Origin of the sequence: Marinobacter sp. SS21 (genome assembly GCF_028369065.1) — a bacterium.
In the GTDB taxonomy this organism is placed as follows: Bacteria; Pseudomonadota; Gammaproteobacteria; order Pseudomonadales; family Oleiphilaceae; genus Marinobacter.
Genome location: NZ_JAQNDA010000004.1, coordinates 286725 through 344395, shown reverse-complemented (window position 1 = coordinate 344395; position 57671 = coordinate 286725). Strand labels below are relative to the sequence as shown.

General features: G+C 61.1%; 45 protein-coding genes and 1 tRNA gene (2 of these 46 cut by a window edge). 18 read left to right on the top strand and 28 right to left on the bottom strand.

The window, feature by feature from the left end; all coding sequences use genetic code 11:
• The 3 genes in view from N6L25_RS07990 to N6L25_RS07980 are tightly spaced (at most 48 nt apart) and all read left to right on the top strand, a layout consistent with a single transcriptional unit that may run on beyond the window.
• A protein-coding gene (locus tag N6L25_RS07990) for an ABC transporter permease (RefSeq protein ID WP_271979278.1) crosses the window boundary here: on the top strand, positions 1-298 show its 3' portion. It extends 407 nt beyond the left edge of the window; 298 of the gene's 705 nt are visible here — the last part of the coding sequence; the start codon falls outside the window, past its left edge; its stop codon occupies positions 296-298.
• Between the two features lie 3 nt (positions 299-301).
• Complete coding sequence (locus tag N6L25_RS07985; RefSeq protein ID WP_271979277.1) at positions 302-1024, top strand: ABC transporter permease; 723 nt, start codon at positions 302-304, stop codon at positions 1022-1024.
• Positions 1025-1072: 48 nt separating this feature from the next.
• Positions 1073-2101 carry a succinylglutamate desuccinylase gene (locus tag N6L25_RS07980; protein ID WP_271979276.1) on the top strand — a complete coding sequence of 343 codons (1029 nt, stop codon included), beginning with the start codon at positions 1073-1075 and terminating at the stop codon, positions 2099-2101.
• A gap of 59 nt (positions 2102-2160) precedes the next feature.
• On the opposite strand, the gene N6L25_RS07975 is transcribed toward N6L25_RS07980, so the two are convergent.
• Together N6L25_RS07975 and N6L25_RS07970 are read right to left on the bottom strand one after the other, a co-directional pair.
• Positions 2161-5187 carry an efflux RND transporter permease subunit gene (locus tag N6L25_RS07975; protein ID WP_271979274.1) on the bottom strand — a complete coding sequence of 1009 codons (3027 nt, stop codon included), beginning with the start codon at positions 5185-5187 and terminating at the stop codon, positions 2161-2163.
• Complete coding sequence (locus tag N6L25_RS07970; RefSeq protein WP_271979273.1) at positions 5184-6266, bottom strand: efflux RND transporter periplasmic adaptor subunit; 1083 nt, start codon at positions 6264-6266, stop codon at positions 5184-5186. Before N6L25_RS07970 ends, N6L25_RS07975 begins: the two co-directional genes overlap by 4 nt.
• 249 nt (positions 6267-6515) lie before the next feature.
• Here N6L25_RS07970 and N6L25_RS07965 point away from each other — a divergent pair, with 249 nt between their 5' ends.
• The gene (locus tag N6L25_RS07965) at positions 6516-7169 is read left to right on the top strand and encodes a TetR/AcrR family transcriptional regulator (RefSeq protein ID WP_271979272.1); all 654 of its coding nucleotides are present in this window, start codon (positions 6516-6518) and stop codon (positions 7167-7169) included.
• Positions 7170-7186: 17 nt separating this feature from the next.
• On the opposite strand, the gene astB is transcribed toward N6L25_RS07965, so the two are convergent.
• The 6 genes from astB to N6L25_RS07935 all read right to left on the bottom strand — a co-directional run bounded on the left by astB (position 7187) and on the right by N6L25_RS07935 (position 15098).
• Entirely contained in the window at positions 7187-8527 is a 1341-nt protein-coding gene (gene astB / locus N6L25_RS07960) for an N-succinylarginine dihydrolase (protein WP_271979271.1), read from the bottom strand.
• 17 nt (positions 8528-8544) lie between these two features.
• Positions 8545-10020, bottom strand: a complete 1476-nt coding sequence (gene astD, locus N6L25_RS07955) for a succinylglutamate-semialdehyde dehydrogenase (RefSeq protein WP_271979270.1) — start codon at positions 10018-10020, stop codon at positions 8545-8547.
• A complete protein-coding gene (gene astA, locus N6L25_RS07950) occupies positions 10013-11164 on the bottom strand; it encodes an arginine N-succinyltransferase (RefSeq protein ID WP_271979269.1) in 1152 nt (383 codons plus the stop codon). Before astA ends, astD begins: the two co-directional genes overlap by 8 nt.
• Before the next feature lie 31 nt (positions 11165-11195).
• Entirely contained in the window at positions 11196-12212 is a 1017-nt protein-coding gene (locus N6L25_RS07945; protein WP_271979268.1) for an arginine N-succinyltransferase, read from the bottom strand.
• A 67-nt stretch (positions 12213-12279) separates the two neighbouring features.
• On the bottom strand, positions 12280-13494 hold the full coding sequence (locus N6L25_RS07940) for an aspartate aminotransferase family protein (protein ID WP_271979267.1): 1215 nt from the start codon (positions 13492-13494) through the stop codon (positions 12280-12282).
• Between the two features lie 155 nt (positions 13495-13649).
• The gene (locus tag N6L25_RS07935) at positions 13650-15098 is read right to left on the bottom strand and encodes an exonuclease domain-containing protein (RefSeq protein WP_271979266.1); all 1449 of its coding nucleotides are present in this window, start codon (positions 15096-15098) and stop codon (positions 13650-13652) included.
• A 182-nt stretch (positions 15099-15280) separates the two neighbouring features.
• Here N6L25_RS07935 and N6L25_RS07930 point away from each other — a divergent pair, with 182 nt between their 5' ends.
• Positions 15281-16420: a DcaP family trimeric outer membrane transporter gene (locus N6L25_RS07930; RefSeq protein ID WP_271979265.1), complete on the top strand. Its 1140-nt coding sequence runs from the start codon at positions 15281-15283 to the stop codon at positions 16418-16420.
• 484 nt (positions 16421-16904) lie between these two features.
• Here N6L25_RS07930 and N6L25_RS07925 read toward each other — a convergent pair whose 3' ends face one another.
• Positions 16905-18146, bottom strand: coding sequence for an NADH:flavin oxidoreductase/NADH oxidase family protein (locus N6L25_RS07925; RefSeq protein ID WP_271979264.1), 1242 nt, complete (start codon positions 18144-18146; stop codon positions 16905-16907).
• A 163-nt stretch (positions 18147-18309) separates the two neighbouring features.
• On the opposite strand from N6L25_RS07925, the gene N6L25_RS07920 reads away from it, so the two are divergent.
• Complete coding sequence (locus N6L25_RS07920) at positions 18310-18603, top strand: ArsR/SmtB family transcription factor (RefSeq protein WP_271979263.1); 294 nt, start codon at positions 18310-18312, stop codon at positions 18601-18603.
• A 482-nt stretch (positions 18604-19085) separates the two neighbouring features.
• Here N6L25_RS07920 and aceF read toward each other — a convergent pair whose 3' ends face one another.
• Positions 19086-20777 carry a dihydrolipoyllysine-residue acetyltransferase gene (gene aceF / locus N6L25_RS07915; RefSeq protein WP_271979262.1) on the bottom strand — a complete coding sequence of 564 codons (1692 nt, stop codon included), beginning with the start codon at positions 20775-20777 and terminating at the stop codon, positions 19086-19088.
• Positions 20778-20787: 10 nt separating this feature from the next.
• Positions 20788-23451 carry a pyruvate dehydrogenase (acetyl-transferring), homodimeric type gene (gene aceE / locus N6L25_RS07910; RefSeq protein ID WP_271979261.1) on the bottom strand — a complete coding sequence of 888 codons (2664 nt, stop codon included), beginning with the start codon at positions 23449-23451 and terminating at the stop codon, positions 20788-20790.
• 610 nt (positions 23452-24061) lie between these two features.
• On the opposite strand from aceE, the gene N6L25_RS07905 reads away from it, so the two are divergent.
• Positions 24062-25426, top strand: coding sequence for a KamA family radical SAM protein (locus N6L25_RS07905; RefSeq protein ID WP_271979259.1), 1365 nt, complete (start codon positions 24062-24064; stop codon positions 25424-25426).
• A gap of 134 nt (positions 25427-25560) precedes the next feature.
• The gene (locus N6L25_RS07900; RefSeq protein ID WP_271979258.1) at positions 25561-26211 is read left to right on the top strand and encodes a hypothetical protein; all 651 of its coding nucleotides are present in this window, start codon (positions 25561-25563) and stop codon (positions 26209-26211) included.
• Here N6L25_RS07900 and N6L25_RS07895 read toward each other — a convergent pair.
• Both N6L25_RS07895 and trxA read right to left on the bottom strand, forming a co-directional pair.
• The gene (locus N6L25_RS07895; RefSeq protein ID WP_271979257.1) at positions 26173-27621 is read right to left on the bottom strand and encodes a hypothetical protein; all 1449 of its coding nucleotides are present in this window, start codon (positions 27619-27621) and stop codon (positions 26173-26175) included. The two genes, N6L25_RS07900 and N6L25_RS07895, sit on opposite strands and share 39 nt — an antisense overlap.
• A gap of 212 nt (positions 27622-27833) precedes the next feature.
• Complete coding sequence (gene trxA, locus N6L25_RS07890; RefSeq protein WP_271979256.1) at positions 27834-28697, bottom strand: thioredoxin; 864 nt, start codon at positions 28695-28697, stop codon at positions 27834-27836.
• A 233-nt stretch (positions 28698-28930) separates the two neighbouring features.
• Between trxA and lon the strand changes: the two genes are divergently transcribed.
• Positions 28931-31369, top strand: coding sequence for an endopeptidase La (gene lon, locus N6L25_RS07885; protein WP_271979255.1), 2439 nt, complete (start codon positions 28931-28933; stop codon positions 31367-31369).
• Between the two features lie 369 nt (positions 31370-31738).
• Here the strand turns inward: lon and N6L25_RS07880 are convergent, their stop codons facing one another.
• The gene (locus N6L25_RS07880; protein WP_271979254.1) at positions 31739-32239 is read right to left on the bottom strand and encodes a MarR family winged helix-turn-helix transcriptional regulator; all 501 of its coding nucleotides are present in this window, start codon (positions 32237-32239) and stop codon (positions 31739-31741) included.
• 354 nt (positions 32240-32593) lie between these two features.
• On the opposite strand from N6L25_RS07880, the gene N6L25_RS07875 reads away from it, so the two are divergent.
• The 6 genes from N6L25_RS07875 to N6L25_RS07850 all read left to right on the top strand — a co-directional run bounded on the left by N6L25_RS07875 (position 32594) and on the right by N6L25_RS07850 (position 38664).
• Positions 32594-33541, top strand: a complete 948-nt coding sequence (locus tag N6L25_RS07875; protein ID WP_442915221.1) for a TPR end-of-group domain-containing protein — start codon at positions 32594-32596, stop codon at positions 33539-33541.
• A gap of 176 nt (positions 33542-33717) precedes the next feature.
• Positions 33718-34830: a branched-chain amino acid ABC transporter substrate-binding protein gene (locus N6L25_RS07870; protein WP_271979253.1), complete on the top strand. Its 1113-nt coding sequence runs from the start codon at positions 33718-33720 to the stop codon at positions 34828-34830.
• Positions 34831-34996: 166 nt separating this feature from the next.
• The gene (livH, locus tag N6L25_RS07865; RefSeq protein ID WP_271979252.1) at positions 34997-35920 is read left to right on the top strand and encodes a high-affinity branched-chain amino acid ABC transporter permease LivH; all 924 of its coding nucleotides are present in this window, start codon (positions 34997-34999) and stop codon (positions 35918-35920) included.
• Positions 35920-37191: a high-affinity branched-chain amino acid ABC transporter permease LivM gene (locus tag N6L25_RS07860; protein ID WP_271979251.1), complete on the top strand. Its 1272-nt coding sequence runs from the start codon at positions 35920-35922 to the stop codon at positions 37189-37191. The genes livH and N6L25_RS07860 overlap by 1 nt, the downstream gene beginning before the upstream one ends.
• 6 nt (positions 37192-37197) lie before the next feature.
• On the top strand, positions 37198-37953 hold the full coding sequence (gene livG / locus N6L25_RS07855) for a high-affinity branched-chain amino acid ABC transporter ATP-binding protein LivG (RefSeq protein ID WP_271979250.1): 756 nt from the start codon (positions 37198-37200) through the stop codon (positions 37951-37953).
• A 9-nt stretch (positions 37954-37962) separates the two neighbouring features.
• Positions 37963-38664 (top strand): ABC transporter ATP-binding protein, encoded by a 702-nt coding sequence (locus tag N6L25_RS07850; RefSeq protein ID WP_271979307.1) that lies wholly within the window; start codon positions 37963-37965, stop codon positions 38662-38664.
• A gap of 79 nt (positions 38665-38743) precedes the next feature.
• On the opposite strand, the gene N6L25_RS07845 is transcribed toward N6L25_RS07850, so the two are convergent.
• On the bottom strand, positions 38744-39178 hold the full coding sequence (locus N6L25_RS07845) for a hypothetical protein (RefSeq protein WP_271979249.1): 435 nt from the start codon (positions 39176-39178) through the stop codon (positions 38744-38746).
• Positions 39179-39499: 321 nt separating this feature from the next.
• Here N6L25_RS07845 and N6L25_RS07840 point away from each other — a divergent pair, with 321 nt between their 5' ends.
• The 3 genes from N6L25_RS07840 to N6L25_RS07830 all read left to right on the top strand — a co-directional run bounded on the left by N6L25_RS07840 (position 39500) and on the right by N6L25_RS07830 (position 42830).
• The gene (locus N6L25_RS07840; RefSeq protein ID WP_271979248.1) at positions 39500-39964 is read left to right on the top strand and encodes a DUF3015 domain-containing protein; all 465 of its coding nucleotides are present in this window, start codon (positions 39500-39502) and stop codon (positions 39962-39964) included.
• 158 nt (positions 39965-40122) lie between these two features.
• Positions 40123-41988: an Lnb N-terminal periplasmic domain-containing protein gene (locus N6L25_RS07835; RefSeq protein ID WP_271979247.1), complete on the top strand. Its 1866-nt coding sequence runs from the start codon at positions 40123-40125 to the stop codon at positions 41986-41988.
• Positions 41958-42830, top strand: coding sequence for an alpha/beta hydrolase (locus N6L25_RS07830; protein ID WP_271979246.1), 873 nt, complete (start codon positions 41958-41960; stop codon positions 42828-42830). The genes N6L25_RS07835 and N6L25_RS07830 overlap by 31 nt, the downstream gene beginning before the upstream one ends.
• Positions 42831-43176: 346 nt before the next feature.
• Here the strand turns inward: N6L25_RS07830 and pnp are convergent, their stop codons facing one another.
• From pnp to ftsH, 13 genes are all read right to left on the bottom strand, one after another.
• Positions 43177-45285, bottom strand: a complete 2109-nt coding sequence (gene pnp / locus N6L25_RS07825) for a polyribonucleotide nucleotidyltransferase (protein WP_271979245.1) — start codon at positions 45283-45285, stop codon at positions 43177-43179.
• Between the two features lie 417 nt (positions 45286-45702).
• Positions 45703-45972 (bottom strand): 30S ribosomal protein S15, encoded by a 270-nt coding sequence (gene rpsO, locus N6L25_RS07820; RefSeq protein WP_271979244.1) that lies wholly within the window; start codon positions 45970-45972, stop codon positions 45703-45705.
• A gap of 96 nt (positions 45973-46068) precedes the next feature.
• Positions 46069-46989, bottom strand: coding sequence for a tRNA pseudouridine(55) synthase TruB (truB, locus tag N6L25_RS07815; RefSeq protein WP_271979243.1), 921 nt, complete (start codon positions 46987-46989; stop codon positions 46069-46071).
• Positions 46986-47393 carry a 30S ribosome-binding factor RbfA gene (gene rbfA / locus N6L25_RS07810; RefSeq protein ID WP_271979242.1) on the bottom strand — a complete coding sequence of 136 codons (408 nt, stop codon included), beginning with the start codon at positions 47391-47393 and terminating at the stop codon, positions 46986-46988. Before rbfA ends, truB begins: the two co-directional genes overlap by 4 nt.
• A 93-nt stretch (positions 47394-47486) precedes the next feature.
• Positions 47487-50018 carry a translation initiation factor IF-2 gene (infB, locus tag N6L25_RS07805; RefSeq protein ID WP_271979241.1) on the bottom strand — a complete coding sequence of 844 codons (2532 nt, stop codon included), beginning with the start codon at positions 50016-50018 and terminating at the stop codon, positions 47487-47489.
• Between the two features lie 17 nt (positions 50019-50035).
• The gene (gene nusA, locus N6L25_RS07800) at positions 50036-51529 is read right to left on the bottom strand and encodes a transcription termination factor NusA (protein WP_271979239.1); all 1494 of its coding nucleotides are present in this window, start codon (positions 51527-51529) and stop codon (positions 50036-50038) included.
• Between the two features lie 45 nt (positions 51530-51574).
• On the bottom strand, positions 51575-52033 hold the full coding sequence (rimP, locus tag N6L25_RS07795) for a ribosome maturation factor RimP (protein ID WP_271979238.1): 459 nt from the start codon (positions 52031-52033) through the stop codon (positions 51575-51577).
• A 377-nt stretch (positions 52034-52410) separates the two neighbouring features.
• Positions 52411-52495 (bottom strand) — tRNA-Leu (locus N6L25_RS07790).
• Between the two features lie 9 nt (positions 52496-52504).
• Positions 52505-52882 (bottom strand): preprotein translocase subunit SecG, encoded by a 378-nt coding sequence (secG, locus tag N6L25_RS07785; protein ID WP_271979237.1) that lies wholly within the window; start codon positions 52880-52882, stop codon positions 52505-52507.
• Positions 52883-52930: 48 nt separating this feature from the next.
• On the bottom strand, positions 52931-53680 hold the full coding sequence (tpiA, locus tag N6L25_RS07780; protein WP_271979236.1) for a triose-phosphate isomerase: 750 nt from the start codon (positions 53678-53680) through the stop codon (positions 52931-52933).
• 75 nt (positions 53681-53755) lie between these two features.
• Positions 53756-55099: a phosphoglucosamine mutase gene (gene glmM, locus N6L25_RS07775; protein WP_271979235.1), complete on the bottom strand. Its 1344-nt coding sequence runs from the start codon at positions 55097-55099 to the stop codon at positions 53756-53758.
• The gene (folP, locus tag N6L25_RS07770) at positions 55096-55929 is read right to left on the bottom strand and encodes a dihydropteroate synthase (RefSeq protein ID WP_271979234.1); all 834 of its coding nucleotides are present in this window, start codon (positions 55927-55929) and stop codon (positions 55096-55098) included. Before folP ends, glmM begins: the two co-directional genes overlap by 4 nt.
• A gap of 112 nt (positions 55930-56041) precedes the next feature.
• A protein-coding gene (ftsH, locus tag N6L25_RS07765) for an ATP-dependent zinc metalloprotease FtsH (protein WP_271979233.1) crosses the window boundary here: on the bottom strand, positions 56042-57671 show its 3' portion. It continues 308 nt past the right edge of the window; 1630 of the gene's 1938 nt are visible here — the last part of the coding sequence; its start codon lies beyond the right edge, outside the window; its stop codon occupies positions 56042-56044.

Below are 57671 nucleotides of genomic sequence, written 5' to 3'. Positions count from 1 at the left end.
CTACGGCTTTACCCGCTGGCACACGTTTCGCCGGGTCATGTTCCCGCAAATGCTGCGCCATGCACTGCCCGGCATAGGCAATAACTGGCAGGTACTGCTGAAAACCACCGCACTGGTCTCGATTATCGGCCTCACCGACATGGTCCGGGTGGCCGAGGAAGCCTCCAAAGCGGAACGGGCGCCGTTCATGTTTTTCATCCCAGTGGCTTTCGTTTACCTGGCACTGACCGCCGGCTCGGAAGGGTTCATCCGATGGCTCGACAAACGCGCCAACGTCGGCGTCGTACAGGGAGACTGAGCCATGCCCGATTTCCTTTTCCAGTGGCTGAACCAGAACGAGATCTTCACCGCCACCACCATCGTGCATTACTGGGACGGCCTGGTGACCACCGTGCAACTGGTGTTCCTGTCACTGCTGCTGGGGCTGCTGATGGCCGTTCCCCTGGCCATCATGCGTACCGCCAAACCGGTGTGGGTGTCCGGTCCGGTGTGGCTGTACACCTACCTGTTCCGCGGCACCCCGCTGCTGATTCAGCTGTACATCATTTACTACGGCATAGCCCAGATTGAAGGTATCCAGCAAACCTTCTGGTGGACCATCTTCAAGGAACCGTTTTACCCGGCCCTGCTGGCGTTCACCCTGAATACCGCCGCCTACACCACCGAAATCATCCGCGGCGCCATCGTGGCCACACCCTACGGCGAAATCGAGGCCGCCAAGGCCTATGGCATGAGCTGGGCCCTGCGCATGCGACGGATCGTGCTGCCCAGTGCCGCGCGGCGGGCGGTGCAGGCCTATTCCAACGAAGTCATTTTCATGCTGCACGCCAGCGCCATCGCCAGCGTGGTGACCATCGTCGATCTGACCGGCGCGGCCCGCAACATCTACTCCCGCTTCTACGCGCCCTTCGATGCGTTTATTGCGGTGGCCGTGCTCTACATGATTCTTACGTTTATACTGGTCTATACATTCCGGAAATTGGAACAGCACCTGCTGAGACACCAACGCCCCATCGGTAGTTGATCAGGGACGTAGTTGATCCAGGAGGCGGCTGATCCGGGGGTACGAGCTATGACGCCACGTCAGCAGTTGTTCGGCAAGAGCAAAGACTGGCTGGCCCATACGTTGGACCACGCCAACGAGCCCATGGCCGAGGTATCCACCGAGCTGCCCGGCGGAGGCTCCGCCACCTTGCAGGACACCGGCATTCTCAAGCTGTTGCCGGCAACGCCCGCCGCCGAGGGCGGCACTCGCCTGATCCTCTCTGCGGGCATTCACGGCAACGAAACCGCACCGATCGAAATACTCAACGCCCTGGTCGACGAATGCCTCGATGGCCAATGGTCCCTCGCCATTCCCTGCCTGCTGATTCTCGGCAACCCGCCGGCCATGGCCCAAGGCGAACGATTCATCGACTTCAACCTCAACCGGCTGTTTGCCGGCGCGCACGAGAAGCGGCCCTACCATGACACGCCGGAGGCCCATCGCGCCAAAGCTCTGGAGCGGCATTGCCTGAATTTCCGCGAGGCTGGCCAGCCGTTGCTGCACTACGATCTGCACGCCGCCATTCGGCCCTCGATGCGGGAAAAATTCGCGCTCTACCCGTTCTTCCCGGAGCGCCAGATACCGGATGAACAGCGTGCCTTCTTGCTGGAGGCCGACGTCGACACCCTGCTGCACCAGCACAAAACCGGCACCACCTTTTCGTCTTATTCCTCGGTGGATTTACGAGGAGAAAGCCTCACCATCGAACTCGGTCAGGTACAACCTTTTGGGCAGAATGACCCGCAGCAGTTGGCCGGCATCCACCAGGCGTTGCGCCGACTGATGACCGGCGGGGAACCGCCTCCGCCTGCGGGCCAGACGCTGACGGAATTCGAGGTGGTGCATGAAATCATCAACACCGGCGATCTGTTCCGCTTTCATGTGCCGGATGACGTGGCCAATTTCACCACCTATGAGCCCGGCACCTTGATCTGGCAGGATGACCGCAATAAGTATTGCGTCGGTGACGTGGCCGAAGCCATCGTGTTTCCCAATCGCCACGTACCGATTGGACAGCGGGTGGGCCTGATGGTCAGACCCAGAATCGAGCGTTAACCCTTCAGGCTTGCCAGGGGGCGTGGCCGGGGCCTTTCCCCTGGCAAGCCGCAGCTCAATCAGGAGTTGGCGTTGGCCAGATCCGCCACCGGCTCCTTGATAACCAGGGCGCATACCGATGGAACCACCAGTAGGGTCAACAAGGTCGAAGCCAGCAGGCCCGAAATGATGGCCCAGGCCATCGGCGGCCACAGCGTGGAACTTGAAAAGGCCAGCGGCAGCAGCCCCGCCACGGTAGTGGCGGTGGTCAGCAGGATCGGCCGGGTGCGCTGCTCCACCGCCTGACGCACCGCCTCGCGGATCGCGTCACCCTGACTCAGACAACGATCGATCACATCCAGCAGCACGATGGCGTTGTTCACCACCACCCCCACTAGGGCAATCACCCCCAGCAACGACTGGAAGCCGAACGGCGAGCCGGACAGCACCAGGCCCGGGAAGATGCCCACCGTGGCCAGCGGCACGGTCAGCAGGATAATGCCCACCCGACGGAATGAATTGAACTGCAGGATCAGGAAGAACAGCAGCAACAGGATACCGATGGGGGCGGTGGTTAGCAGCGCACTGTTCGCATCGCCAGAGCCTTCGGCATCGCCGCCGAGTTCCATGCGGCTCCCGTCTGGCAATGGCTGCGTCGCCAACGTCTGGTGCAGCCCGTCCAACGCCTGACTGAAGCTGTAACCGGGCAGTAGGTTGCTGGTCACAGTGCCCACCCGAACGCCGCTGCGCAGGTAACGGGCCGCCGGCTCCCAGGTGGTGTCCACCGTGGCGATGGCCGACAGCGGTACGGCATGACCCTGGGCGTTGTATATGTTGGTGGACAGCAGCCGGGACAGCGACAGCTGGGTGCCTTCCCGGGAACGGAGCACCAGCGGAATCGGGTCGTCCTCCTGGCGGTACTGCTCCGCCACGATCCCGAAGCTCTGCCCATAGAGACTCTGGGCAACGTCCGAGCGGTTCAGGCCGTGGCGGGCGGCACTGGCGTCATCCACCTGGATGGCAATGCTGGGCACCCCCAGGTCCAGGTCATGGCGGACATCCACCGTACCCGGTGCGGCCCTCAGAGCCTGGAACACCTGTCTCACCGCCTGTTCCCGCAACTGATCGTCGGCATGGAAGATCCGCACCTCGACCGGCGCCTTGTTGGGTGGCCCCTGGCCCAGCACACCAACGGTGACATCCAACTCCGGCAACCGCTCGGCGACATGAGCCCGTATCCACCGCATTAACGGCTCGGTTTCCGCCAGATTCGGGGTCCTGATCACCAGTCGGCCCCGATTCGGTGCCTGGGGCGAGCGTAACAGGTTGTAGTAGAAGCTGGGGCCGGTAAAGCCGACAAAGCGGTGGACCTGCAACGCCTGCGGCTGGGAACGGATCGCCTGTTCCAGTTGAGCCGCCACCTCCGCGGTCCGGTCCTGATCGGTGCCTTCGGGCATGAACATTTCCACCACCACCCGGGGGCGGTCGGCGTTGGGAAAGAACTGCAATTTCATAAAGGGCGTCAGCGACAGGCTGAGCAGCACCAACAGCACGCCTGAGCCCAGCAGCGACAGCGGGTGCCGGGCCACCAGGCCACCCAGGTAGCCCGCCAGCCCAGCCAACGCATCGCGCCGAACCTGCGATCGGGGCTTCAGGAAGCGGGCCGCCAGCAATGGCACCGCAGAAATGGCCAACAGATAGCTGACCGACAAGGTCAGCATGATCATGACCGGGATGCCGCGGGTAAAATCGGCGGTGCCCCCCTTGGACAGCAACAGCGGCGCAAACGCCGCCAGGGTGGTCCCGGTGGAGGCCCCCAACGGACCGGCCAATTCCCGCACCGAGCGGGCCAGCGCCTCTAGCCTGCGCAACCCCTGATCCAGGTTAACCTGAATGTTCTCGACGATGACGATGGCGTTGTCGATCAGAATGCCCAGCGAGATCACCATGCCGATCACCGCGATCTGGTGGAGCACGCCGCCGCCCAGGTCGTACAGCCCGATACTGATCATCGCCACCATCGGCAGAATGGAGGCCACCAGCAGTCCCATCCTCAGCCCCATGCCGGTGAACACCACGGCGATGATGATCGCCACCGACAACACCAGGCTCCAGGCCAGATTGTCGAGCCGTTCCTCTACCTTGTCGGGCTGGAAAAACATTTCCCGGATACTGTAGGACGCAAATTGCGGGCGCAACTGTTGCAGCCGCTGACGAACCTCCCGACCAAAACGGATGGCATCGGCGCTCTCCTCCTCCATGTACAGCGCCAGCAACACGACCCGTTCGCCATCGAACCAGGTCTCCGGCTGGCGCGGCTCCACCGGTCCCCGCCAGACTTCGGCGGCAGCAGCCAGGGGCACCTGAGAACCGTCTGGCAGCAGGATCGGCGTTGCCCGGATGGCATCGATGTCGGCGAACTCGCTGTTGGGCAGCACCGACAAGCGCCGACCATGGCTGACCACAAAACCGCCGGGAATGGTCTGATTACGCTGTGCCAGCGTGTCCATCACCCGGGCCGGTGAAATGCCCAAGCGATACAGGGCGGCATCGTCCAACGCCAGGGTAATCTGTTCATCCACCTCACCGTCCATGGAAATTCGGGACAGACCGGGCAGATCCAGCAGGTTGTTCTTCAGCTGTTCCGCCACCTCCGACAACCGGGTCACCGAGGGTGCGCCGCCAACCGCCAGGATCACCGTGGGAGTACTGGTGAGACGGTCGTCCAGGACCATCTGACCGACATCGTTTGGAAATTCCTGCTGTGCCCGCTCCATCGCCTGGCGGACCCGGTCCCAGGCGGCATCGGTGTCGTAAATGGTTTGGTGCAGCCGGACATTGACGATGGCCACGCCGGTGCGGGCGGTGCCGTCGGTGAAATCCACTTCCTCCACCTGGCGCAATTCATCAGCCAGAGGCTGCAGGATTAAGCGCTCCACCGTGTCGGCACTGGCCCCCGGGTAAGACACCGTGAGCAGACCCGCTCGCGCCGGAAAGGTTGGGTCTTCCTGGCGGGGCATGGTGCTATAGGCCGCCAGGCCGAGCAGGCACAACATGATCACCACCATGCCCAGCAGTCGTTGGCACCCCAGCAGCCGGGCGGTCATGGCAACACCTCCACCGCGTCGCCCTCGGCGATACGGGTCAGGCCGGCATAAATGACCTGATCCCCGTGCTGCAGTGCGCTCGATGCCACCACCACCTGCTCACCGACGATGCGTTTGACGGTGACCGCCACATGCTCGGCCCGGCCCTCATTCACCCGGAATACGCCCGCGCCGCCGGCGCTTCTCATAACCGACAGCAGCGGCACGGTGGTGGCCGAGGGTAGGCGTGGGGTAATGCCCACTTCCACCGGCTGGCCGGCGTCGAGGGTGTCGTCTGGCAAGCGCACCAGCACCGGGTGCAGTTCACCCCGCACGGCCCCGGCCTGGGCAATTTCCAGCACACTGCCATCCACCGTGGCCAGATCCCGGTTCTGCACCGACCACACCGGCAGCGTCTGACCGACGCGCAGGTGGTTCAGCAGGTAGGCCGGCACCCGCACCTCCACTTCCCGTCCCTGGGGCGAGGACAAGCGCATCACCGGCTGCCCTGCCGCCACGAATTCATCCCGCTCCACCAACAGCGCCTCTACCCGGCCGCTGAAGGGCGCCATCAACTGGCTTTCCTGCAGTAAGCGCGACGCCTCCGCCAGTGCCGCCCGGGCCGTGCGCACACTGGCCTTCAGGCCGTCACGCCGGGCTGCCAGCTGCTCCAGGGTCTGCTCCGACACCACGCCCCGCTCAAACAACCGCCGGGACCGCTCCCACTCACGGTTGGCCTGATCCTGCTGGGTTTCCAACTCCTCCAGGCGGGCGACCGCCGAATCCTGGGCCGGCTCCAGCGCCGGATTATAGACCTGGGCCAGCATCTCGCCACGCCGGACCTCCTGCCCCAACTCGACCGGTTGTGACTTCAAGGTGCCACTGACCTGAAAGGTCAGTGTGGCGCGCTGGCTGGCCTGCACGATGCCGGAAAAGCGCAACGGCTGGGCAACGTGTTCCGACGCCAGCACGCTGGCCGTGCGCACCGCAATAGCCGGGCGCTGACTGGCGGCCTGGGTGGAGTCAACGGCCTTGCAGCCCGCCAGAAGGGCTACCGGCAGCACCAGTGCCCACAACCATCGTTGATTGCTTGTTGTCATCACGTTTCTCCTTGCTGGTCCCCGCTCAATGTCCCCATCCGCTGGAGAACAGACGGCCATTTCCAGACATAATGTCATTCTTTGACAGATTGTCAACGACAAAGTTATGGGTGATAATTTAGGCAGCAGCCGCAGCGATGGCGGAGCCGCTTGGGTCATAACAGACCAAACCGAGCGGCATGGCTGCCGCCCCGAGGCGAGAGACGTATAATGGGCACCTCGCACACCAGCAGTGACACGGGATACGTAATGACCGACAAGCTAAAGACCCGCAGAGAACGCGAACGACAGGCCAGGCACGACGCCATTCTGGATGCCGCGGAAAAGGTGTTCTCGGACAAAGGCTACGAGCGCACGTCGATGGACGATATTGCCCGCCGGGCCAGCCTCAGCCGCGCCCTGCTGTACGTCTATTTCAAGGACAAAGCCGCCATCCAGCGCGGCATCGTGCTCCGGGCCGGCGAGAGCCTGCGACAGCGGTTCGAAGACGCCCGCAAGACTGCCGATACCGGGCTGGCCCAGCTCAGTGCCATCGGCCGCGCCTATTACCGTTTCTGCCAGGAAGAGCCGGACTACTTTGCCGCCCTGACCCACGCCAGCACCGGCCTGCAGGAGGCGGACGAGTCCCAGGTGGAGCAGATGCATTGCGCCGAAGCCGCCACCATGCAGTTGATGATGGACACCATCGAACAGGGCCTGGCGGACGGCACCCTCAGCCAGGAACGAATTCGCAACCCGTTGGAAACCGCGCTGTATCTGCGCGGCGCCCTGCATGGCGTGATCATGGGATGCCGACAGGATATGGGAGAAACCGGGGCTTTCGCCGACTATCCCCGGGAAGCCCTGATCGAACACACCATGATGATGCTGATGTCCTCCATCGCCGCCAAATCCGGTAACTGAAGCACCTTCAAGCCAGCTCAGTGCTGGAAATCGTAGATCATCCCCAGGCCGAGAATTCCGGTCAGTTCATCCAGCGCCCGGCGGGATTCATCCAGCAGCATGGGATCGGACAGGTCATCCTGGCTGAGACGGTCCCGGTAATGGGCCTGCACCCAGGCGGTCAGGTGCTGGTACAGCGAATCCGTCATCAGCACCCCATGATGCATCGCCTTGAGTTCGTCATCCCGCAGCACCACCCGTAACCGCAGGCAGGCGGGGCCGCCGCCGTTGCGCATGGACTGCTTGACATCAAACACCTCGACTGCGGTGATGGGGCCACCAGAAGCCAGCAAGCCATCCAGGTAACGGCTGACCGACGGGATCTCACGGCATTCCGCCGGCACCGCCAGCACCATGCCGTCCGCGGCACTCAACAACTGGCTGTTGAACAGGTAGGAAGCAACCGCGTCGGCCAGCGGCACGTCGGCCTCAGGAACCCGTATGGCTTCCAGTTGCGCGCCTTTGAGCCGGGCGCTGATATCGGCCAGCAGCCGGTCTTCGTCGAGAAACGCCTGCTGGTGATAAAACAGCACATTGGCGTTTCCCACCGCGATCACATCGTTATGGAACACCCCTGCATCGATGGCGGCCGGGTTCTGCTGAGCGAATACCGCGTGGTTGTCGTCCAGGCCATGGAGCCGGGCAATGGCCCGGGAGGCTTCCAGCGTCTGGCGGGCCGGAAACCGGGTTGGAGCCGGCGCCTCGTCGTCAAAGGCCACATCACCGTAGACGAACAGTTCAACCCCAGGTTCGCCGTGGCTGGCGCACAACCGGGTGTGGTTGGCCGCCCCCTCGTCGCCAAACTGGCTCACCGGAGGCAGCGCGTGATGGTGGGCGAAATAGGCTTCGTCGGAAAAGATGGCGCGCAGGACCCGCCCCGTCACCACATGCTCAATGGAGCGGTGGAACTTGGCATTCAGGTTGGCGGGGGTGAAATGGACCCGGTGGTCGTGGGTGTCGGCGCTGGCCGAGACGGTCGCGGCGTTAGCGGTCCACATGCAGGAGGCCGAGGCCACCGCCGACAGCAGCACGGGGTTGTCCCGGGCCACCGCGGCAAGGATCTGCTCATCGCTGCCGTTGTACCCCAAGCCCTTCAAGGTGGGAATGTGGGGCCGCTCATGGGGCGGCAAAATGCCCTGAACGTAGCCCCGGTCCGCCAGCTGCTTCATCTTGGCCAGCCCCTGCAACGCGGCTTGTTTCGGGTTGGATACCGCACTCACATTGGCCTTCGACGCCACGTTGCCCCAGGACAGGCCCGCGTAATTATGGGTTAGCCCCACCAACCCATCGAAATTCGCCTCGATCGCATGTTTCGGCATGGCAGTTCCCGTCCCGCTCAGTTGAAGTTCAGGCCCGGTGCCAGGGTTTCCGGGAGTTCACTCTTGCTGGCTTCCAGCGAGGCCATTGGCCAGGCACAGTAATCGGCGGCGTAGTAAGCACTCGGACGGTGGTTGCCACTGGCGCCAACGCCACCGAACGGCGCCGCGCTGCTGGCTCCCGTCAGCGGCCGGTTCCAATTCACGATGCCCGCCCGCGACTCTTCCACCAGGCGTTCGTACAAGGCCCGGTCATCGGTCAGGATACCGGCGGACAGGCCGTATCGGGTGTCGTTGGCAATCGCCAGGGCCTGGTCGAAGGTGTCGTAGCGGTACACCGTCAGCAGAGGCCCGAAGAATTCCTCATCCACAACGTCCACACCGGTGACATCGAGGATGCCGGGCGACAACAATGCGGTGCCGTCCCGTACCCGCTTCATTTCCAGCAACGGCTTGGCCCCCTTGTCCAGCAAGCTACGCTGGGCCTCCAGCAGTTTGTCCGCCGCGGCCAGCGACACCACCGCGCCCATGAACGGTTGCGGCTCGGCGTCGAAGTGCCCGGGCACAATGCGCCCAGCCACATCGGTCAACCGAGCCAGGAAGGCATCGCCAGCTTTCCCGTTGGGCACTAGCAGGCGACGGGAACAGGTACAACGCTGACCGGCAGACAAAAAGGCGGATTGCAGGGCATGGTGGACGGCACCGTCCAGGTCTGAGACATCCTGCACGATCAGCGGGTTATTACCGCCCATCTCCAGAGCGAGGATCTTTTCCGGCTGACCGCCGAACTGCTGGTGCAGCAGGTGACCGACATTGGAGCTGCCGGTAAAGAACAGCCCGTCGATGCCGGGATGTCCCGCCAGCGCCCTGCCGGTGTCCGCCGCCCCTTGAACCAGGTTGACGACCCCGTCGGGCAACCCTGCCGCCTGCCACAGGCGAACCGTCAGCTCAGCCACCCCCGGGGTGAGTTCACTGGGTTTGAACACCACGGTGTTACCGGCCAGCAGCGCCGGCACGATATGGCCGTTGGGCAGATGGCCGGGAAAGTTGTAGGGCCCGAACACCGCCACCACACCGTGCGGGCGGTGGCGGAGTACCGCGTGCCCGGCCGGCGTGTCTGTCTCTTTCAAGCCCGTGCGCTCGTCGTAGGACTGGTTGGAGATGACAATCTTGCCGATCATCGCCGCCACCTCGGTGCGGGACTCCCACAACGGCTTTCCGGTTTCCAGGCCAATCTGGCGCGCCAACGCCTCCTTGTGCGCCTCCAGTTGCCGGCCGAAGGCCGTCACTATCCGTTTTCGCTGCGCCAGGGGTGTCCGCCGCCACGCCGGGAACGCTTGCCGGGCGGCACGCACGGCGGCATCCACATCGTCCACGCTGGCGCCATCGCCTTGCCAGACCGTATCGCCAGTCACCGGCTGGGTGGACTGCAGGGCCGGGCCATGACCGTCGAGCCATAGGCCGTGGATGTAAAGTTCTCCTGTTAGTTCAACCATCCAGAGTACTCCTTTCAACGCCATTGGGCTCCGAGTGCGCCCCATGCGGCGCCCGGTGCCAGGCGGTGGATGAGGTCATCCGGCGATCCCCTGCAAAGAGAGCCGGACCAGCATCTTTCAAAGGCGCAAGCCGCACCAGGTCGCCGGACTCCACCTCCAACGCTTCCGCCACCTCCGGCGGCAGGCTGACGGTATCGGAGCTGACGCACAGCGCCGGTACCGTGGTGACCCGGAAATCCCGGAACGAGCGGTTCGACACCATCACCCGCTCAGTCGCCGGCACCCCCGTGTCCAGCGGTTTATGGCGAACCAGCACATGCCGATTGACGCTCTCGCGAACCGTGCGGATGTTATGGATAAAGGCCTCCACCACCGGCCCGCCATCAAAGATGTCCACCAAGCCATTAAAATTGAAACCTTCGGCCTGCAGCATTTTCAGCGCCGGTTCGGTGTTGCGGTGAACCTGGCCGATCACCTCGCGAGCCCGTTGCGGCAACAGTGGCAGGTAAATCGGGTACTTGGGCATCAGTTCGGCGATGAACGACTTACGGCCCACACCGGACAGGTAGTCGGCCTCGCTGAACTCCATATCGAAAAAGCGGCTGCCGAGGGCGTCCCAGAGCGGGCTGTGGCCACTGGCGTCGGAGACGCCGCGCATCTCGGCAAACACCTTGTCGGAAAAATGGCGACGGAAGTCATCGAGAAACATGAATCGGCAGCGAGACAATAACAGCCCATTACCGCCCTTACGGTGACTGTCCGACAACAGCAGTGAGCAGATCTCGGTGGTGTCGGTCATGTCATTGGTCAGATGCAGGGTTGGGGTTCGCACGTGCACCCCCAGCTCCCGCGAGGCGTTGACGGTGGTACTGACCCGGTAGTTATAGAACACCTCGTCCAACCCGACCCGGGCCTGGATGCCGCTGATACCGACACAGCGGTCAAGCTCGGTGTCTTCCAGGGCGAACAGAAACAACCCGGCCTCCGGCGCACAACGTTGGTCAAAGGTATCCTGGGTCAGCTGGATCTTGCGCTGCAGCAGATCGCGGTCCGCCGGCAGGGTAGTCAACCCTTTACCGGCCGCTTGCGCCATCGCCAGCAGATCGTCCAGATCCCGTTCCTGCAGTGGTCGGATCACCAGCATGACTCACCTCCGGTTCCGTTCTGGCTCGGTCTCATAACGGCGCCACCCTGATATCGTCCCCGGACGAACACGCCAACACCTTGAGCACCTCAAGCGAGGCCTTGACCGCGTCGTCCAAGGTTTCCGAAATCGCAGCGACGGTACACCGGAACGCTGCCCGCTCACCACTGGCCAACAGGCAGGTCTCGGACGCCGTTGGCTCGCCGGAATGCAGCTTCTTGCAATGGCTGGTGACCAGGGTTTTCAGGTGGTCGGTACGGGCCTCCAGCACCGGACCGCCGTCGAAGATGTCCACGTAGCTTCCGGCGTGGAAGCCTTCCTGCTTGAACAGCTCAATGGTGTCCAGGGTCGCGGGATGCGGCTGCCCCAAGGCACGTTGGGCCGCATCTGTCAGCAGGGTCACGTAGATCGGATTAGGCGGCATCAGCTCGGCAATAAAGGTCTTGCTGAGCATGCCGGAATAGCGGTCGGCGGTTTCGAAATCCATGTTGAAGAAGTGGCGACCCAAACTGTCCCAGAACGGAACCTCACCCGTGGCGCAGCTCACCCCCTGGATCTCCACCACCATATCGTCGGTGAACCAGTTCCGGTGGCCGGCAATGAATAGCAAGCGGGCCCGGGACAACAGCTCGAAGGCCTCGGTGCCCCGCAGTTCCGGGGCAATGGCAAAGGCCCCCAGCAGGGTTCGGTCGGTCAGCGCATGGGAGGAGTAGAGCACCTCAACCCGACGGGAAACGCCCAGTTCATGGGAGGCATGGATCAGGGCATCTCGGCGGTAGTTGTAGAAGGGCTGGCCATTACCGGCACGGCCATCGATGCCCGCAACGCCGGCGATCCCGCCGCGCTCTCGGTGTTCCAGTACGAACAGAAAACGCTGGCCGGCCTCGGGCCCGAGCTCACCGGAAAAGGAGCGCGCCGAAAGGCCGATCTTTTCGGCCAGCCCCTCCTCAGTCTCCGGGAGGGTGGTGGACAGCTGCCCGGTGAGATCGGAGACCAGCGTCCGGATTCCCTCCAGGTCACTCAGTTGTGCAGGTCGAACAAGCCACATAAGCCAAGCTCCTGCGACGTGTTTGGTGACTCGTCAGGCTGGCCGTCGTTAGCCAGCCCGCTCCGGTTCAACTACAAAGTGATTCAACCGCCTTTTCAAAACGGGCCAACGCCTCGTCAATGTCCGCTTCCGGAATGATCAGGGAAGGTGCCAGACGCACCGTATCGGCACCGGCCACCAGTACCATGACGCCCTGCTCCATACCGGCAGCGAGAAAGTCCTTGGCCCGCCCCTGCCATTTCTCGGTGAGTGCGCAGCCCAGCAGCAGGCCCGCGCCGCGCACTTCGCTGAACACCCCGAACCGCTCACCAATGGCCATCAGGCCTTTCTTCAGCCGCGCCGACCGTGCCTGTACGCCCTTGAGGATCTCCGGCTGACTGACGGTATCGACCACCTTCTGCGCCACCGCGCAGGCCAGCGGGTTACCGCCGTAGGTGCTGCCGTGGGTGCCGAACCCCAGACTGGCGGCAATCTTGGCAGTGGTAAGCATGGCGGCAACCGGGAATCCGCCACCCAGGGACTTGGCGCTGGACAGGATATCAGGGGTGACCCCGTACATCTGGTACGCATACAGGTGACCAGTCCGCCCCACCCCGGTTTGCACTTCATCGAACACCAGCAACGCATCGTGCTCGTCACACAGATCCCGCAGCCCCTGCAGGAATTCAGGTTGCGCCGGCATAACACCGCTCTCGCCCTGAATGGGCTCAACCACCACGGCACAGGTTTTCTCCCTGGAGATCAGTTTCTTCACCGAATCCAGGTCGTTGAAGTCGGCGTGCTGAATACCACCCGGCGCGGGCTCGAAGCCTTCCAGATACTTGGGCTGGCCGCCGACGCTGACGGTGAACAGGGTACGCCCGTGGAAGGCGTTTTTGAACGAGATGATCTCATGCTTGTCCGGGCCAAAATGCTCCCAGGCGTACCGCCGGGCCAGTTTGAACGCCGCCTCATTGGCTTCGCCGCCGGAGTTGGCGAAAAACACCCGTTCGGCAAAGGTCAGGTCGCACAAGGTTTTTGCCAGCCGCAACGCCGGCTCATTGGTCAGAACATTGGACAGATGCCACAGCTTGTTGGCCTGATCCATCAGCTCACCCACCAGCCCGGGATGGGCGTGCCCCAGTGAAGTCACCGCGATGCCACCGGCCAAATCGACGAACTCTCGCCCTTCCTGATCCCAGATTCGCGAGCCTTCGCCCTTCACCGGGATCACGCTGCCCGGAGCGTAATTGGGGACCATCACTTCATCAAACAGTTCGCGACTGACAGGTTCTTTGTTCATCGATTCCTCGCAAGCTTTGGCAACTGGGGACCCGTCCCGGGGTGGCATTCCCGCCACTGGCAACGGGTCGAATTTATTTCAGAGTCTCGGAAAAGCGCCTTGTCATCCGAAGTACGCCTTTCGGTCCGAACAGCTTCTTTCCATCATACGCCCACTCAAGGCATTAGCACATCCGGCAAGCCCCGAATTGGCAGTTCAATCACTGGCTTGCGCTGATCCGCCGGCCCCATCAAGGCCTTGACCACCAGCCGGTAGGAATCCAGGTCGAAATGGACCGCCCCCGCCAGGGCGAGGCCATCAAGATCCTCCTGCCGGTGCACCGTGGCCACATGCACCCAGTTGTAGATCACCAGGATGTCGGTGCGTTCGCCATCCTTGCTGCGCTCCACAACCCCCACCGCGCCTGCCCAGGGCCAGGTAGCCAGGCGCAGGTTGTGAAAGGCGATCTGCATACGCAGATTGTAGCGAACCACATCCTCTTCGCCATTGCAGGCGCCCTTGCAGCGACCCAGCGAGCGCTGAAAACAGGGGCCGGCTTCGCCAGCCTCCAGCCCCAGCAGGCGTGGGCAGAGATCGTTTTTACCGGCAATGCCTTGCAGCGCCCGCTCCCCATCCCGTTTGCTGCGGAACAGCCCATAATAGTCGCCCAACCGGGACGGATCGATGTCCCGCGCCAACCGGGCCTGCAGGTAGCCCCGGCGATCCGCCACCAGCTCAATGCTCAACAGCCGCTTGGCGGCACGGGAGCGGCGGTTGAACAGCGGTTGCAAGCCCTTGATCTGCTTCAACTCCAGCAGCAACGCACCGAGTTCGCCGGCGGTCTCGGTCCATTCCACCCGGCGCAGGCTCGCCGACATCCGCACGCCGCGGCTGCTGTTGTGGTCGCCGGAGAAGTGGGCCGCCACCCGCTGCAACAGGTTGGTACTCTTGCCCACGTACAGCAGCACGTCATTCTCGCCGTAGAAGCGATACACACCCGGTCGTGGCGGAATCTCCTCGAGAATATCCGGCGGCAGGTGGGACGGGATACTGGGCCGCTGCAACAGCGTTGCGATGGTTTGACCCACGCAATCTCTGCCCTTGTCCGCCAGGGCATGGCCGAAGAACTGCCACATGGCATCCACATCGCCCATGGCCCGGTGGCGCTGGACCGGCGACAGGCCATGGCGTGCGATCAGCGCGTCCATGTTGTGGCGACGGAACTCCGGATACAGCTTGCGCGACAGCTTGACCGTGCACAGTACCCTGGCAGAGAAAAGCTGGCCCAGACGGCGAAACTCGGACTTGATGAAGCCGTAATCGAAGCGGGCATTGTGCGCCACGAAGATGGCGTCGCCGAGCTGGCGACGGAACTCATCCGCCACCTCCGCGAAAACCGGAGCGTCCGCCACCAGCGCGTTATTGATCCCGGTGAGCGACTCGATAAACGGAGAAATGCGGGTCTGCGGATTGATCAATGTCTGCCACTCACCAACCGCTTGGCCCCCGCGCCAGAAGCGGACACCGATTTCGGTGATGCGATAGGACGTACTGCTGCCACCGGTGGTTTCGATGTCGAGGAAAGCGAAGGTGGCAGTGTCGAGAATCGTTGTACTTTCGGCCATACCCCATTCTACGCCCCCATATTCCGTTCTGCGCCCAAAGCCCCGATTCAGGATTACGACCTACGGTTCCATCCGGCCGTCTAGACATTAGTCGAATTTTTGATCATTTCCCTTTGAACTGTCACGGATTTGTAACTACGTTGATACGGACCCAACAACAATAATGCTTGGAGACAACAACAATGCAAGGCAACACACTGAGAATGGCAATTCGGGCAACGGCATCTGCGATGATCGTCGGGGTAGCGGGACAGGCCAGCGCACTGGAACTGAGCGCCGGCGACTACACCGCCGAACTCTACGGCTACGCCCGCTTCAATGCCGTTTACGATATTGATGAAGAAATCTCCCTGTCCACCCGCTCCGGCTCCTTTGAAGCCATCAATGTGGGGGACGCCGAAGGCAATGAGGTCAGCGGCCACTTCTCCGCCGATGCGGTTCAGACCCGCCTGGGCGTTCGCACCACCACGCCGGAGGGCGTCAAGGTGGTCATCGAGGGGGATTTCCGCCCTGGCACCCTGCGCCTGCGTCACGGTTACGGCGAATACAAGGGGGTGCTGCTGGGCCAGACCTGGTCCAACTTCGGCAGCTTCGTCGGCAACACCACCACCCTGGATTTCGACGGCCTGCCCGGCCTGGCCGGCTTCCAGGCCCGGATTAGCCAGGCCCGTTACACCACCGGCCCGCTCTCCATCTCACTGGAAGAACCCGCCACCAGTTTCCTCGCGGGCACGACCACCGTGGACGGCAAGCAGTCGCTGCCTACCTTCACCGCCCGCATTGAAGACTCCGCCGATGGCCTGTCCTACTCCGGCGCGATCTTGGCCCAGCAAGTGGAATTCGACACCGGCACCGAAGATGACAGCGTGGTTGGCTTCGCCGCCTTCGTCGCCGGCCAGATGGCGCTGACCGACACCCTCACCGTGCAAGGCACGGTGTCCTACACCGACGGTGCCAACGCCTACCTGTACCGCTCCGGCGAAGAATTCGGCGCCGAGGATGCCTACATTGACGGCAGCGGCGATCTGGAGAGCATCGCCGGCTACGGCGGCTCCCTGGGCGTCGGCATGGACCTGGGTGGTGGTCGCAGCGCCAACATCGGCTACGGCATTGTGACGGTCGACTGGGACGACGCCGAGGATGACGGCCTTGCGGTCGCCGACAAGAGTGAAACCAACCAGGCCGTCATGGCCAACTACCTATGGACTCCGGCCAAGAACGTCATGATGGGCGTGGAATACGCCTACCTCATGCGTGAGAACGTCAGCGGCGACGACGGCGACGCCAACCGCATCATGTTCTCGGGCCAGTACAATTTCTAACCCTCCGCAACCGCAAGTCGATTGAGCGTATTGCCCCGGTTCGGCAGAGCCGGGGCCTTTGTTCGATCATTGCGCAAGCGCACTATAACGGCGCAACGCGGGCCGAGAAGCTCCCGAAACCCACAAAAAAACCGCTGTTTTTCAACAGCCGGAGTTATAACGCCAGCTTGGCACAGTGAATGCTAAGGCTTAACCGGTAGTGACAAACCTGTAGTGACGAACTAACAGTGACGAACTAACAGTGACGGAATCACCCGCCACTGTCTCAACGACATCCTGAGGTGACACTATGAAAGAAGCGACGAACCACAGCCTGCTGTTCGAATTGACCCATCCCTTTGAGACCACCGCCATGCAGGATCTGCATGACTATTTCGACTGGATGTACTTTGCCAATTAACCACGCTGGCGCCAGCTGAATTTCCGCACCCTTTCCGTACTCCGCTGGCGCCAGTCCCTCATTCGACAACCGCCGTGGCGGGAATTAGGCGCCCGCCCGCAATCGGGTCCAGACACTGCGACCGGTCATCACCGCCAGCACTTCCAGCAGTGACAGCACGCCGCGATCCTGCTTGCGGGGCGCCTTGCCCTTGCCCATTCGGCCAAGTTGCCGGGTGTACCAGCTCACTTCCATCAACGCCATGTCGTCGACAAACTTGATACCGGTCTTGATCGGCTTCACCGAACTGACTACTTGCTGGCCCGACAATATCCGGGCCACCATATCCGGCTCCACCGCCAGCGGCCGGGCAACGCCGACCAGATCGGTGGCGCCCGACTCAACGGCTTGCGCCATGCCCTCACTGGTACGGAAACCACCGGTCACCATCAAGGGCACCGACACCGTCGCCCGCACCTTTTCGGCAAACTCCAGGAAATAGGCCTCTCGCGCCACGGTACTGGCCTTAGCGTCGCCTTTGGCCATGGCCGGGCTCTCATAGCTGCCTCCGGAAATCTCCACCAGATCGATGCCGGCCTTCGCCAGACGCTCGATCACGGCCAGCGACTCCTCCTCGGTGAAACCGCCACGTTGGAAATCGGCGGAATTGAGCTTGATCCCCACGCAGAACTGCGCCGAAGTCGCCTCGCGGATCGCCCGGTAGACTTCCAGCACGAATCGCATCCGGTTCTCGGGGGTGCCGCCCCAGCGATCATTGCGCTTGTTGTGGTGCGGCGACAGGAACTGGCTCACCAGATAACCATGGGCACCGTGAATCTGTACGCCCTGGAAGCCCGCCTGCTCGGCCAGGGCGGCGCTGCGGGCGAAGCGCTGGATGATATCGAGAATTTCCGGGTCGGTCAGCGCCCGTGGCGCGGCGAACATACCGCGCATCTCTTTACGGAAGGGCACCGCGCTGGGGGACACCGGGTCCTTGTTGAGCATGCGCGGGCTCTGCTTGCCCGGGTGATTCAGCTGCATCCAGATATGGTTGCCGTTCCGACTGCCGGCCTGGGCCCACTGTTTGAGACGGTCCATGTCGCGGTCGTCTTCCAGCACCACATTCTGCGGCTCGCCGACATGACGACGATCGATCATCACGTTACCGGTGATCAGCAAGCCGGAACCTCCGTCCGCCCAGGTACCGTAAAGCGTGGCCAGGTCTTTGGTCACCCGGTTATCGACGGTACCCAAGGCCTCGCTCATGGCGGATTTGGCAAATCGGTTCGGCAGGATTGCACCGTTGGCCAGTGGCAGGGTCTGCCCCAGCAGTTGTGCTGCGCTCATAATGACTCCGTGGCTCTCTATGATGTGGCTCTCTATGTGGCTCTCTATCAGTTCGACATTGATCAAACTATTTCATGGTTCGGTCAAACTATTTCATGTTTCGATAGTTGTCAAACTTTAATACAATGATCGAAATACCGACATTAACCAAACGGGACAATCCATGGTCAAACCACGCCAGGACGAGCGGCTGAGCCGGGCCTTCAAGGCGCTGTCCAATCCCACCCGCCTTCGTATTTACCAGCAGATCAAGAACAAGCCGGCCAGCGAGCCGACCGACACCGGCTGCAAGCTGGTGGATTTCATCAACTCACTGAAGGTAGGGGCGCCGACCGTCTCCCACCACATCAAGGAATTGGTGAATGCCGGACTGATTCGTGTGGAACGACAGGGGAAGTTTATGAACTGCTATCTGGAAGAGGATATGAAGGAGGAACTGAGGCGGTTTTTGGAGTGACCTGGCACTTCAGTAAGCGACAGATTTAGCCTGCGAGCACGTGTAAGCGGCTGGCTTGGGGGCTTTCTTCGCTGCCCTCTAAGGTACGTCCTGTACCTGTCGGCCACCGCGGCATCCATGCCGCTGCTACGAAAGCCCCCAAGCCAGCCGCCCTCAAACTCCGGCACTATCTCAAGCACTATATCCAGCACTGCCTCAGGCACTTCACAGGTTCCCGAGCGCTCCGTCTGGTTGATTCTCTGATCTAGAAACGCCAGCGGTACGTAGTACGTCAGCGAATTAATCAGACGGGACACTCACTCTGTGGGTTTTAGCTTTTATGAGATATCACCGCTGCATTGGCGTGGTTGGTGGAGGGATTACCGCAGCAGCGACAGGACGTCGCGGTGGCCGACAGGTACAGGACGTACCTTAGAGGCCAGCGGAGGGAATCCCTCCACCAACCACCAGGCACCGCCCAAGCAGGCTACAACATACCAATCTCAAAGCAACAAGTGCCGAATATCCCCCAACAACTCACTGAGACGAGTCGTAAACCGGGCCGCATCGGCCCCGTTCACCGCCCGGTGATCGTAAGACAGGGACAGCGGTAACATCAGCCGCGGCTGAAAGGCAGCGCCATCCCACACCGGCTGCATGGCCGCCTTGGACACCCCAAGAATCGCCACCTCCGGCGCATTGACGATGGGCGTGAATGCCGTGCCGCCGATGCCACCGAGACTGGTGATGGTGAAGCAGGCGCCCTGCATCTCCGCTGGCTTCAGCTTTTTGTCGCGAGCCTTGGCCGCCAATTCCGCCGCCTCCTGAGCCAATTCCCACAAGCCCTTTTGATCCACGTCCCGGATCACCGGTACCATCAAGCCCGCCGGTGTATCCACCGCGATGCCGATGTGGATGTAGCGCTTGCGGATCAACTCCTTCTTCTCCAGATCCAGCGATACATTGAATTGCGGCAGGTCCGCCAGCGCCCGGGCACAGGCCTTGAGCATGAACGGCAGCGGCGTCATCTTGACACCACGCCTCTCGCCTTCCGCCTTCAGGCTCTTGCGGTAATCCTCCAGCTCCGTAATGTCGGCGTCGTCGAACTGCGTAACATGGGGCACATTAAGCCAGTTGCGCTGCATGTTATTAGCCGTGGCTACATGCAATCGGGACATCGATTCCCGCTCAGTCTCGCCGAACTGGCTAAAGTCCGGTAGCTTGATGCCGGGAATGCCGGCGCCCCCGGAGACCGCGCCGCCCTCCTGCACCTGTCTGAGCTGGTGCTTGATGTAGGCCTCGACATCTTCCTTGAGAATCCGCCCCTTGGGGCCCTTACCCTGCACCCGGGCAAGGTCGGCGCCCAGCTCCCGCGCCAGTTTGCGCACCGCCGGTCCGGCATGGACCTTGGCACTCGGGGCCGGGGTCGCTTCCGGCTTGGACTCGGGGGCGGGCTTGGCGGCCTCGGGCGCTTTCGCTGGGGCCGCTGCCTCTGCGTCTTTCGGTGCAGCAGCGGATTCGGCTTCCGCCTCTCCGCCTACGGAGACGATCATTTCCACCAGGCTATCGCCCTCAGAAAGGGTGTCTCCCTCCTTTACCAGGATCTTGCCGATCTTGCCGGCAAAGGGCGACGGCAGTTCCATGGTGGCCTTGTCGGATTCGACGGTGACCAAGGGGTCATCGATCTCAACGCTGTCACCTTCGCTAACGTTGATCTCGATAACCGGCACATTCTCGAAGCCGTCCAGCGGCGGCACCTTCACGGTTTCCTCGCGGGCAGCGCCAGCGTTCGAGGACGGCTTGGGTTCGGCTTTCGCCGCTTCCGGCTCAGACTCAGCCGCGGCACTGTCTGTTGTGGCGTCAGCACTTTCGGCATCGTCGCCACTTTCGGCTCTGTCACCAACGTCCGCTTTGCCACCAACGTCAGCTTCGTCACCCACTTCGGCATCGCCGCCACCTTCAGCGTTGAAAGTGCCGACCACATCGCCCTCCCGCACCTTGTCGCCGACCTTGACGGTAATAGCGGTGATCTTGCCCGCCGCCGGTGCCGGCAGCTCCACCGTGGCCTTGTCGGATTCCACCGTCAGAATGGGGTCCTCCTCCGCCACCGAGTCACCCTCGTTGACGAGAATTTCGATGACTTCGACTTCCTCCGCACCGCCGAGGTCGGGAACCTTGATGTCCTGTTCACTCATGGCGACCTCCTCAGCTCTGCACCGGATTTGATTTGTTGCGATCAATACCGTACTTGCGCATCGCTTCCAGCACGACGTCTCCTTTCACTTCGCCATCGGTGGCCAGGGCGGACAGGGCAGCGACCACCACGTGGTAGCGATCCACCTCGAAGAAACTTCTCAGTTTCTGCCGGGTGTCACTGCGGCCAAAGCCGTCGGTCCCCAGGGTAACGTAGGTCTTCGGTACAAAGGCCCGCAGCTGTTCGGAATGCAGCTTGATGTAGTCGGTGGACGACACCACCGGCCCCTGCCGCTTCTCCAGGCATTGGGTGACGTACGGCTTCTTCGCCTTGTCGTCCGGGTGGTAGCGGTTCCAGCGCTCGATGTGCTGACCATCCCGCGCCAGCTCGTTGTAGCTGGTCACGCTCCAGACATCGCTGGCGATGCCGTAGTCGTCCCGCAGCAGCTCGGCCGCCGCCCGCACCTCGTTGAGGATGGCGCCGGAGCCCAGCAACTGGACCCGCTGGGCTTTCTTCCTGCCCTTGAGTTCCACCGACGCCAGCAGGTACATGCCCTTGATGATGCCGTCCTCGACGCCTTCGGGCATCGCCGGCTGTTCGTAGTTTTCATTCTCGATGGTGAGGTAGTAAAAGACGCTCTTGTTGTCCTCAAACATCTCCTTCATGCCGTGCTGCACCACCACCGCCATCTCGTAACCGTAGGCCGGGTCGTAGGCCTTACAGTTGGGAATGGTGTTGGCGAGGATATGGCTGTGGCCATCCTGGTGTTGCAGACCTTCGCCGTTCAGGGTGGTCCGCCCCGCCGTGCCGCCCACCAGGAAGCCGCGGGCCTGGATATCGCCCGACGCCCAGGCCAGATCGCCCACCCGCTGGAAGCCGAACATCGAATAGAAAATGTAGAACGGGATCAGCGGGAAGTCGTTGGTACTGTAAGAGGTGGCGCAGGCCATCCAGGCCGCCATTGAGCCGTCCTCGTTGATGCCCTCCTCAAGGATCTGCCCTTTCTTGTCCTCCCGGTAGTACATGATCTGATCCCGGTCCTGGGGCACGTACTTCTGCCCCTCGGAGGTGTAGATGCCCAATTGACGGAACATGCCTTCCATGCCGAAGGTGCGGGCCTCGTCCGGCACGATGGGCACCACCCGCTTGCCCACCCGCTTGTCTTTGGTCAGCGCGGTCAGCAGACGAACGAAGGTCATGGTGGTGGACACCTTACGGTCGCCCGACCCTTCCAACACACTCTTGAAAATGTCCAGCTCGGGGATTTGCAACGGCTGGCAATCCTTGCGGCGTTTGGGGTAGAAGCCACCCAGATCCTGCCGGCGCTTGCGCATGTAAACCATTTCCGGACTGTCCGGTGCCGGCCGGTAATAGGGCACTTCCTTGAGCTCGTCGTCTTTCAGCGGTACCGCGAAACGGTCCCGGAAGCTCTTGAGCGCCTCAACATCCAGCTTCTTCAGGGAATGGGCGGTGTTCTGCGCTTCCCCGGCCGCGCCAAAGCCGTAGCCCTTGATGGTGTGGGCGAGAATCACCGTGGGCCGGCCACCGTGATTGTGGGTGGCGTGGTGGTAGGCGGCATAAACTTTGTAGGGATCGTGACCACCCCGGTTGAGCCGGGCGATGTCGTCATCGGACAGGCCCTCCACCAGCTTGGCCAGCTCGGGATACTTGCCGAAGAAATTCTTGCGGGTGTAAGCCGCGCCGTTACTCTTGTAGTTCTGCAGATCACCGTCACAGACCTCATCCATGGCCCGTTGCATCAGGCCATCCTTGTCCTTTTCGAACAGCGGGTCCCACATCCGCCCCCAGACCACCTTCAGCACGTTCCAGCCGGCACCACGGAAGACACCTTCCAGTTCCTGGATGATTTTGCCGTTACCGCGCACCGGACCATCGAGGCGCTGCAGGTTGCAGTTGACGACAAAGATGAGGTTGTCCAGCTTTTCCCGGCCGGCCAGGGAGATGGAGCCCAGGGTTTCCGGCTCGTCGCACTCGCCGTCGCCAATGAAGCACCAGACCTTGCGATCGCCCATGTCGATCAGCTCACGGCTGTGCAGGTACTTCATCACATGCGCCTGATAGATCGCCTGGATCGGGCCAAGCCCCATGGATACGGTAGGGAACTGCCAGTAATCCGGCATCAGCCAGGGATGGGGGTAGGACGACAGGCCACTGCCATCGACCTCCTCGCGGTACTTATCCAGCTGTTCCTCCTCGAAGCGCCCTTCGAGATAGGAACGGGCATAGATGCCCGGGGCCGAGTGGCCCTGAAAATACACCAGGTCGGATTCCCGCTTATCGTCGCCGCCGTGGAAAAAGTAGTTGAAACCAACGTCATACAATGTCGCCGCCGACGAAAACGAGGAGATATGGCCACCCAGCTCACCGGGACGCCGATTGGCCCGGAGCACCATCGCCATGGCGTTCCAGCGGATCAGCGAGCGGATCCGGCGCTCCATGAACAGATCCCCCGGCATACGGGCTTCCTGGGTGACCGGTATGGAGTTGCGAAACGGCGTCGTAATCGAATAGGGCAGTTCGGTGCCATCACGACTGGCACGCTCAGACAGCCGCTCCAGAATGTATTTGGCGCGCTCCACACCCTCCTGCTCGATCAGAGATTCCAACGCATCCAGCCATTCGCTGGTTTCTACGGGATCTTCGTCCTGGTACATCCAACCCTCCCCTCAAAAATAAGAACGCGGCGCTTAACCGCATTGAACGTCTGTGGTTGTCCACATGACTCGCATGACGGCGATATTGCGGCCCAGACAAGGCCGGGAATGGAGCGAAACCTGCCTACAGCATAGATCAGCCTGCCCAGTTTGCCCGTCGCCGGGGTGCTCAAAACCGGTTCCGCCTAGCCAAAATGTTGTTTTATTACTAGACCTACACCCAAAATCTTCCCGATCATCGCCACAAAATCGCAACAAAACCGTCACATTCGGGAATTCTTTTACGATAATGACGTTTTTTTATGACACCCTCAATACCACTCCGACCAATGTCGTAACCACTGCCCAGCCAACCTTTCAGGCACTAAACGAATTACCCGACCATTCCGGCACAAGCACCAACCCATGGAAGCTCACCACCAGGAACAGGCCCCGCCAGATCAGGCCTCATTTCGTCATGCAGATCACCCACTTAACAAAAAACATTCGTTAGACCTGAAAATATTTTGGGTTTTCTGTATACTCGTCTGCCCGCTTTTTAATCAGTGGTCTCGGTGGGCTCTCCGCCAACCTTTTCATTCCTTCTTTGATTTAACCCTGAGGGCGATCTATGAATTCCATCGTCACCTTTCCGAACCGCATCCCCGCAGCAGAGTTCGAAGAGCGGCGTTTTCAGGTCTATACGGACCGCCAGCTCGACAAGATTGAGGCCATTCAGCAACTGCCAGAGGCCACCCGCTTCGAAATGCGGGTTGTCGCCAGCGTGCTGCCTTTCCGGGTCAATGAATACGTCATCAATGAACTGATCCAGTGGAACAAGGTGCCCAACGACCCTATTTACCAACTGGTCTTCCCGCAGAAGGGCATGCTGAAGGACGAGCATTTCGAGCGCATGGCCAAGCTGCACCGCGAGGGTGCCGACAAGCAGCTGATCCAGGCCGCCGCCAAGGAAATCCGCGACGAACTGAACCCGCACCCGGCCGGGCAGATGGAAATGAATATGCCGGAGCTGGACGGCGAAGTGCTGGATGGCGTGCAGCACAAATATCGTGAAACCGTGCTGTTCTTTCCGGCCCAGGGCCAGACCTGCCACTCCTACTGCACCTTCTGTTTCCGCTGGGCGCAGTTTGTCGGTGACAAGGACCTGAAGATGGCCAGCACCGAGGCCGAAAAGCTGCACGGCTACCTGCAGGCTCACCCGGAAGTGACCGACCTGCTGGTCACCGGTGGCGACCCGATGGTAATGAAGACCAAAAACCTGGTGCAGTATCTGGAGCCCCTGCTGGAGCCGGAGTTCGATCACATCCAGACCATCCGCATCGGCACCAAGGCACTGACCTTCTGGCCGTACCGCTTCGTCACCGACAAGGATGCCAACGAGTTGATCGACCTGTTCGCCCGACTGGTGGATGCCGGCAAGCATGTGGCCATCATGGCGCACTACAATCACTGGCAGGAGATTTCCACCGACATCGCCGAGGAAGCGATTCGCCGCATCCGCTCCAGTGGCGCCGAGATTCGCGCTCAGGGCCCGCTGATCAAGCACGTCAACGACAACGCCGACGACTGGGCCAGGATGTGGAAGAAACAGGTGAAGCTGGGCATCATCCCCTACTACCTGTTTGTGGAGCGGGACACCGGCGCCAAGGCCTACTTCGAGCTGCCACTGGCCGAGGCCTACGACATCTACCGCGAGGCCATCAAGAAAGTCTCCGGCTTGAGCCGCACCGCACGTGGCCCCTCCATGAGCGCCGGCCCCGGCAAGGTGGAAGTCCAGGGCATCACCGAGATCAACGGTGAGAAGGTGTTCGTATTGCGCTTCCTGCAGGGCCGCAATCCAGACTGGGTTCAACGCCCGTTTTTTGCCAAGTACAGTGACACGGCCACCTGGCTGCATGAGCTGGAGCCCGCCTTCGGGGAAGAGAAGTTCTTCTTCGAGGACGAGTACGATGAGATGCGCAAGGGCAATGGCTAACGCCTCGCCCCCACAAAAAAGCCGGCCTCCAAAGGGCCGGCTTTTTTGTTTGTCTGAACTTTCCACCACCACGATTGACTAATCTCAACACACGCCAGCCGACCTGAACCAACACCATTCCCAGGGAGCAGGCCATGACCTTGGCATCACACCTACCTCACCCGTCGATCCAACGGGCACTGAGTTCTCGCAGCCGAGCTGCGGGCACCGCCGCACTGGTGGCGATCATGGCGGCCCTCGGCAACGGCGTGTTCTGTTTTGTGCTGGAGGACCTGCTTCAGCTACCCAACCTGCCATTGCGCCTGGTAGGACCAGGGCTGATGCTCGGAGCGGCCGTGTACGGGCTGTTCCCCTGGCTCGCTGCCCACCCGCACTGGCCGGGACAGGCCTCGAAAGCCATTCTACCGATCGTGGTTGGCTGGGCACTGGCCATGGAACTGGGACTGTTAGCTCAACCCCTGACCGGCTTCGCCATGTCCGCGACCCTGGCACTGGCGGGCCTGACGGGCGCCATTGGATTGCTTCTGGGGTTGCGCCACAGCAGTCCCGCCCGGTTATCCATCATCGGCTACGCCTTACCGCTCCTGGCCTTGGGCGCTGCCATGGGCGTCTGCCAGCCACTCTTCACCCAGCTCAGCCAGCAGCTGTTATCCGACGCCTCGCTGGCCCTGCTCTGGCAACGCATCGTTGCGAACCTGCTGTTCTTCGGACCTTGGCAGGGAGTCATGCTGGGCCTGGCGGTCTTGCTACTGCCCGCCGACAGTTTCCCGCGGCAGCCGGAATAATCGCTCAAGCAGTCGTGGCTCGTCGAAATGTCGGCGTCCGGTGAACGAGACGGCATGGCGCCCCCATTGCCGCATGGCTCCGGCTGACGGCACCCCGGTTGGCCACAGCAGCCAACGCTCGGCCCGTTCAGAGCCCGCCACCATGCCCGCATCGTCAAACAGCCGACCGCCGGCATAAGAACGCCCGCGCAGCTGGTGATACGGCGCCAGCAGGTAAGGCTCGGCATCCGGGCTCGCGGCCTCAAGCGCGACGCCGACCAGCTGGTGCTCACCGGCACTGAGGTACAGCACCACGCCACTCCCGGTCGGCGGCACCGTCCGCAAGATCCACACCTCGTCTTTCGCGGCGACGATGTCATCCCGCAACACCAGCCCCCCTGCCACCAGTAGCCACTGGTGATAACAACCACAGGCGTGCATGAGGTCGTAGATGAGGGCACGCCCGTCCGGCCCCAGCGTCACCCGCCACACCACGCCGTCGAGCGCGCCCGCGTAAATATCCAGCGGCGCCACACTGGGCCTGGCGGCGAACCAGACCGTGTACACCAGCTGCGGCAGCACCTCATCGTGCAGCCGGGTGTATTCAAGCTGGGCAAACACCACCGGCTGGGAGAGAAAGCGAAGCTCACCCCGCAGTCCCCGACCCGGACGGCCAGGCTGGTCATTCCAGTCGCGAGTCTCAACCGCCAGCGTGGGGGCGAACTGAGTCAGCAGCCGCTGCGCTTCGACTTCGGAGTAAGCGGGTATTCCCAACGCATCGGGTGACGGCGCCGGTCCGGCACGAATCCTGCGGACCAGCGGTGAGCGGGGCTCGACGTCCGGCCTGTAGTATTGCCAGGGTGCTTGCGGCTGATAGCGACCAAACTGCGCCCGCAAACCCGCCATCAGCGTTGCCGCCCGCCAACGGATCATCGGCCTCACCAACGGGTAGAGCCCCAGCACCTGGGCCGCCGTCCGGTAGCTGTCCGGCACCGCCTTGGCGCGGTTCAGGTGCTGCCAACCATCCTCCTGCTCCAGCATCCGCTGCATCGCCATCCGTCCGCAATGCCGCAGCTGGGCCAGCTTGTCATCCACCGCCCCGTCCAGGCTTTCCGCTTCCTGCTCCCAGGCTTCGATCGCCAACGCCAAAGCACGCTGCCCCCAGGCTTGGCGCTGAGGCACAGAGAGACTGGGGAGATCAAAGCTGGCCAGGAAACGGTCGACCCGCAGGTGGGGATAGCCAGGCGGCGACCAGGCCTGGGCATCGGCCGCATCGGCGCTCCGAACCTGGGCCTGCCAGTCCCGGAATACGACGTCGCAGTCGGTCGCCAGCCCACCCAGCGGGGGCGCAACCTGGCCCCGGGCGACACAACCGGCAATGCCCAGTAGCAACAGCAACACCAGCCAACGGAATCCGCCTCGCCTCTTCATCGCGCCCTCTCACCACACGGAAGGTGAGAGGTTAGAGCGGCGGACTCGCCGGTAGGTTCCAGGTGATCAGGGCGAACGCCCTGTCAGCGGGGGGGATGAAGCAGACAGAAACGCCGGCACCAAGGTTGCCGGCGTTGAGGTCAGGGCATTAATGCATCAAAGAATCAATGCTTCAAAGAATCAGTGCATCGGCAAATCATTTCATCTGTGAATCAATGCATCAGGGTATAGAGTTTACGACGATAGCTGCGCACGTCCGGATTGCTGCTTCCCAATTTGTCGAACAGCTCGATCAGGGTGGTCTTGGCGATGCCGTCCTTGTAACCCGGGTCCACCTGCATCAGGCGGATCAGCAACTCCATAGCGGTGGCATTCTCATCCTTCAACACCTGCTGCAGCGCCAACTGGTGCAGCGCAGCCGGGTCTTCCGGATTCGCCGCCAGGGTCTGCTCCAGCTCCACCACCGAGGGCAACTCACCCGCTTGCTTGATGAATTTGATGCGGGCCGCCAGCTGCTTGGCCTGGGTCTGTAGCTTTTCTTCCGGCGGCAGGCTTTCCAGCACCTGCTCGGCGGTTTCGATATCCCCCAGTTCGGCCTTGAGCTGGGCCACATCGATGAGCACCTTCATATTCTCCGGGTCTTTCTGGTTGAGTTCCGTCAGAATGGCCAGGGCGCCTTCCGCATCGCCCTGCTCCCAAAGTCCATGGGCCTTCTCGTAGGGATCTTCCGCCGGCGCCTCCACGTGCTTGTCCAGCACCGCGCGAATCTCACTTTCCGGCAGGGCACCATTGAACCCATCCACCGCCTGGCCGTCTTTCACCAGAATCACCGTGGGCAGGCTACGCACACCCAGACTCGCGGTCAGCTGTTGCTGCTCATCCGCATTGACCTTCGCCAGCCGGAACTGCCCCTGGTATTCGTTGGCCAGCTTTTCCAGCACCGGCATCAGCTGCTTGCAGGGGGCACACCAATCCGCCCAGACATCGATCAGAATGGGCGTCTGGGATGAAGCCGTCATCACCGCGTCCTGGAAGTTGTCCATGGTGGCTTCAAAAATGTGGGGCGAATTGCTCATGGTCAGCACCTGATCCGTTTTGCGAAGGTAAAGTTACCCCTAGAGTGATGGCATTGGCAGGAATTTCAAGGTCTGGCCAGCCCCGCCGCCGGCCAAGACCGCATTTTCCGATGAAATTCCTTGAAATAACGTCAGATGACGTTACATAGCATGAGAAGAGCAGGCCGCTGTCTGGACGACGGCCAGGGAGCCTTCAGTGGATACTTTCACCGGAAAAAAGAAGCCGACACCTGATGAGCAACGACAACCGCCACGATGTCATTGAGGATGTAACCGAGTACATCGGAAAAGAAGACAACAGCAAGGGGCTTGCCCTCCCCCAACAGCTGATGCCCCGGCGCATGTACATACTGCCCGTCTCAAACCGGCCGTTTCTGCCGGCCCAGGTTCAGCCGGTCATGGTCAATCGTGCGCCCTGGGATGAGACACTCAAACGGGTCGGTGAGACCGACCACCAGGTGCTGGGCATCTGTTACGTCGATGATCCCGACTCCGAACACGCCGTGCCCGCCAGCGAGGAGCTGGAAACCGTGGGCTGTGCGGTCCGGGTCCATCACGTCCAGCGCGACGAACAACGCATCCAGTTCATTGCTCAAGGCCTGCAGCGCATCCGCATCGTGCAATGGTTACGGCGAAAGCCCCCTTATCTGGTCGAGGTGGAATACCCCGACGCGCCGGAGGAGGAGGCGGATGAGCTCAAGGCCTACACCCTCGCCATCATCACCGCCATCAAGGAACTGCTGCGCACCAACCCGCTCTACGGCGAGGACGTGAAACAGTACCTGTCACGATTTGGACCGGACGACAGCTCGCCGCTGGCGGATTTCGGTGCCTCCATGACCAGCGCACCGGGAGCCGAGCTGCAGGACGTGCTCAACACGATACCGCTGATCCGGCGCATGGAGAAGGTGTTGCTGCTGATGCGCAAGGAGCTGGAAGTGGCGCGACTGCAGGCGGAAATCAGCGAAGAGGTGAACGACCAGGTACAAACGCACCAGCGCGAGTTCTTCCTCAAGGAACAGCTCAAGGTGATCCAGCGGGAACTGGGCATCGCCAAGGACGACAAGACTGCCGACATTGAACGCTTCCAGCAGCGGCTTGAGGAACTGACCCCGCCGGAACATGTGCTCGAACGCTTCGAGGAAGAACGACAAAAACTGCAGATGCTGGAACAGGGCTCGCCGGAATACGGCGTGACCCGGAACTACCTGGACTGGCTGACCCAGGTGCCCTGGGGCAAAGCCTCCAGGGACCATTTCGACCTGGCCCAAGCGCGGCGCATCCTCGACCGGGATCACGACGGCCTGGAAGATGTGAAGCAGCGGATCATCGAGTTCCTCGCGGAGGGTACCTTCAAGGGCGAGGTGTCCGGCTCCATCCTGCTGTTGGTGGGGCCGCCGGGCGTAGGCAAGACGTCCATCGGTCATTCCATCGCCGATGCCCTGGGCCGTGAGTTCTATCGCTTCAGCGTGGGCGGCATGCGCGATGAGGCCGAGATCAAGGGTCACCGCCGCACTTACATCGGCGCCATGCCCGGCAAGTTCGTCCAGGCACTGAAAGACGCCAAGGTGTCCAATCCGGTGATCATGCTGGATGAGATCGACAAGATCGGAGCCTCCTACCAGGGCGACCCGGCCTCCGCCTTGTTGGAAACGCTGGACCCGGAACAGAACCGGGAGTTCCTCGATCACTATCTGGACGTGCGTATGGACCTGTCCAAGGTGCTGTTCATCTGCACCGCCAACCAGCTGGACACCATTCCGCGGCCATTGCTGGACCGCATGGACGTAATCCGGCTCTCCGGCTATATCGCCGAAGAGAAGCTTGCCATCGCCAAGCACTACCTGCTGCCGCGGCTGCTCAAGCGGGCCGGACTGCTGAAGAAACAACTCAACATCAGCGATGCCGCGCTGAAACAGGTGATTGAAGGCTATGCCCGGGAAGCCGGGGTCCGGAACCTGGAGAAGCTGATTCACAAGGTCGTTCGCAAGGGCATCGTCAAACTGCTGGCTGAGCCAGACACCCCGGTCAAAGTAGGCGTGTCCGATCTGGCCGGCTACCTGGGCCAGCCGGTGTTCAAGAAGGAGCGCGGCCTCAAGGGGATCGGCGTCGTGACCGGGTTGGCCTGGACCGCCATGGGCGGGGCCACGCTGAGCATCGAGGCCTCCCGTGTCCACACCAATCATCGCGGTTTCAAGCTCACCGGCCAGCTTGGCGAGGTGATGAAGGAATCCGCCGAGATTGCCTATAGCTACATTGCCTCCAACCTCAAGCGCTTCAAGGGCGATGCCGCGTTCTTCGATAAATCCTTTGTGCACCTTCACGTGCCGGCCGGAGCCACTCCGAAGGACGGCCCCAGTGCGGGCATTACCATTGCCACTGCCCTGCTGTCGATTGCCCGCAACGAAACACCACGACAGAACGTCGCGATGACCGGCGAACTGACCCTAACCGGCCAGGTGCTGCCGGTGGGCGGAATTCGGGAAAAGGTGATTGCGGCACGGCGACAGAAAATCGGCACCCTGGTGCTGCCGGAGGCCAATCAGGGTGACTACGACGAGCTGCCGGACTACCTGAAAGAGGGGCTGGAGGTGCATTTTGCCAAAAGCTTTGGCGAGGTGTTTCAGGTGGTGTTCGATGACAAGCCGAGGAAGAAGGCCAGCGTTCATTGATGACTGGCTGATCTGAGCAAGGCTTCGAGGGGGGAGAGGCGGCCTTCCGGATTGAGAGAAGGCCTTCGAGGAGGAGGGGCTTCTTTCGCCGCTTAGACGGCACCTCCTGTACCGGCTAAGCTACCGGGACGTCCATGTCCCTGCTACAGAAGCCCCTCCCCCTCAAAGTCCCAAGCATCCAGTTGAGCGGAACCGCTCAAAGGCTGCTCAGATTTCAGGGCCTGCGGGGGTGGGTGGCCTTGCGGAACAGAGGCATGGATGCCTCGGTAGCTGTGCCGGTACAGGGACGTACCGTCACAGCGGTGGAGCAAGGCCGCCCGCCCCCGCAGGCTTTCTCCCAAGCATCAGACCCGGCACACAATCAAGGAGTTACTTCTTGCCGTTCTCCTTCCAGCCATCCTCCCGCAACACCGGCCCCACATCGAGCACCGGCGAGGCATCAATGTGATCCGCATCCATCATGTTCGCCACCCGCTGCAGCGACGAAATGATCATGGTCTGCTCCCATTCCTGCAGACTCTGGAATTTCTCGATGAACTCCTCCTGCAACGGCTGGGGCGCGCGGGCCAGAATCTCGGCGCCTTCCTCGGTTAAATGCGCATGGACCTTGCGCTTGTCCTGGGTGCTGCGCACCCGGTATACCAGCTGGCGATGTTCCAGGCGGTCCAGAATAGTGGTGACCGTGGCCTGACTGAGGCTCACCTGCTCGGCAATGGTTCCAATGGTAACCTCGCCGAGGTCACGAATAGTCCGCATGATCAGCAGCTGCGGGCCGGTGAGTCCGGCGTGCTTGCTGAGACGCTTTGAATGCAAATCTGTCGCCCGGATGACCCGTCTTAGCGCCACCAGAACCTGTTCGTAGTTATTCACCGCACTTCCCCAGTCCGCCCCCTCAAAAGGGCTCGAATTATAGGCGCTGAGTTTTTCCGAGTACAAAGCCTTTTGACCCGACACGCTGCTGATGGCTCCTTCTGGCAGGCCATTCCATCTGTACGCCTTGATTTTAGACACTTGCTTTTAGCCAATTAGCATTAGACAACGCAAGCGGCGTTCCGTTGGCGGCTCACCCGTCCATATATTTACACCACTAATTATTAGAGGTCGTTATTACACCAATTGCAAGCCATGCCGTCCCCCGGCCACCGGACATTCCCCCCGCATTTCCGGTGGCCACTGTGCTAAGGTCTGTAGGCAACTGATCCCCAACGATTAACGGAATGGCTCATGACTGACCTATCGCGCTCCGCCAGCGTTCGACGCGCCCCGACCATCTTGCTTGGCCTGCTGCTGATCGCGCTGGGGGTCCTGACCATGCGCCCTGCTCTGGCCCAGGATGAGCCAGGTTCCACCGGCGGAGCCAATGCCGAGGATGTCGCCGAGCGAGTCGAAACCCTGGAGGCGCCGCTGTACAACCCATTCGTTGAGCGCTATCTGCTGGACGAAGTAAAAAGCCTGCGCAATGACCTGCAGAACACCCGGGCCGAGTTGATTGAAAAAGTGGTGGACAAAGAATTGTCGGTTGCCGACAAGACCATGTCTTACGCCACCGATACCGTGACCTATTTCTTCTACCTGATCGCCGGTGCCACCTCCATCCTGGTGGTCATTGGCTGGAACTCCATTCGTGACATGCGCCACCAGCTCACCAGCCTGGCCGAGAAACGGGTCAACGAGCTGGTGATTGAATACGAGAAGCGCCTCAAGACCATCGAGGAACAACTGCAGCAGAAATCCGACATCATCCAGCAGAACCAGGACGAGATCGAGCGCACCAATGAAGTGCACTCGCTCTGGCTCAAGGCAAGCCAGGAAACCTCCCAGCAGAACAAGATCTCGGCCTACGACCAGATTCTGGATCTGCGCCCGGACGATGTCGAAGCGCTCAGCTACAAGGCCGACGCGGTGCTGGAGTTGCAGGAGCCGCTGTGGGCCATCAGCCTCTGTCTGCGGGCCTTGAAACTGGCACCGGACAACGGCCATGCTCACTATCAGCTGGCCTGCGCCTATGCCGAGATCGGACGCTGGGAAGACGCCGTCAACACGCTGGCCCGGGCCATTGATATTTCCGAGGCGTACCGCGACGATGCCTCGGTGGATCCCAGCTTCTCACGGCTAAAGGATCATGAGAATTTCCGCTCGCTGGTGTTTCCCGACCAGGAAGGCAGCGATTGAAGCTATGGCACAGCCTTTGCCTGAGGTCATGCGACCGCGCTCCAACGGAGGAACCGCGTGTGGCAGCCCCAGCCCACCGCACCCGCAGCGGCCTCCTTGACAAGACCGAAGGCGTGGTGTTTGTTTAAACCGTTGAGAATATAAGAATAACCCTGACCCAATGTAGGACAGAGCCAATGAGAACTCCTGTTAAAAAAATCGTAACCGCGGTAGGTGCGTCCGTCGCGTTGATGGCAGCCGGTCACGCGTCCGCAGAGATCAAGATTGGGATTGCCGGCCCCATGACCGGCCCGGTTGCGCAGTACGGCGACATGCAGTTTTCCGGTGCCCGCATGGCCATTGAACGCATTAACAGCAATGGCGGCGTCATGGGCGAAATGCTGGAAGCCGTGGAAGTGGACGATGTCTGCGACCCGAAGCAGGCGGTGACCGTCGCCAACCGACTGGTCAACGAAGGTGTCCGCTTCGTGATCGGCCATCTATGTTCCAGCTCCACCCAACCGGCCTCCGATATCTATGAGGATGAAGGCATCCTGATGATCACCCCGGCCTCCACCAGTCCGGACATCACCGAGCGTGGCTATGAGCTGGTGTTCCGCACCATTGGCCTCGACAGCATGCAGGGGCCCGTTGCCGCTCGTCACCTGATCAGTCTGAAGCCCGAGCGGGTCGCCATCGTCCACGACAAGCAGCAGTATGGTGAGGGCATTGCCAGTGCAGTGCGCGACACCCTGCAACAGGCCGGCGTGGAAGTGGCGATGTTCGAAGGCATCACCGCCGGCGACAAGGACTTTTCGTCGCTGATCACCAAGATGAAGCAGGCTGACGTGGACTACATCTACTACGGCGGCTACCACCCGGAGCTGGGCCTGATTCTGCGCCAAGCCCGCCAGGCGGAGCTGGATGCGGTGTTCATGGGACCGGAAGGCGTGGGCAATAAAGACATCAACACCATTGCCGGCGATGCCGCCGAAGGTCTGTTGGTAACCCTGCCGCCGAGCTTCGATGAAAAGGAAGAGAACCAGGCGCTGGTTCAAGCGTTTGCCGATAAGGGCGAGGACCCCTCAGGCCCATTCGTGCTGACCTCCTATGCCGCGGTCCAACTGGTGGCCGACGGCATTGAACAGGCCGATTCCACCGACCCGTTTGAAGTTGCCGCTGCCCTGCGTTCTGGCAGCTTTGAAACCCCCATCGGTACAGTCCAGTATGACAGCAAGGGGGACATGCAGTCCTTCGAGTTCGTCGTCTACGAGTGGCATTCAGATGGCAGCAAAACTCCGGTAAACTAAGCCGCTATCGTTAACAGGCGATAATAATAATGAGAACACCTTCTCACCGTGATCCGGGAGAAGGTGTTTTTCTAAGCTCGCTCCCAATTCTGACAGCAACCGCGCTGGCACACCGGCGCCCTGTACGCGGAATTGAGTGCAGGCCGGTAGTCGGAGTCCCACACTCATGCAAGATGTCCTGTATTTCTTACAGCAGCTAATCAACGGGCTAACGATCGGAAGCGCCTACGCCCTCATCGCCATCGGCTACACGATGGTGTACGGCATCATCGGAATGATCAACTTCGCCCATGGCGAAATCTATATGATCGGCGCCTACACCGCGCTGATCACCATTACCGGACTGGCCAGTCTGGGCGTCGCCTGGCTCCCGCTGGTGCTGCTGGTGGCGCTGATCTGCGCGATGCTGGTATCCAGCTCCATGGGCTGGGCGGTCGAACGGGTCGCCTATCGACCGGTACGGGGACGCCACCGACTGATACCCCTGATTTCCGCCATTGGGATGTCGATCTTCCTGCAGAACTACGTTCACCTCGCCCAGGGTTCCCGCAACATCGGCTTTCCCGCCCTGATCGAAGGCGGTTTCCAGTTCGGCGCCGCGGATAGCTTCCAGACCTCCATTTCCTACATGCAAATCACCATCTTCATCACCACCCTGATCTGCATGACCGTGCTGTCGCTGTTCATCTCCCGTTCGCGTATTGGCCGGGCCTGCCGGGCGGTATCCCAGGATCTGGGCATGGCCAACCTGCTGGGTATCGACACCAACCGGATCATTTCCGCCACCTTCGTGATCGGCGCGGCCCTGGCTGCGGTAGCGGGCTTACTGTTGGGCATGTACTACGGCTCCATTGATCCGCTGTTCGGTTTCATTGCCGGCCTCAAGGCCTTTACCGCAGCGGTACTGGGCGGAATCGGCAGCATTCCCGGCGCCATGCTCGGCGGCCTGATTCTCGGCGTATCCGAGAGCATGACCTCCGGCTACCTCAGTGGCGAATACAAGGACGTGGTGTCCTTCGGCCTGTTGATCCTGATCCTGCTGTTCAAACCCACCGGATTGCTGGGCAAACCGGAGGTGGAGAAGATCTGATGGCCACACACTCTCTCAAGCATGCGCTGTTCTGCGCTGTTGTCACCCTGATCATTGCCTACCCCATACTGGGCCTGGACCTGGAGGCCCGAGGCACCAGCGTGGTCCTCGCAGGGGCCGATACCGCCACCGTGGTCTCGGTCCTGGCGGCCGCCCTGGTGGTGTTTGTCTTCCAGCTGTTCCGCCATCGCATCTTGGGCTCACTGGGCACCATGCCCTCGCTCAACCCCTTCGCCAATCGCGAACCCATGCCCCAGGACAAGCGTCAACGCCTGGAAACCATCGCCCTGGTGGTGCTGGTGGTCGCAGCCCTGATTTGGCCGTTTTTCGTGTCACGGGGTGCTGTCGACCTCGCCACCCTGGTGCTGATTTACATCATGCTGGCCTTGGGCCTCAACGTGGTGGTGGGTCTGGCTGGCCTGCTCGATCTCGGCTACGTGGCCTTCTACGCCGTCGGGGCCTACACCTTTGCCCTGCTCCACCAGTATTTCGGTGTCTCCTTTTGGGTTGCGCTGCCCGTTGGCGCTGGCCTGGCCGCGACCTTCGGCTTGCTGCTGGGCTTTCCGGTGCTGAGACTGCGGGGTGACTACCTCGCCATCGTCACCCTCGGCTTTGGCGAGATCATCCGCATCCTGCTTAACAACATGACCTGGCTGACGGGCGGCCCCAATGGCATAGGCGGCATTCCCGATCCCACGGTGTTCGGCATGGAGTTCGGTCGGCGGGTCAAGGAGGAAGGCAATGTCTCCTTTCACGAGATCTTCGACGTGGCCTACAGCGGCAGTCACAAGATCATCGTGCTGTACCTGATTGCCCTGGTGCTGGCGCTGTTCACTGCCCTGGTCATCCGCCGCTTCACCAAGATGCCGGTGGGCCGCTCCTGGGAGGCCCTGCGCGAGGACGAAATTGCCGCACGCTCCCTCGGCCTGAGCCGAACCGCGGTGAAACTGTCGGCATTCACCATCGGCGCCTTCTTTGCCGGATTTGCCGGTACGGTGTTTGCCTCCAAGCAGGGCTTTATCAGCCCCGAGTCGTTCGTCTTTCTGGAGTCGGCCATTATCCTGGCCATTGTGGTGCTCGGTGGTATGGGTTCCCAGCTCGGCGTCATCCTGGCGGCGGTGGCGGTGATCATCCTGCCGGAGCTGGCGCGGGAGTTCTCCGAATACCGGATGCTCATCTTCGGCGCCGCCATGGTGCTGATGATGGTCTGGCGACCCCAGGGGTTGCTACCCATGCGCCGGATCCACATCGAAATCAACAAACAGGAGTGACGCAGAATGCTTGAAGTACGCAATCTGTCCATGCGCTTTGGCGGGCTCCTGGCGGTGGATCAGGTGTCGCTGGACGTCCAGGAGCGCGAAATTGTCTCCATCATCGGCCCCAACGGGGCCGGCAAGACCACCGTATTCAACTGCATGAGCGGGTTCTACCGCCCCACCGGTGGCACCATCCTGTTCGAGGGCCGGGAAATCCAGGGCAAGCCGGATTTCAGGATTTCCCGCCTGGGCCTGGTGCGGACGTTCCAACACGTGCGGCTGTTCAGCAAGATGACGGTGGTGGAAAACCTGCTGGTGGCCCAGCACCGCCACCTCAACACCAACCTCATCGCCGGTTTGCTGCGCACCCCCAGCTACCGCCAGCGCGAGCAGCAGGCCCTGGACCGCGCCGCCTACTGGCTGGACCGGGTAGGGCTGCTGGACATGGCGAACCGGGAAGCCGGCAACCTGGCCTACGGTCAGCAGCGGCGGCTGGAAATCGCCCGTTGCATGGTCACCGAACCCAAGCTGTTAATGCTGGATGAACCGGCCGCCGGCCTGAACCCGGCCGAGACCCGAGACCTCAACCAACTCATCATCGGCCTGAAAGAGGACTACAACGTCTCCGTGGTGCTGATTGAACACGACATGAGCCTGGTGATGGAAATCTCCGACCGCATCAACGTCATCAATCAGGGCCGCCCCCTGGCCAGCGGCACACCGGACGAAGTCCGCCAGAACGACGACGTTATCAAAGCCTATCTGGGTGAGGCCTGAACCATGTCCATGCTTGTACTTGAAGACGTCCATACCCACTACGGCAAGATCGAAGCGCTGCACGGCGTGTCGGTTGAGGTCAACAAAGGCGAAATCGTGTCGCTCATCGGCGCCAACGGCGCCGGCAAGACCACCCTGCTGATGACCATCTGCGGCAATCCGCGCGCCACCTCCGGGCGAGTGATCCTGGGCGGTCGCGACATTACCCGCCAAGCCACCGCCAGTACCATGCGCTCCGGCCTTGCCATCGTGCCGGAGGGGCGGCGCATTTTTTCCGGCCTGACCGTGGAGGAGAACCTGCATATGGGCGGGTTCTTCAACAGCAAAGCAGAGATTCGCAAGAGCCAGGACTACGTCTACGAACTGTTTCCCCGGCTCAAGGAGCGCCAGTATCAACGCGCCGGCACCATGTCCGGCGGCGAGCAGCAGATGCTCGCCATCGGCCGGGCACTGATGAGCAAACCGCAGATGATCCTGCTGGACGAGCCTTCCCTGGGTCTGGCGCCACTGGTCATCCGGCAGATTTTTGAGATTGTCGGACACTTGCGGGACGAAGGCATCACCGTGTTCCTGGTGGAGCAGAATGCCCACCAGGCACTCAATCTGGCCGACCGGGGCTACGTGCTGGAAACCGGCCGCATTCGCCTGCACGACACCGGCGCCAACCTGCTGGCCAACCCCGACGTTCGCAACGCTTACCTGGGCGGATGATCCCGGGAACACAAAAAAACCGGGTTGTTGAACCCGGTTTTTTTCTTTCTCGGCCGGAGCCAATGCCCGACCGAGCCTATCACTGCACGCTGCGAATCGTGCCTTTGTAACCTTCCACGGTCACTTCGATGGTGCCATACACCACATAGTCGTTCTTCTTGACGACATAGCGCGGAGCCACGATTACATCCGCTCCGGACTCGGAAATGGCGTTATAGGCCGCCGCGGATTTCACCGCCGACACCGGATCCAGACCACCCAGGCTCAGGGCGCTGCCGCCGCCGTTGCCGTAGGTCATGCCATCGGCGTACTCGCTGTCGTCACTCAGGGTGAAAAACAGGATCTTGGTGGCAGAGGAATGGCCGGTGATTTTCTCGCCAACTTCGATATCAGCGGTCAGGTCGGTGGCAACGGTGCCGTTCAGCGGGACCGGGGAGGAACTTACGTTCATCGAGCTGCAGCCGGTCAGAGCGCCGGCCAGCAGAAGGCTGGAAGCGATAAGAGCTTTTTTCACTGATCAATCTCCATGTGTTGTATTCAGACCTTCATGGTCGACGCGAACTATACAGAACGGAACCGACTGTCACAACCACGCAACACAAAAACGCGTTTCAATACAATAATATACACGCGTTCACATTTTTCGTTAATGACCACATTTCTTTAGCACTTTTTGGCATAGCCAGTGTTGGCCTTTCGAATATCTTGACTATACTCTGGTCAACGGTCAGCTTGGATCTCAACGAGGATGTCTGGACCGTTAACCTACTGAATTTGAATTGAAGTACATTCGTAACGAATGTAACGTCAGTCAAACCACAACAAGGAGTGGACAATGAAAAAGCTGATTGTAGGCGCAATGCTTCTGGGTGCTTCCACCCTCACCTTCGCCCAACCGGGCTGCGGTGTTGGAGCCATGATCTGGAAGGGACAGTCCGGCGCAGCGCCACACATTCTGGCCGCCACCACCAACGGCACCTTCGGTAATCAGACATTCGGCATGACCACCGGCACCCTGGGCTGTAACACCAACGAATCTGTTCAGTCCATGGCCATGTACATGAACAGCAACGCCGACAAGATCGCCCGGGACATGTCTCGCGGCAGCGGCGAAAACCTGGACACCCTGGCGGTACTGCTGGGCGTTGAGCAGGTCGATCGTGACGCCTTCCGCAGCCTGCTGAAGGACAACTTCGCGGCCATTTTCCCAAGCTCTGAAACCACCTCGGGTGAAGCGGTTGACGCCATCGTCGCCCTGCTGGAACAGCATGAAACCCTGAGCAAGTACGTGGCGGCCTGATCAACCCCGCAACAGGATGACGACTGCGCCAGGGACGGCGCTATCTACGATGAGCCGTTGTTCACTATGATCCGTTGTTCACTATGATCCGTTGTTCACGGCGATCCGTTGTCCACGATGCCCAGCTGCCCAGAACGCAAATTGGTAACCAAGCATTCATGCCTGCACCCCTTCGTCTTGCGCTGGCCGCATTCGGCCTGGCGATCAGTACACTTACCCCGGCGGATACCGCCCCTAACACCAGCCAACTCGCCCTGGAACCCGGCTGGCTGACCCTGGGACACTACCGGCCAAACCGCTTCGGCAACGGCTACACCAGCCAGGCCGACGACCAGAATTTTTTCCTGAACCCGCTGGGCGAACTCTCGCCCAAGGCCGAACTCGACGCCACCCTGGCTGCCATCCAGCTACCGGGCTCGGGCGACGGCCATGCCCGCTGCCGCTTTCCAGCCCGCGACCGCTGGTTACGGGCCCGCCTGGATCTACCGGAAGCACCCATCAGCTGCCCGGCGTTCGAGCAATGGCAGCGCACCCTGAACACCGACACCGTCACCATGGTGTTTGCGGCCTCGTACCTGAACAGCCCGTCGTCCATGTTCGGCCATACCTTCCTGCGGCTGGACCCACCCAGTGACGACCAGAGTACCGATCTGCTGCTGGCCAACACCATTTCCTACGCGGCGGACGCGGCGGCCCACGACAGCGAGCTGTTGTTTGCCTACAAGGGCATCTTCGGGGGTTACCCCGGCATCACCACGGTGCAACCCTATTACGACAAGCTCCGCCTCTACACCGATATCGAGAATCGCGACCTGTGGGAGTACACCCTGAACCTGACCCCGGACGAGGTCGATCAGCTGCTGGCCCACGCCTGGGAAATCCGCGATCGTAATTTCGACTACTATTTCTTCGATGAGAACTGCGCCTACCGACTGCTGGCGCTGATCGATGTCGCCCGGCCGGGCACCAACCTGCTCGGCGAAGTCTCCACCCATGCCATTCCCTCGGATACGGTGCGCTGGATTGTCGATAAGGATCTGGTGTCAGAGATCCACTACCGTCCTTCCGCCGCCACCACCGTCAGCTACGGGCTCGATCAGTTGCCGGCGGCGCAACGGCAACTGGCCGCCGGCCTGGCTCAGGGCAACACCGCGGTGAGCGCCCCGGAAGTAAGCCAGCTCGATGCCCCCAGCCGCGCCCGGCTGCTGGACGCCACCTACGATTACGTCCGTTACCAGAGCGAAGCCGAAGGCTGGCCGAGGGCGCAGGCCGCCCCGCTGTCCCACAACCTGCTCAGGGCCCGCAGCGAGATCGACGATGCCACCGAGCCGTCGACACCGCCGCCCCCGGCGATCCGGGATGACCAGGGCCACGATACGTTCCGTGTCAGCCTGGGCAAAGGCCGTTTGGGAGACCGCAGTTTCAGCCAACTCACCCTACGCCCGGCCTATCACGACCTGCTCGACCCGCCGGACGGCTACCGGCGCGGGGCCCAGCTGCAGTTTCTCCGGCTCGATGCCCGCTACTACACCGGCCCTGATGAACTGCAGCTGGAGCGGCTGATCGGGGTGGAAATCCGCTCGCTATCGCCCCGTGACGACTTCTTTTCGCCCCTGTCCTGGCAGGTGGGCTTTGGCGGCCGACGCACCGATGTCGGCAGTGACCGGGTGCTGACACCCTACCTGGAAGGCGGAGCGGGTGGCAGCTGGGCGCTGAGCCCGGCCAGCCAGACCTTTGCCCTTGTCACCGCCGATCTGGAGATCGATGATGATATTCATCGCGGCTACGATTTTGCGCCTGGCGTGGATGTGGGCCTGCTGTATCAGAGCCCTCGGGCCAGCCTGCTGACGGGGGTGCGCAGCAAAGCCTGGATCGTCAGCAACCAGCACCGTCAGGATCAACTCTACCTGAACGGCAACGTCCATCTGGGCCGCCGGGCTAGTGTGTTTGCCGAGTTCGCCCGCGAACGTCACTTCAACCGGTATCAAAACCTATGGCAACTGGGATTGCACGGCTACTTCTGAACACCGCCACCCTCGCCTGCAGCCTGTTGCTGTCGGGCTGCAGTGGCCTGTTTTTCTACCCCGACCGGGTGGTGTACCTGACCCCGGACCGGCTCAACCTGAGCTACCGGGATGTCTACCTGGAGACCGGGGACGGCGAAACCCTGCACGGCTGGTGGCTGCCGGCCGCGACAGACACCAGCCTCGGAACGGTCTATTTCCTGCACGGCAATGCCCAGAACATCAGCAGCCACATCCTCAACGTAGCCTGGCTCCCGGAAGCCGGCTACAACGTGTTCCTGATCGATTACCGTGGCTACGGCCAGTCTACCGGCGATCCGGACCTGGCGGGCGCTCTGCACGATGCCGAAACCGGGTTACGCTGGCTGACCCAAAACCAGCGCTCCGCGCCGCTGGTGCTCCTTGGCCAAAGCCTGGGTGGGGCGATCGGCATTGCCCTGGCCAGCGAATGGAGCGCTCGCGGTGAACAGCCGCCGCTGGATGCGGTGATACTCGACGCCAGCTTTACCGGCTTTCGCGCCATCGCCCGCGAGAAGCTCGGGGAGTTCTGGCTGACCTGGCCGTTGCAGGTCCCGTTGAGCTGGACCATACCAGCCGACTACGAAGGCATCGACCACATCGCCGGGATCGCGCCTACGCCGGTGATGATCATCCACAGCCGCCGGGACGGCATCATCCCCTTCCATCACGGCCCGCAACTGTATGACGCCGCCGGAGAACCCAAGCAGTTTCTCGCCACCGATACGCCCCACGCGGCCACGTTCGTGGTGCCGGAATACCGTCAGGCCGTCACCGACTTCCTGGCGTCCCAACCGCTGCAGGCTTCCCGTCATCAACCATGACAACCTCGCCGGATGCAGTGAACGGACATGCACCACAGCTTCCAAGCAAACGCAATTGATGCGGTTCAGCAAGGCCTCACCGCATCCTACAGGTAAGCATGAGGAATTCTGAGATACCTACTCGCTGTACTCGTAGGATGCAGTGAACGAACGTAAACCGCAGCTTCCGTGCGAACGCGATTGATCCAGCTTGCCAGAGCAGAACCGCATTCTACCTATAAGCCACGGAAATTCCGGGATTAATAGCGGCAGTTATCGGCAGCCCAGCGCCGAGACAAAAAAACCCGCCGTCCGTTACCGGAGGCGGGTTTTTTGCTGCCTGGGGCAGAGGCTGTGGCCGAAAGGCTTACAGCTCGGTCGGCTGCTCGCCTTCCTTCACTTCCTTCATGGACAGTTTTACGCGACCGCGATTGTCCACATCCAACACTTTAACCAGAACTTCCTGACCTTCGCTCAGCTCGTCGGTCACGTTTTCGATGCGACGATCGGAGATCTGGGAGATATGGACCAGGCCGTCTTTACCCGGCAGGATGTTGACGAAGGCACCGAAGTCCACAATGCGCTCAACGCGGCCCTTGTAGATGGCACCCACTTCGATCTCGGCGGTGATTTCCTGCACCCGCTTCATCGCCGCTTGCGCAGCCGCCTGGTCCTCGGCGTAAATCTTCACGTTGCCGTCGTCGTCCAGATCGATGGAGGCGCCGGTTTCATCGCAGATGCCACGGATGGTGGAGCCGCCTTTACCGATCACGTCGCGGATCTTGTCCGGGTGGATCTTCAGGGTGGTGATGCTCGGGGCACGGGCAGACAGCTCGGCGCGCGGCACCGAGATGACCTTGGCCATTTCGCCGAGAATATGCTGACGGGCGTCGTAGGCCTGCTGCAGGGCAATTTCCATGATCTCGTCGGTGATGCCGTTGATCTTGATGTCCATCTGCAGGGCGGTGACGCCTTCGGCGGTACCGGCTACCTTGAAGTCCATATCACCGAGGTGATCCTCGTCACCCAGGATGTCGGTCAGGACCGCGAAGTTGTCGCCTTCCTTGACCAGACCCATGGCGATACCGGCAACCGGTGCCTTGATCGGCACACCGGCATCCATCAGCGCCAGGCTGGAGCCACAAACGGAGGCCATGGAGCTGGAACCGTTGGATTCGGTGATTTCGGATACCGCACGAATGGTGTACGGGAACTCTTCCAGGGTCGGCATCACCGCGGCCACACCACGCTTGGCCAGACGGCCGTGTCCGATCTCACGACGGCCGGGGCTGCCCATACGGCCAGCCTCACCCACCGAGTACGGAGGGAAGTTGTAGTGGAACAGGAACGGGTCCTTGCGCTCGCCTTCCAGGGCATCGATGATCTGCACGTCACGGGCGGTGCCCAGAGTGGTGGTTACGATGGCCTGGGTCTCACCGCGGGTGAACAGCGCTGAGCCGTGGGTGCTCGGCAGCACGCCGACTTCGATCTGGATCGGGCGCACGGTCTTGGTGTCACGGCCGTCGATACGCGGCTTGCCGTCGATGACGGACTGACGCACAGTGGCTTTCTCCACCTTGCCGAAGTATTTCTTCACCTCGTCTTCGGACGGCAGGCCTTCGTCTTCGCCGGCCAGCTTTTCAACGGCGGCGGTCTTCAGCTCACCCAGACGGGCATAGCGATCCATCTTGTCACGGATGGTGTAGGCTTCCTCGATACCGGCGGCGAAGTCGGCACGGATGGCTTCCAGCAGCCCGCTGTTTTCCGCTTCCGGCGTCCACTCCCAGCGCGGCTTGCCATTTTCAGCGGCGAATTCCTTGATGGCCTGCACCGCCACCTGCATTTCCTGGTGCGCGAACAGCACACCGCCCAGCATCTGGTCTTCGGTCAGGCCCTTGGCTTCGGATTCCACCATCAGCACGGCGTCTTCGGTGCCCGCCACGACCATATCCAGCAGGGAGGTTTCCAGCTCCTGGAAGGTCGGGTTGAGGAAGTAACCACGGTCATCGGTGAAACCTACCCGTGCGGCACCGATGGGGCCGTCAAACGGGATGCCGGAGATGGACAGGGCGGCAGACGCGGCCAGCATGGCGGCGATGTCCGGATCCTGGGTCTTGTTGGCGGACATGACGGTCAGCACAACCTGAACTTCATTCATGTAGCCGTTCGGGAACAGCGGACGAATCGGACGGTCGATCAGGCGGGAGGTCAGGGTTTCCTTCTCGGATGGACGTCCTTCGCGCTTGAAGAAGCCGCCAGGAATTTTACCGACCGCGTAGGTCTTTTCCTGGTAATTGACAGTCAGCGGGAAAAAGCCCTGGCCCGGCTTGGGCTGTTTGGCGCCGACCACGGTGCCCAATACGGATACATCGTCGATCGAAACCAGTACCGCGCCGGTAGCTTGACGGGCAATGCGGCCGGTTTCCAAGGTGACGGTCTTGCCGCCGAGTTCAAAAGTCTTCTTTACCGGATTCACGGTAACTCCTTAATCAATAAATTGTTGTGTTCATCTTCGTTGCGGCCGGCGGTCTTGCTTCCGGCCGGCGTTTACCGATCCACGATTCAGTCACGATGACGATAGGAGAAACCCGCCTGAAAGCTAACAGGCTGTTGGAAAACCCCGGGGCCTTGTCGGTCCCGCTCGACGACATGGAGAGCAAGCAACAACGCCGGGCCTTTCAACAACCTGCTATCAATTTCAGCTTTCGGTTACGACAGGGAATCCTTTTCAAAACACCGGACAAACCGGAGGCGGCACTGAGAGCGGAGCCGGCTGGCCACGATGCTGGCCGAAAGCGGTTCCGCAGGAGAGAAGCACAGGCGGCGGGAGGACCCGCCGCTTGCAAGCTGGAGCCCGGCAGGACCCCAGCTGGCCATCGTCCAATCCAGCGGATTAGCGACGCAGACCCAGACGCTTGATCAGCTCGAGATAACGATCAGCGTTCTTGTTCTTCAGGTAGTCCAGCAGCTTACGACGCTGGTTAACCATCCGAATCAGGCCACGGCGGGAATGGTGATCCTGCTTGTTGGCCTTGAAATGACCCTGCAGCTTATCGATGTTGGCGCTCAGCAGTGCAACCTGAACCTCAGGAGAACCGGTATCGCCTTCACCTTGCTGGAAGTCCTTAACGATCTGTGCCTTCTCATTGGCAGAAAGTGCCATAACTCACCTCTATGATTGCGATGCGATAACATTCAGCCGAACCGCGCATCTCTACAGCCCGGCTAATTCAACCAGCGATTTCAGCCAAGGAAACCGCTAGCTGTTCTGTACCAAACGGCGAGGCATGATCTTGCTGCCCTCACCTTCGGTAATGCTTTCACCCAGGCCCACAAACCGGTCGGGGCCAAACAGCCGAACCAGCCCGGATGCCGGGTGACCCGGTATTCTAACCGGTTGTCCGTTCAATATCGACACCAACTGCTGACCGTCCAGCCGCAGCTCCGGAAACATGGTTAACGCGGCATCCGGAGACGCCAACAGGCCATCCAGGCTTTCGCCCTGCTCACGCAGTGCTTCCAGTTGCTCAACCGGCCGGGCGTCCGCCAGTGTAAAGCCGGCGGCAAGGGTACGGCGCAGGGCAGTGACGTGAGCGCCACACCCAAGTGCTTCCCCGATATCCTCCACCAGCGAACGGATGTAGGTGCCCTTGCTGCATTTGACGGCCAGGTCGATTTCCGTCTCACGGACCGCCAGCAAGGTCAGTTCGTAGATCATTACCGGGCGAGCGGGCCGATCGACCTCAACACCCTCACGAGCGTACTCATACAGCGGTCGGCCCTTATGTTTCAGCGCCGAATACATCGACGGCACCTGCTCGATGTCGCCGCGAAAGCGTGCCAGCACCGCCTCCACTACCGCTTCGGTCAGACCTTCAGGAACCGGTCGCTCAGCAACCACTGCGCCTTCGCTGTCCCCGGTTTCGGTGCGCACACCCAGTCGAGCGGTGGTGACATAGGCCTTATCGCTGTCGAGCATGACCTGGGAGAACTTGGTGGCCTCACCGAAACACAGCGGCAACACCCCGGTGGCGAGGGGGTCGAGTGCGCCGGTATGACCCGCCTTGGCGGCCCCCATCAGCGCCTTGACTCGCTGCAGGATACCGTTTGAGGTGATCCCCTGGGGCTTGTCGATAACCAGTATGCCGTTGACGTTACGGCCCTTACGTCGCCGACTCAATCCTCTGACTCCCCATCATCGTGGGAGACCGCAGGCTTCTCGCCAACCGCCCGGTTGATCAGCGCGTCCATGCGGCGGCTCTTACCGAGCAGGGTGTCGTAATGGAAACGGAGCTGGGGCACCACCCTCAACTTCATGGCCCTGCCCAACTGACCGCGAAGGAAACCCGCGGCCTTGTTCAGCACCGCCAGGGACTCCTTCACTTCCGGGGAGGCTTCGGTTAATTCCTCAGTGGTCAGCAGGGAGACAAAAATGTCGGCATAGCCGAGGTCCCGGCTGACCTTCACCGCATTCACCGTGATCATCCCCAGCCGCGGGTCTTTGATTTCCCGCTGAATCATCTGGGCCAGTTCTCGCTGAATCTGATCGCCGATACGATCGAGACGGCTAAATTCTCTTGGCATGGTTTCGCCTGTCAGTCACACAGCCTGTTAACGGGAAACGTCCCGAGACCGGGACGTTTCCTGCGGGTATAAAAGGGTTACCAGCGTTTGCGGTTAGCCCTGGGATTCCAGCTTGCGCTCGACCCTGACGCGGTCGAACACCTCAATCTGGTCGCCCACTTTAACGTCGTAGCCCTTAACACCGATACCACACTCCATGCCGTTGCGGACTTCCTGAACGTCGTCCTTGAAGCGGCGGAGAGACTCCAGCTCACCTTCAAAGATCACCACGTTGTCTCGCAGTACACGGATCGGCTTGTTCCGGAATACGGTACCCTCGATCACCATACAGCCGGCCACCTGGCCAAACTTCGGCGAACGGAAGGTGTCGCGTACCTCGGCGATACCGACGATCTCTTCCCGGAATTCCGGTGCCAGCATGCCGGTCAGGGCCGCTTTAACATCATCGATCAGGTTGTAGATGATGCTGTAGTAGCGCAGATCCAGGCCTTCCTGCTCCACCAAACGTTTGGAGGCAGTGTCGGCACGGACGTTGAAGCCGAAAATAACGGAGCCGGTGGCAAGCGCCAGGCTGACGTCGGTTTCGGCAATCCCGCCGACGCCGGAGGAGACGATCTTGACCTGAACCTCGTCGTTGCCCAGGTCCTGCAGCGCCTTACTGATGGCCTCCAGCGAACCACGCACGTCGGTTTTGAGCACGACATTGAGATTCTTGACCTCGTCCTTGCCCATGTTCTCGAACAGGTTTTCGAGTTTGGCCGCCTGCTGGCGCTGCAAACGCTGCTCGCGCTCGCGAATCTGACGAAACTCCGCCAACTCCTTGGCCTTGCGCTCATCGGCCACGGCATAGAACTCATCGCCGGCATCGGGGGTGCCGTTCAAGCCAAGGATTTCCACCGGAATGGACGGGCCGGCTTCGTCAACCTGAGAACCGGTTTCGTCCATCATGGCGCGGACCTTACCGAAGAAACCGCCGGCCACAACCATGTCGCCCCGTTTCAGCGTTCCGTTCTGGACTAGCACGGTGGCCACCGAGCCACGACCACGTTCCAGGCTGGACTCAACCACTACCCCTTTGGCCGGAATATCGGGAGCCGCTTCCAGTTCGAGCATTTCGGCTTGCAGCAGAACCGCTTCCAGCAGGTTATCGATGCCGAGACCAGTATGCGCGGAGACGGGAATGAACTGAACGTCGCCGCCCCAGTCTTCCGGAATCACTTCCAGAGCTGACAGCTCGTTCTTGATGCGATCCGGATCCGCCTCTTCCTTGTCCATCTTGTTGATGGCAACGACAAGCGGCACACCGGCTGAGCGGGCATGCTGAACCGCCTCTTTGGTTTGCGGCATCACGCCGTCGTCAGCCGCCACCACCAGGATGACGATATCGGTACACTGAGCCCCCCGCGCCCGCATGGCGGTGAACGCCGCGTGGCCCGGAGTGTCCAGGAAGGACACCATGCCGTGATCGGTGTCCACATGATAGGCGCCAATGTGCTGGGTAATACCGCCGGATTCGCCCGCGGCAACCTTGGTGCGACGAATGTAATCCAACAGCGAGGTCTTACCATGGTCAACGTGACCCATGACACTGACCACCGGCGCGCGCTTGCACGTCTCACCGGTCTCCGACTGGATTGCGCTCAGCACCTCCTCTTCATAGGCGTCTTCGCTGACCGCCTTCGCCTTATGCCCCAGCTCCTCGGTGACCAGCACCGCGGTTTCCTGATCCAGAACCTGGTTGATGGTCGCCATGACGCCCATACCCATCAGGGTCTTAATCACATCCCCAGCCTTGACGGCCATACGCTGAGCCAAATCGCCCACGGAAATGGTCTCGGGAATTTCAACTTCTCTAACCATTGGCTTGGTTGGCCTCTCGAATCCGTGACGCTTCTCTTTGGGTTTCTTTTTGGCACGCAGCGGCTTGCGCAGCGTCGTGTCATCTTCGTCCTCGGAGATGACCACGGGCTCATCCACCGGGCGATTACGTGGACCGCGGTGGCCCGCCGACTTCTTCTTCGGCTTACCATCCTCGCTGTCATCGCCGCGCTCACGCACTTTGTCCTTTTTCTTTTTGGACTTGCGGTCCTTGGCATCGGCGTCCACCGGCGGCACTTCGCCCTGCACCGGCTCGGCGACGGCTGCTTCAGGTTCCTGCGGCTGTTCCACCGACTCCGCAGGCTTGGCTTCAGGCGTTGAGTCAACGTCCGCTGCCGGCTGTGGTGCGGCCGCCACCGGCGCCGTAACGTCTTCAGCCTGGGCCACCGCCGACGGTTGAACCTCGGCCTCTTCCGGCTTGGCGACCTCCGACTCCGACGGCACTTCCGCCCGCTTGACGTAGGTACGGCGCTTGCGAACTTCGACATTCACCGTTTTCGCACGCCCCGCGGAACCACCACTCTTGAGGGTGGTCGTGGTCTTGCGCTTCAGGGTAATTTTTTGCGGCTCGGCGTCTGACTCGCCGTGCGTTTTTCTCAAAAAGGCCAACAGCTGCTGCTTCTCATCGCTGGTCACCGAATCATCTTCCGAACGAGCCTGCAAGCCCGCTTCAACGATCTGGCGCAGCAAACGATCCACGGGAGCGCCTACGTCCTCGGCCAGTTGTTTTACCGTTACTTCTGACATACTGGTCCTCCTCCCGATTAAGCCTGGTCCTGGAACCAGGGCGCACGTGCGGTCATGATCAGCTGACCGGCGCGCTCTTCATCCATTCCGTCAATTTCGAGCAAGTCATCCACGGACTGCTCGGCGAGATCTTCCATCGTGCGGACACCCATGCCCGCGAGTTTGAACGCCAGGGCGCGTTCCATGCCGTCCATATTGAGCAAGTCGTCCGCAGGCTCGGCACCCTCCAGGGCCTCTTCATTGGCCAGCGCCTGATTCAACAGGACGTCCTTGGCGCGCCGGCGCAACTCGCTCACGGTATCTTCGTCGAAGCCTTCAATGGCCAGCATCTCTTCCATGGGCACGTAGGCGACCTCCTCAATGGACGTAAAGCCTTCTTCAATCAGCACACCGGCAAACTCTTCGTCGACATCCAGATTGGCAGTAAAGTTCTCCAGCAGGCGGTCGTGTTCCTGCTGCTGCCGCTCGCCAGCCTCTTCTTCGGTCATCACATTCAGAGTCCAGTCTGTCAACTCACTCGCCAGCCGGACGTTCTGGCCATTGCGACCGATGGCCTGGGCCAGGTTGTCCTCGGCCACAGCCACTTCCATGGTGTTGCGATCTTCGTCCATCACAATGGATGCAACTTCCGCCGGAGCCATGGCGTTGATCACCAACTGTGCTGGGTTGTCGTCCCAAAGCACGATATCCACACGCTCACCACCGAGTTCGTTGGACACCGCCTGCACGCGGGACCCCCGCATGCCAACGCAGGCGCCCACCGGATCGATGCGGCGGTCGTTGGTCTTTACCGCAATCTTGGCGCGAGAACCCGGGTCCCGAGCGGCACCACGGATTTCGATCAGTTCTTCGGCGATTTCCGGAACCTCGATGCGGAACAGTTCCACCAGCATGGCCGGATCGGTACGACTGAGAATCAGCTGGGGGCCGCGATGGTCGGTGCGGATATCCTGCAGCAGAGAGCGCACCCGGTCCCCCATGCGGAAGGTTTCCCGCGGGATCAACTGGTCACGCGGCAACAGCGCCTCGGCGTTGCCACCCAGATCGACAATCACGTTGTCGCGAGTCACCTTCTTGACGGTGCCGGACACCAACTCGCCAACCCGGTCACGGTAGCTGTCGACGATCTTCGAACGCTCGGCTTCACGGACTTTCTGGAAAATAATCTGCTTGGCGGCCTGGGCCCCGATACGGCCAAAGGCGACGGAATCCACTTTCTCCTCATGGGTATCGCCGGGCTGGAGCGCGGTATCGATCTCCTCGGCTTCCTGGAGCGTCAGTTCGGTGCCGAGGGCAGGAACGGCGTCATTATCGACGACCAGCCAACGACGGAATGTCTCGTATTCTCCGGTACGACGATCAATGGCGACACGAATATCGGCCTCTTCATCTTCGTAGCGCTTTTTAGCAGCGGTTGCGAGTGCCAGCTCAATTGCCTCAAAGATGACATCCTTTTCAACACCCTTCTCGTTTGAGACGGTTTCAACAACCAGCAAGATCTCTTTACTCATTGAATTACCCTGCCCTTTACCAAATAAACTCGCAGTCAGACGAAATTACTCGAATACCGGAACGATGTGTGCCCGCTCGATGCTGTCGAACGGCAAGAGGTACTCGTGGTCGTCGACGATCACGACAACATCCTGGCCTTCGATGCCTCTCAGCAAGCCCTGAAATTTACGGCGTCCTTCAAACGCCATGCGCAGACGGATCTGCACCTGATGGCCGGCAAACGCCTGATACTGCTCCAAACGGAACAGCGGCCGATCCATGCCCGGCGAAGACACCTCGAGGGTGTACTCGGTCTGAATGGGATCTTCCACATCCAGCACCCCGCTCACCTGGCGACTGACTTTTTCGCAGTCATCCACACCAATCCCCGCCTCAGCATCGATAAAAATCCTGAGCTTGGAATGGTGCCCGCGGGACTGAAACTCCATGCCCCAGAACTCATACCCCAGACCTTCAACCACCGGCTGGAGCATCGCTTCAAGTTTGTTTAGCTTCGCTGACAAGGCAATTACCTTCTCTGTTACCGTCTTCCGTTACCGGAAATAAAAAAAGGGCTGTAAATCAGCCCTTTTTACGCACCAGGGCCCCTAGCGCCAGGCCCCTAATCAAAAAGCCCCTAACGATGAGGCTACGTGAAAACTTGCGCGCTCGGCGCTTCACGCGGCCTCACAGGGGCCTTTTGTTGCAAGAACTTACGGGGAAACCGCGACTCAACGCATCCCGCAGACAGACACCTGGCCTGCCATTCGTACCGGCACCCTACGAAAGCTCAGCTACGCAGAAAGCCGCCACGACAGTCGCCGGAGTATAAGTACCCAGACGTCGCTGGTCAAGGACTGACCAAAAAAAACGGCTTGGTAACCCAAGCCGTTTCTTGTAATGGTGCCGAAGGCCGGACTTGAACCGGCACGGCTTACGCCACTACCCCCTCAAGATAGCGTGTCTACCAATTCCACCACTTCGGCAATAAAACGTTATTCAAGCTCCGGCAAACCGTCATCAGCCACCGGCGCGCCCAACTCCACAGCACCCTCTTCCAAGGCCGGGGCCTGCTCAGCCGACGCTGGGACTTCCTCAACCGCCGGAATGCCCGCATCGCCAGCAACATCGGCGCGCTGTTTGGCGAAAATCGCCAGAGAAAAACTGGTCACAAAGAACACGATGGCCAAAAAGGTGGTCGTGCGAGTCAGAAAACTCCCGCTACCCTGGCTACCAAACACCGTTTGCGAGGCGCCACCGCCAAAGGCAGCGCCGGCATCGGCACCCTTGCCCTGCTGAATCAGCACCAGACCCACCAGCGCCACCGCGATCACCACGTGTACAACGACAACCAGCGTTTCCAACCAATCCATAACGACTCTCTGTAAACCTTGTATTCGTTTGCAGCGGAACCGGGCGCCTTACGCTGCGCCGCAAATCCGGACAAAGTCATCCACTTTCAGGGATGCCCCGCCTATGAGTCCGCCGTCGATATCCGGCTGAGCAAACAGCTCGGCCGCATTATCTGGCTTTACACTGCCTCCGTAAAGGAGAGGCAACTTTTCGGCCGGAGCGCCCAGCTCCGCCAACAGGGCACGCATGGCAGCATGCATACCCTGGGCATCCGCCGCGGTGGCGGTTCGCCCGGTCCCTATGGCCCAGACTGGCTCATAGGCAACCACAATCTGTTCCCACTGCTGCGCTGCAACCCCCGCCAGGGCGATTCGGATTTGCCGGGCAACAACCGCTTCAGCCTCTCCGGCCTCACGCTGCGCCAGCGTCTCGCCGACACACAGCATCACATTCAGCCCGGACTCCAGCACCCGCTCAACCTTTTCAGCGACTACCTCGTCACTCTCACCGAAGTACTGACGACGTTCAGAATGCCCGACCAGCACATAGCGGCAACCCACGTCGGCGGCCATATCGGCTGAAACCTCTCCCGTGTAGGCGCCAGCCTGCCAACAGGCAGCATTCTGAAGCCCCAGCGCGAACTCTGAACCGCTCAGATGACGCTGAACGTCGCGCAGGTAAAGTGCGGGAGGAATAATAACAACCTCGACACCTTTATCAAGCCCGGAAAGACCTGATTTAACACCACCAACCAACACCTCAACCATTTCAGTTGAGCCATTCATCTTCCAATTGGCAGCTACAATAGTACGGCGCATATCAGCCCCCTAACACAAGGGAGGCCGAACTATACAGCAGTCCGGCGGCACAGACAACCGCCAATGGCAGCCAAATCATGCCTTGGATTGACCTACAATTTCGGCCAACTCCTGCGCGACCCGGGCGATCCGATCGCCATCCTCGCCTTCGGCCATGACCCGAATCAGTGGCTCCGTGCCCGACGCCCTCAGCAACACACGGCCTGCCGAGCCTAGCTCAGCCTCGGCGCGGCGGACCGCCAGAGCGATATCGTCCCGCTCCAGCGGATCAAACCGCTGCGCCACCTTAACGTTGATCATGGTCTGAGGCAACTTGCTCATCTCGCCCTTCAGTTCCGACAGCGTACGCCCGGCCCGCCAACCGGCGACCAGCACCTGCAGCGCCGAAACAATGCCGTCGCCCGTGCTGGTGCGATCACGAATCACCAGATGTCCCGAGCCTTCTCCGCCCAACACCCAGTCGTTGCGTACCAGTCGTTCCATCACATAACGGTCGCCCACCTTGGCCCGCTCAAAGGGAATGCCGCGCTCACGCAGCGCCAGCTCCACCCCCAGGTTTGTCATCAGGGTACCGACCACGCCACCCTTCAACTTGCCCGACTCCTGACGTTCGGCCGCAATGATGTACAACAACTCATCGCCATCCACCTCGGAGCCATCACGGTCCACCATCAGAACCCGGTCGCCATCGCCATCGAAGGCAATACCCAGATCCGCACCCTGACTGACCACGGCAGACTGCAAGGCCTGCAAATGAGTGGAGCCAACCCCCAGGTTGATGTTCAATCCATCCGGCTCGGTACCGATAACGGTCACCCGGGCACCCAGCTCGCGAAAGACCTTGGGAGCCACGTGATAGGTCGCGCCGTGGGCGCAGTCCAACACAATGTGCATCCCTTCCAGGGTAAATTCATTGGGCACTGTGCTCTTACAGAACTCCACGTAACGCCCGGGGGCATCATCCACCCGGAAGGCCTTGCCAAGCTCCCCGGAATCCGACACTTCGACAGCACAATCCAGCCAGCGCTCTATCTCGGACTCCAGGGCATCGTCCAATTTGATACCAGCGGCGGAGAAGAACTTGATTCCGTTGTCCTGATGCGGATTGTGGGAGGCGCTGATGACGATGCCCGCCGACGCTCGAAAGGTGCGGGTTAGATAGGCGATGGCCGGGGTCGGCATGGGCCCCAGCAACTTAACGTCGACTCCAGCCGCCGAGAGCCCCGCTTCCAGGGCCGATTCGAACATATAACCGGACAGCCGGGTATCCTTGCCGATCAGCACGCTGTTGCGCTGACCTTTGCGCTTGAACGTCTGTCCGGCCGCCCAACCGAGACGCAACATGAATTCCGGAGTAATGGGAAACTCACCAACCCGACCTCGAATACCGTCTGTGCCAAAATACTTCCGGCCTGTCATTGACCCGCCTCCTCCATTGCCGACACAACCTTGACGGCATCTACAGTTTCACTGACATCATGCACCCGTATCACGGACGCTCCCTTCAATGCCGATATTGTCGCGGCTGCCAGGCTCGCCGGCAACCTTTCCGATACCTCGCGCCCGGTGATATGGCCCAACATGCTTTTGCGGGACAAGCCCACCAGCAGCGGGTAACCCAGCACCTGCAACCGCTCCATGGCCGCCAGCAGCTTCAGGTTATGGGCCAGCGTCTTGCCAAAGCCGAACCCAGGGTCCAGCAAAATTCGGTCGGAAGGGATACCGGCCTGCTCGGCCACCCGCACTCGGTCCATCAGGAAGCCACTCACCTCGCGTAACACACTCTGATAACTGGGCTGCACCTGCATATCCTCCGGCTGCCCCTGCATGTGCATCAGACACACCGGCAGTCCGGTCTCAAGCGCCGCCGCGACCGCGCCATCGCGCTGCAGTGCCCGCACGTCATTGAGCAGCCCGGCGCCCAGTCGGGCAGTTTCCCGGAACACCTCGGGGGTACTGCTGTCCACCGAAATCACCACATCCAACTCACGGGCGATTGCCTCGACTACCGGACAGACCCGATCCAACTCTTCCTGCACCGAGACAGGATCAGCGCCGGGACGGGTCGACTCTCCGCCCACATCGATGAAGGCCGCACCCTGCGCCACTATCTTGCCGGCCCGCAGCAAGGCCGCATCCAGCGAATTAAAGCGGCCGCCATCAGAGAACGAGTCGGGAGTGACGTTTAGAATGCCCATGACATGGCATCTCGCCATATCCAGCTCCCGATCCGCAAAATTCATCAGCATTCCGTCTCCCCTCCGGTCTGTTCGCCCCAAAGACTCAATTCAGTTCAGAACAAAAAAGAAACGCCGCCCCTTGGGGCGGCGCCTGGATTCTGGCCGACAGCGGCGCTCGACGTCAGTGTTCGCCCGCCGGGCGACCAACGCTACCGGACTTGCGGTCATCACTGCCAACCTTGTCAGCGGCGGGCTCCTCCACCGGCACGCCACCACTGGGACCACTGTCACCCCAGCCCTTGGGCGGACGCGGTGTACGCCCTTCCATGATGTCGTCGATCTGGTGACGGTCGATGGTTTCATACTTCATCAACGCATCCGCCATCACATCGAGCTTGTCCCGGTTGTCGATCAACAGCTGACGAGCCTTTTCGTAGCATTCATCGATGATGTTGCGGACCTCTTCGTCAATCCGCTGCGCCGTTTCCGGCGAGTAGACGGTGTGGGCCTGACTGGCAGCCCGACCCAGGAACGGCTCCTCGCTGTCGGTGTCGTACTGCAGCGGCCCCAGCTTCTCGGAAAGCCCCCAGCGGGTCACCATATTACGAGCCAGACTGGTTGCCCGCTCAATATCGTTGGACGCACCGGTGGTCACGCCCTCGAAACCGAGGGTGAGTTCTTCGGCGATCCGCCCGCCAAACAGACTACAAATGGAGCTGATCAGATAGCGCTTGGAGTGACTGTACTTGTCCTCTTCCGGCAGGAACATGGTGACCCCCAGCGCCCGGCCGCGAGGAATGATACTCACCTTGTACACCGGATCATGCTCGGGCATCAGCCGCCCCACGATGGCGTGACCAGCCTCGTGGTAGGCGGTGTTCCGCTTTTCCTTCTCGTTCATCACCATGGACTTGCGCTCGGCGCCCATCATGATCTTATCTTTGGCCAGCTCCAACTCTTCCATGGAGACCAATCGCTGGTTACGACGGGCGGCGAACAGCGCCGCTTCGTTGATCAGGTTGGCCAGGTCGGCACCAGAGAATCCCGGCGTACCGCGGGCAATCACCCCCGGATCGATACCGTCGGCGAGCGGCACTTTTTTCATGTGCACCTTGAGAATTTGCTCACGACCGATGATGTCCGGCAGGCTTACCACCACCTGGCGATCGAAGCGGCCCGGACGCAGCAGCGCCGGGTCCAGCACGTCGGGCCGGTTGGTGGCAGCAATAACAATGACACCCTCATTGCCTTCGAAACCGTCCATTTCCACCAGCAGCTGGTTCAGGGTCTGCTCACGCTCGTCGTGACCACCCCCCATACCAGCGCCACGGTGGCGACCGACGGCATCGATCTCGTCAATAAAGATGATGCAGGGACTCTGCTTCTTCGCCTGCTCAAACATATCGCGAACCCGGGACGCCCCGACACCCACGAACATTTCCACAAAGTCGGAGCCGGAAATCGAGAAAAACGGCACCTTGGCTTCGCCGGCAATGGCCTTGGCCAACAGCGTCTTACCGGTACCGGGCGGCCCCACCATCAGCACGCCCTTGGGAATGCGGCCACCCAGGCGCTGGAACTTGCTCGGATCACGCAGAAAATCGACGATCTCCTTGACGTCTTCCTTGGCCTCGTCAACGCCGGCAACGTCAGAGAAGGTGGTCTTGATCTGGTCTTCGCTCATCAACCGGGCCTTGCTCTTGCCAAACGACATAGGCCCTTTACCGCCGCCACCGCCCTGCATCTGCCGCATAAAGAACACGAACAGCGCGATGATGATCAGGATCGGGAAGGCCGCGACCAGCAATTGG

Excerpts from the sequence above, each read along its gene's own strand:
- N6L25_RS07985 (WP_271979277.1), top strand. The coding sequence starts at position 302 with ATGCCCGATTTCCTTTTCCAGTGGCTGAACCAGAACGAGATCTTCACC.
- N6L25_RS07980 (WP_271979276.1), top strand. The coding sequence starts at position 1,073 with ATGACGCCACGTCAGCAGTTGTTCGGCAAGAGCAAAGACTGGCTGGCC.
- N6L25_RS07975 (WP_271979274.1), bottom strand. The coding sequence starts at position 5,187 with ATGACCGCCCGGCTGCTGGGGTGCCAACGACTGCTGGGCATGGTGGTG.
- N6L25_RS07970 (WP_271979273.1), bottom strand. The coding sequence starts at position 6,266 with ATGACAACAAGCAATCAACGATGGTTGTGGGCACTGGTGCTGCCGGTA.
- N6L25_RS07965 (WP_271979272.1), top strand. The coding sequence starts at position 6,516 with ATGACCGACAAGCTAAAGACCCGCAGAGAACGCGAACGACAGGCCAGG.
- astB (WP_271979271.1), bottom strand. The coding sequence starts at position 8,527 with ATGCCGAAACATGCGATCGAGGCGAATTTCGATGGGTTGGTGGGGCTA.
- astD (WP_271979270.1), bottom strand. The coding sequence starts at position 10,020 with ATGGTTGAACTAACAGGAGAACTTTACATCCACGGCCTATGGCTCGAC.
- astA (WP_271979269.1), bottom strand. The coding sequence starts at position 11,164 with ATGCTGGTGATCCGACCACTGCAGGAACGGGATCTGGACGATCTGCTG.
- N6L25_RS07945 (WP_271979268.1), bottom strand. The coding sequence starts at position 12,212 with ATGTGGCTTGTTCGACCTGCACAACTGAGTGACCTGGAGGGAATCCGG.
- N6L25_RS07940 (WP_271979267.1), bottom strand. The coding sequence starts at position 13,494 with ATGAACAAAGAACCTGTCAGTCGCGAACTGTTTGATGAAGTGATGGTC.
- N6L25_RS07935 (WP_271979266.1), bottom strand. The coding sequence starts at position 15,098 with ATGGCCGAAAGTACAACGATTCTCGACACTGCCACCTTCGCTTTCCTC.
- N6L25_RS07930 (WP_271979265.1), top strand. The coding sequence starts at position 15,281 with ATGCAAGGCAACACACTGAGAATGGCAATTCGGGCAACGGCATCTGCG.
- N6L25_RS07925 (WP_271979264.1), bottom strand. The coding sequence starts at position 18,146 with ATGAGCGCAGCACAACTGCTGGGGCAGACCCTGCCACTGGCCAACGGT.
- N6L25_RS07920 (WP_271979263.1), top strand. The coding sequence starts at position 18,310 with ATGGTCAAACCACGCCAGGACGAGCGGCTGAGCCGGGCCTTCAAGGCG.
- aceF (WP_271979262.1), bottom strand. The coding sequence starts at position 20,777 with ATGAGTGAACAGGACATCAAGGTTCCCGACCTCGGCGGTGCGGAGGAA.
- aceE (WP_271979261.1), bottom strand. The coding sequence starts at position 23,451 with ATGTACCAGGACGAAGATCCCGTAGAAACCAGCGAATGGCTGGATGCG.
- N6L25_RS07905 (WP_271979259.1), top strand. The coding sequence starts at position 24,062 with ATGAATTCCATCGTCACCTTTCCGAACCGCATCCCCGCAGCAGAGTTC.
- N6L25_RS07900 (WP_271979258.1), top strand. The coding sequence starts at position 25,561 with ATGACCTTGGCATCACACCTACCTCACCCGTCGATCCAACGGGCACTG.
- N6L25_RS07895 (WP_271979257.1), bottom strand. The coding sequence starts at position 27,621 with ATGAAGAGGCGAGGCGGATTCCGTTGGCTGGTGTTGCTGTTGCTACTG.
- trxA (WP_271979256.1), bottom strand. The coding sequence starts at position 28,697 with ATGAGCAATTCGCCCCACATTTTTGAAGCCACCATGGACAACTTCCAG.
- lon (WP_271979255.1), top strand. The coding sequence starts at position 28,931 with ATGAGCAACGACAACCGCCACGATGTCATTGAGGATGTAACCGAGTAC.
- N6L25_RS07875 (WP_442915221.1), top strand. The coding sequence starts at position 32,594 with ATGACTGACCTATCGCGCTCCGCCAGCGTTCGACGCGCCCCGACCATC.
- N6L25_RS07870 (WP_271979253.1), top strand. The coding sequence starts at position 33,718 with ATGAGAACTCCTGTTAAAAAAATCGTAACCGCGGTAGGTGCGTCCGTC.
- livH (WP_271979252.1), top strand. The coding sequence starts at position 34,997 with ATGCAAGATGTCCTGTATTTCTTACAGCAGCTAATCAACGGGCTAACG.
- N6L25_RS07860 (WP_271979251.1), top strand. The coding sequence starts at position 35,920 with ATGGCCACACACTCTCTCAAGCATGCGCTGTTCTGCGCTGTTGTCACC.
- livG (WP_271979250.1), top strand. The coding sequence starts at position 37,198 with ATGCTTGAAGTACGCAATCTGTCCATGCGCTTTGGCGGGCTCCTGGCG.
- N6L25_RS07850 (WP_271979307.1), top strand. The coding sequence starts at position 37,963 with ATGCTTGTACTTGAAGACGTCCATACCCACTACGGCAAGATCGAAGCG.
- N6L25_RS07840 (WP_271979248.1), top strand. The coding sequence starts at position 39,500 with ATGAAAAAGCTGATTGTAGGCGCAATGCTTCTGGGTGCTTCCACCCTC.
- N6L25_RS07835 (WP_271979247.1), top strand. The coding sequence starts at position 40,123 with ATGCCTGCACCCCTTCGTCTTGCGCTGGCCGCATTCGGCCTGGCGATC.
- N6L25_RS07830 (WP_271979246.1), top strand. The coding sequence starts at position 41,958 with ATGGCAACTGGGATTGCACGGCTACTTCTGAACACCGCCACCCTCGCC.
- rpsO (WP_271979244.1), bottom strand. The coding sequence starts at position 45,972 with ATGGCACTTTCTGCCAATGAGAAGGCACAGATCGTTAAGGACTTCCAG.
- rbfA (WP_271979242.1), bottom strand. The coding sequence starts at position 47,393 with ATGCCAAGAGAATTTAGCCGTCTCGATCGTATCGGCGATCAGATTCAG.
- infB (WP_271979241.1), bottom strand. The coding sequence starts at position 50,018 with ATGTCAGAAGTAACGGTAAAACAACTGGCCGAGGACGTAGGCGCTCCC.
- nusA (WP_271979239.1), bottom strand. The coding sequence starts at position 51,529 with ATGAGTAAAGAGATCTTGCTGGTTGTTGAAACCGTCTCAAACGAGAAG.
- secG (WP_271979237.1), bottom strand. The coding sequence starts at position 52,882 with ATGGATTGGTTGGAAACGCTGGTTGTCGTTGTACACGTGGTGATCGCG.
- tpiA (WP_271979236.1), bottom strand. The coding sequence starts at position 53,680 with ATGCGCCGTACTATTGTAGCTGCCAATTGGAAGATGAATGGCTCAACT.
- glmM (WP_271979235.1), bottom strand. The coding sequence starts at position 55,099 with ATGACAGGCCGGAAGTATTTTGGCACAGACGGTATTCGAGGTCGGGTT.
- folP (WP_271979234.1), bottom strand. The coding sequence starts at position 55,929 with ATGCTGATGAATTTTGCGGATCGGGAGCTGGATATGGCGAGATGCCAT.